This is a genomic window from Sulfurimonas sp. NWX367 (assembly GCF_039667065.1).
GTDB lineage: Bacteria > Campylobacterota > Campylobacteria > Campylobacterales > Sulfurimonadaceae > Sulfurimonas > Sulfurimonas hydrogeniphila.
The window spans coordinates 1-55,973 of the sequence record NZ_JALCZM010000004.1; the positions used below are offsets into that span (position 1 = coordinate 1).

Annotated in this window: 63 protein-coding genes and 2 tRNA genes (1 of these 65 running past the window's edge); 30 read left to right on the forward strand and 35 right to left on the reverse strand. The window is 37.2% G+C overall.

Annotated elements, in window-relative coordinates; translation table 11 throughout:
- Positions 1–112: 112 nt before the first annotated feature.
- The 4 genes from MNY28_RS10700 to MNY28_RS10715 all read right to left on the reverse strand — a co-directional run bounded on the left by MNY28_RS10700 (position 113) and on the right by MNY28_RS10715 (position 3,404).
- Positions 113–1,024, reverse strand: a complete 912-nt coding sequence (locus tag MNY28_RS10700) for a penicillin-binding transpeptidase domain-containing protein (protein ID WP_346389833.1) — start codon at positions 1,022–1,024, stop codon at positions 113–115.
- A gap of 657 nt (positions 1,025–1,681) precedes the next feature.
- The gene (locus MNY28_RS10705; RefSeq protein WP_346389834.1) at positions 1,682–1,978 is read right to left on the reverse strand and encodes a nucleotidyltransferase domain-containing protein; all 297 of its coding nucleotides are present in this window, start codon (positions 1,976–1,978) and stop codon (positions 1,682–1,684) included.
- Positions 1,947–2,420, reverse strand: a complete 474-nt coding sequence (locus MNY28_RS10710) for a hypothetical protein (protein ID WP_346389835.1) — start codon at positions 2,418–2,420, stop codon at positions 1,947–1,949. Before MNY28_RS10710 ends, MNY28_RS10705 begins: the two co-directional genes overlap by 32 nt.
- Positions 2,421–2,438: 18 nt before the next feature.
- Positions 2,439–3,404 carry a WYL domain-containing protein gene (locus tag MNY28_RS10715; RefSeq protein WP_346389836.1) on the reverse strand — a complete coding sequence of 322 codons (966 nt, stop codon included), beginning with the start codon at positions 3,402–3,404 and terminating at the stop codon, positions 2,439–2,441.
- A 409-nt stretch (positions 3,405–3,813) separates the two neighbouring features.
- Here MNY28_RS10715 and MNY28_RS10720 point away from each other — a divergent pair, with 409 nt between their 5' ends.
- The 3 genes from MNY28_RS10720 (at position 3,814) to MNY28_RS10730 (ending at position 5,508) form a co-directional block, all read left to right on the forward strand.
- Positions 3,814–4,434, forward strand: coding sequence for a porin family protein (locus MNY28_RS10720; RefSeq protein WP_346389837.1), 621 nt, complete (start codon positions 3,814–3,816; stop codon positions 4,432–4,434).
- Between the two features lie 61 nt (positions 4,435–4,495).
- Positions 4,496–4,571, forward strand: a tRNA-Arg gene (locus tag MNY28_RS10725).
- 16 nt (positions 4,572–4,587) lie between these two features.
- The gene (locus tag MNY28_RS10730) at positions 4,588–5,508 is read left to right on the forward strand and encodes an esterase-like activity of phytase family protein (RefSeq protein WP_346389838.1); all 921 of its coding nucleotides are present in this window, start codon (positions 4,588–4,590) and stop codon (positions 5,506–5,508) included.
- Here MNY28_RS10730 and trpA read toward each other — a convergent pair.
- Entirely contained in the window at positions 5,505–6,245 is a 741-nt protein-coding gene (trpA, locus tag MNY28_RS10735) for a tryptophan synthase subunit alpha (RefSeq protein ID WP_346389839.1), read from the reverse strand. The two genes, MNY28_RS10730 and trpA, sit on opposite strands and share 4 nt — an antisense overlap.
- A gap of 1 nt (position 6,246) precedes the next feature.
- Positions 6,247–6,648 (reverse strand): Hpt domain-containing protein, encoded by a 402-nt coding sequence (locus MNY28_RS10740; RefSeq protein ID WP_193150401.1) that lies wholly within the window; start codon positions 6,646–6,648, stop codon positions 6,247–6,249.
- An 80-nt stretch (positions 6,649–6,728) separates the two neighbouring features.
- On the opposite strand from MNY28_RS10740, the gene panB reads away from it, so the two are divergent.
- From panB to MNY28_RS10755, 3 genes are read left to right on the forward strand one after another with little or no spacing between them, the layout of a single operon-like run.
- Entirely contained in the window at positions 6,729–7,520 is a 792-nt protein-coding gene (gene panB, locus MNY28_RS10745; RefSeq protein WP_346389840.1) for a 3-methyl-2-oxobutanoate hydroxymethyltransferase, read from the forward strand.
- Complete coding sequence (gene ruvB, locus MNY28_RS10750; protein WP_151899721.1) at positions 7,520–8,533, forward strand: Holliday junction branch migration DNA helicase RuvB; 1,014 nt, start codon at positions 7,520–7,522, stop codon at positions 8,531–8,533. The genes panB and ruvB overlap by 1 nt, the downstream gene beginning before the upstream one ends.
- On the forward strand, positions 8,534–9,586 hold the full coding sequence (locus MNY28_RS10755) for an AI-2E family transporter (protein WP_346389841.1): 1,053 nt from the start codon (positions 8,534–8,536) through the stop codon (positions 9,584–9,586). It begins immediately after the preceding gene.
- On the opposite strand, the gene MNY28_RS10760 is transcribed toward MNY28_RS10755, so the two are convergent.
- Both MNY28_RS10760 and waaC read right to left on the reverse strand, forming a co-directional pair.
- Positions 9,577–10,458, reverse strand: coding sequence for a lipid A biosynthesis lauroyl acyltransferase (locus MNY28_RS10760; RefSeq protein WP_346389842.1), 882 nt, complete (start codon positions 10,456–10,458; stop codon positions 9,577–9,579). The genes MNY28_RS10755 and MNY28_RS10760 overlap by 10 nt on opposite strands.
- The gene (gene waaC / locus MNY28_RS10765) at positions 10,448–11,452 is read right to left on the reverse strand and encodes a lipopolysaccharide heptosyltransferase I (protein WP_346389843.1); all 1,005 of its coding nucleotides are present in this window, start codon (positions 11,450–11,452) and stop codon (positions 10,448–10,450) included. The genes MNY28_RS10760 and waaC overlap by 11 nt, the downstream gene beginning before the upstream one ends.
- A 68-nt stretch (positions 11,453–11,520) precedes the next feature.
- On the opposite strand from waaC, the gene MNY28_RS10770 reads away from it, so the two are divergent.
- From MNY28_RS10770 to MNY28_RS10800, 7 genes are all read left to right on the forward strand, one after another.
- Positions 11,521–12,426: a PDC sensor domain-containing protein gene (locus MNY28_RS10770; RefSeq protein ID WP_151899725.1), complete on the forward strand. Its 906-nt coding sequence runs from the start codon at positions 11,521–11,523 to the stop codon at positions 12,424–12,426.
- Positions 12,426–13,037 (forward strand): imidazole glycerol phosphate synthase subunit HisH, encoded by a 612-nt coding sequence (hisH, locus tag MNY28_RS10775; RefSeq protein WP_151899726.1) that lies wholly within the window; start codon positions 12,426–12,428, stop codon positions 13,035–13,037. Before MNY28_RS10770 ends, hisH begins: the two co-directional genes overlap by 1 nt.
- Positions 13,038–13,057: 20 nt before the next feature.
- Entirely contained in the window at positions 13,058–13,768 is a 711-nt protein-coding gene (hisA, locus tag MNY28_RS10780) for a 1-(5-phosphoribosyl)-5-[(5-phosphoribosylamino)methylideneamino]imidazole-4-carboxamide isomerase (protein WP_151899727.1), read from the forward strand.
- A 69-nt stretch (positions 13,769–13,837) separates the two neighbouring features.
- Positions 13,838–14,212 carry a chemotaxis response regulator CheY gene (locus MNY28_RS10785; protein ID WP_151899728.1) on the forward strand — a complete coding sequence of 125 codons (375 nt, stop codon included), beginning with the start codon at positions 13,838–13,840 and terminating at the stop codon, positions 14,210–14,212.
- Complete coding sequence (locus MNY28_RS10790) at positions 14,212–15,045, forward strand: 50S ribosomal protein L11 methyltransferase (RefSeq protein ID WP_151899729.1); 834 nt, start codon at positions 14,212–14,214, stop codon at positions 15,043–15,045. The genes MNY28_RS10785 and MNY28_RS10790 overlap by 1 nt, the downstream gene beginning before the upstream one ends.
- 2 nt (positions 15,046–15,047) lie before the next feature.
- Positions 15,048–17,024 (forward strand): ATP-dependent zinc metalloprotease FtsH, encoded by a 1,977-nt coding sequence (gene ftsH, locus MNY28_RS10795; RefSeq protein ID WP_346389844.1) that lies wholly within the window; start codon positions 15,048–15,050, stop codon positions 17,022–17,024.
- On the forward strand, positions 17,014–17,646 hold the full coding sequence (locus MNY28_RS10800; RefSeq protein ID WP_346389845.1) for a phosphatidylserine decarboxylase: 633 nt from the start codon (positions 17,014–17,016) through the stop codon (positions 17,644–17,646). The genes ftsH and MNY28_RS10800 overlap by 11 nt, the downstream gene beginning before the upstream one ends.
- A gap of 11 nt (positions 17,647–17,657) precedes the next feature.
- Here MNY28_RS10800 and MNY28_RS10805 read toward each other — a convergent pair whose 3' ends face one another.
- From MNY28_RS10805 to MNY28_RS10835, 7 genes are all read right to left on the reverse strand, one after another.
- Positions 17,658–19,997, reverse strand: coding sequence for a tetratricopeptide repeat protein (locus MNY28_RS10805; RefSeq protein ID WP_151899732.1), 2,340 nt, complete (start codon positions 19,995–19,997; stop codon positions 17,658–17,660).
- Positions 19,998–20,390: 393 nt separating this feature from the next.
- Positions 20,391–20,582: a hypothetical protein gene (locus MNY28_RS10810; RefSeq protein ID WP_151899733.1), complete on the reverse strand. Its 192-nt coding sequence runs from the start codon at positions 20,580–20,582 to the stop codon at positions 20,391–20,393.
- Positions 20,583–20,668: 86 nt separating this feature from the next.
- The gene (locus MNY28_RS10815) at positions 20,669–21,562 is read right to left on the reverse strand and encodes a hypothetical protein (RefSeq protein ID WP_346389846.1); all 894 of its coding nucleotides are present in this window, start codon (positions 21,560–21,562) and stop codon (positions 20,669–20,671) included.
- A gap of 57 nt (positions 21,563–21,619) precedes the next feature.
- Positions 21,620–21,696: transfer RNA gene (locus tag MNY28_RS10820), tRNA-Met, on the reverse strand.
- Positions 21,697–21,763: 67 nt separating this feature from the next.
- Positions 21,764–21,982, reverse strand: a complete 219-nt coding sequence (locus tag MNY28_RS10825) for a cold-shock protein (protein WP_151901482.1) — start codon at positions 21,980–21,982, stop codon at positions 21,764–21,766.
- Between the two features lie 211 nt (positions 21,983–22,193).
- On the reverse strand, positions 22,194–23,444 hold the full coding sequence (serS, locus tag MNY28_RS10830) for a serine--tRNA ligase (protein WP_346389847.1): 1,251 nt from the start codon (positions 23,442–23,444) through the stop codon (positions 22,194–22,196).
- Positions 23,445–23,452: 8 nt separating this feature from the next.
- Positions 23,453–24,364, reverse strand: a complete 912-nt coding sequence (locus tag MNY28_RS10835; protein WP_346389848.1) for a methylenetetrahydrofolate reductase — start codon at positions 24,362–24,364, stop codon at positions 23,453–23,455.
- A gap of 27 nt (positions 24,365–24,391) precedes the next feature.
- Here MNY28_RS10835 and serB point away from each other — a divergent pair, with 27 nt between their 5' ends.
- From serB to MNY28_RS10850, 3 genes are all read left to right on the forward strand, one after another.
- Positions 24,392–25,048 (forward strand): phosphoserine phosphatase SerB, encoded by a 657-nt coding sequence (serB, locus tag MNY28_RS10840; RefSeq protein WP_346389924.1) that lies wholly within the window; start codon positions 24,392–24,394, stop codon positions 25,046–25,048.
- The gene (locus MNY28_RS10845; RefSeq protein WP_346389849.1) at positions 25,042–25,341 is read left to right on the forward strand and encodes a hypothetical protein; all 300 of its coding nucleotides are present in this window, start codon (positions 25,042–25,044) and stop codon (positions 25,339–25,341) included. Before serB ends, MNY28_RS10845 begins: the two co-directional genes overlap by 7 nt.
- 66 nt (positions 25,342–25,407) lie before the next feature.
- Complete coding sequence (locus MNY28_RS10850; protein ID WP_151899739.1) at positions 25,408–25,746, forward strand: cytochrome C; 339 nt, start codon at positions 25,408–25,410, stop codon at positions 25,744–25,746.
- Here the strand turns inward: MNY28_RS10850 and MNY28_RS10855 are convergent.
- The 4 genes from MNY28_RS10855 to rpsF all read right to left on the reverse strand — a co-directional run bounded on the left by MNY28_RS10855 (position 25,743) and on the right by rpsF (position 28,906).
- Positions 25,743–27,479, reverse strand: a complete 1,737-nt coding sequence (locus tag MNY28_RS10855; protein ID WP_346389850.1) for a hypothetical protein — start codon at positions 27,477–27,479, stop codon at positions 25,743–25,745. The two genes, MNY28_RS10850 and MNY28_RS10855, sit on opposite strands and share 4 nt — an antisense overlap.
- Positions 27,480–27,578: 99 nt before the next feature.
- On the reverse strand, positions 27,579–27,842 hold the full coding sequence (rpsR, locus tag MNY28_RS10860) for a 30S ribosomal protein S18 (protein ID WP_151899741.1): 264 nt from the start codon (positions 27,840–27,842) through the stop codon (positions 27,579–27,581).
- Positions 27,843–27,868: 26 nt separating this feature from the next.
- Positions 27,869–28,429 (reverse strand): single-stranded DNA-binding protein, encoded by a 561-nt coding sequence (locus MNY28_RS10865; protein ID WP_346389851.1) that lies wholly within the window; start codon positions 28,427–28,429, stop codon positions 27,869–27,871.
- 30 nt (positions 28,430–28,459) lie between these two features.
- Positions 28,460–28,906 carry a 30S ribosomal protein S6 gene (gene rpsF, locus MNY28_RS10870; protein WP_151899743.1) on the reverse strand — a complete coding sequence of 149 codons (447 nt, stop codon included), beginning with the start codon at positions 28,904–28,906 and terminating at the stop codon, positions 28,460–28,462.
- Positions 28,907–29,137: 231 nt separating this feature from the next.
- Between rpsF and MNY28_RS10875 the strand changes: the two genes are divergently transcribed.
- From MNY28_RS10875 to MNY28_RS10890, 4 genes are all read left to right on the forward strand, one after another.
- Positions 29,138–30,178, forward strand: coding sequence for an HD domain-containing phosphohydrolase (locus MNY28_RS10875; protein ID WP_346389852.1), 1,041 nt, complete (start codon positions 29,138–29,140; stop codon positions 30,176–30,178).
- On the forward strand, positions 30,150–33,299 hold the full coding sequence (locus MNY28_RS10880) for a transporter substrate-binding domain-containing protein (RefSeq protein WP_346389853.1): 3,150 nt from the start codon (positions 30,150–30,152) through the stop codon (positions 33,297–33,299). Before MNY28_RS10875 ends, MNY28_RS10880 begins: the two co-directional genes overlap by 29 nt.
- Before the next feature lie 63 nt (positions 33,300–33,362).
- Positions 33,363–34,355: a divergent polysaccharide deacetylase family protein gene (locus MNY28_RS10885; RefSeq protein WP_346389854.1), complete on the forward strand. Its 993-nt coding sequence runs from the start codon at positions 33,363–33,365 to the stop codon at positions 34,353–34,355.
- A 7-nt stretch (positions 34,356–34,362) separates the two neighbouring features.
- Positions 34,363–35,139 (forward strand): DNA-processing protein DprA, encoded by a 777-nt coding sequence (locus MNY28_RS10890; RefSeq protein ID WP_346389855.1) that lies wholly within the window; start codon positions 34,363–34,365, stop codon positions 35,137–35,139.
- Here the strand turns inward: MNY28_RS10890 and MNY28_RS10895 are convergent.
- The gene (locus tag MNY28_RS10895) at positions 35,129–36,004 is read right to left on the reverse strand and encodes an AraC family transcriptional regulator (protein WP_151899748.1); all 876 of its coding nucleotides are present in this window, start codon (positions 36,002–36,004) and stop codon (positions 35,129–35,131) included. The genes MNY28_RS10890 and MNY28_RS10895 overlap by 11 nt on opposite strands.
- A 126-nt stretch (positions 36,005–36,130) precedes the next feature.
- On the opposite strand from MNY28_RS10895, the gene MNY28_RS10900 reads away from it, so the two are divergent.
- A complete protein-coding gene (locus MNY28_RS10900) occupies positions 36,131–37,585 on the forward strand; it encodes an acetyl-CoA carboxylase biotin carboxylase subunit (RefSeq protein WP_346389856.1) in 1,455 nt (484 codons plus the stop codon).
- Between the two features lie 11 nt (positions 37,586–37,596).
- On the opposite strand, the gene queA is transcribed toward MNY28_RS10900, so the two are convergent.
- Genes queA through hemW form a run of 4 tightly spaced genes read right to left on the reverse strand, consistent with a single transcriptional unit; the run spans position 37,597 to position 41,002 of the window.
- Complete coding sequence (queA, locus tag MNY28_RS10905; protein ID WP_151899750.1) at positions 37,597–38,625, reverse strand: tRNA preQ1(34) S-adenosylmethionine ribosyltransferase-isomerase QueA; 1,029 nt, start codon at positions 38,623–38,625, stop codon at positions 37,597–37,599.
- On the reverse strand, positions 38,618–39,469 hold the full coding sequence (gene tatC / locus MNY28_RS10910; RefSeq protein WP_346389857.1) for a twin-arginine translocase subunit TatC: 852 nt from the start codon (positions 39,467–39,469) through the stop codon (positions 38,618–38,620). Before tatC ends, queA begins: the two co-directional genes overlap by 8 nt.
- A complete protein-coding gene (gene tatB, locus MNY28_RS10915; protein WP_346389858.1) occupies positions 39,462–39,887 on the reverse strand; it encodes a Sec-independent protein translocase protein TatB in 426 nt (141 codons plus the stop codon). Before tatB ends, tatC begins: the two co-directional genes overlap by 8 nt.
- A 59-nt stretch (positions 39,888–39,946) precedes the next feature.
- On the reverse strand, positions 39,947–41,002 hold the full coding sequence (hemW, locus tag MNY28_RS10920) for a radical SAM family heme chaperone HemW (protein WP_346389859.1): 1,056 nt from the start codon (positions 41,000–41,002) through the stop codon (positions 39,947–39,949).
- A gap of 77 nt (positions 41,003–41,079) precedes the next feature.
- On the opposite strand from hemW, the gene MNY28_RS10925 reads away from it, so the two are divergent.
- Genes MNY28_RS10925 through folP form a run of 5 tightly spaced genes read left to right on the forward strand, consistent with a single transcriptional unit; the run spans position 41,080 to position 45,062 of the window.
- Entirely contained in the window at positions 41,080–41,550 is a 471-nt protein-coding gene (locus MNY28_RS10925) for an RNA pyrophosphohydrolase (protein ID WP_151899754.1), read from the forward strand.
- Positions 41,551–42,762 carry an aspartate kinase gene (locus MNY28_RS10930; protein ID WP_151899755.1) on the forward strand — a complete coding sequence of 404 codons (1,212 nt, stop codon included), beginning with the start codon at positions 41,551–41,553 and terminating at the stop codon, positions 42,760–42,762. It begins immediately after the preceding gene.
- Positions 42,763–42,770: 8 nt separating this feature from the next.
- Positions 42,771–43,319 (forward strand): HobA family DNA replication regulator, encoded by a 549-nt coding sequence (locus MNY28_RS10935; RefSeq protein WP_151899756.1) that lies wholly within the window; start codon positions 42,771–42,773, stop codon positions 43,317–43,319.
- Positions 43,306–43,926 carry a DNA polymerase III subunit delta' gene (locus tag MNY28_RS10940; RefSeq protein WP_346389860.1) on the forward strand — a complete coding sequence of 207 codons (621 nt, stop codon included), beginning with the start codon at positions 43,306–43,308 and terminating at the stop codon, positions 43,924–43,926. Before MNY28_RS10935 ends, MNY28_RS10940 begins: the two co-directional genes overlap by 14 nt.
- Positions 43,923–45,062 carry a dihydropteroate synthase gene (gene folP, locus MNY28_RS10945; RefSeq protein ID WP_346389861.1) on the forward strand — a complete coding sequence of 380 codons (1,140 nt, stop codon included), beginning with the start codon at positions 43,923–43,925 and terminating at the stop codon, positions 45,060–45,062. Before MNY28_RS10940 ends, folP begins: the two co-directional genes overlap by 4 nt.
- A gap of 5 nt (positions 45,063–45,067) precedes the next feature.
- Here folP and MNY28_RS10950 read toward each other — a convergent pair whose 3' ends face one another.
- The 8 genes from MNY28_RS10950 to MNY28_RS10985 all read right to left on the reverse strand — a co-directional run bounded on the left by MNY28_RS10950 (position 45,068) and on the right by MNY28_RS10985 (position 50,176).
- Positions 45,068–45,613: a peptidylprolyl isomerase gene (locus tag MNY28_RS10950; RefSeq protein ID WP_346389862.1), complete on the reverse strand. Its 546-nt coding sequence runs from the start codon at positions 45,611–45,613 to the stop codon at positions 45,068–45,070.
- An 11-nt stretch (positions 45,614–45,624) separates the two neighbouring features.
- Positions 45,625–46,011 (reverse strand): peptide-methionine (R)-S-oxide reductase MsrB, encoded by a 387-nt coding sequence (gene msrB / locus MNY28_RS10955; RefSeq protein WP_151899760.1) that lies wholly within the window; start codon positions 46,009–46,011, stop codon positions 45,625–45,627.
- Positions 46,012–46,143: 132 nt separating this feature from the next.
- The gene (locus MNY28_RS10960; protein WP_151899761.1) at positions 46,144–46,428 is read right to left on the reverse strand and encodes an HU family DNA-binding protein; all 285 of its coding nucleotides are present in this window, start codon (positions 46,426–46,428) and stop codon (positions 46,144–46,146) included.
- Between the two features lie 59 nt (positions 46,429–46,487).
- Complete coding sequence (locus MNY28_RS10965) at positions 46,488–46,721, reverse strand: hypothetical protein (RefSeq protein WP_151899762.1); 234 nt, start codon at positions 46,719–46,721, stop codon at positions 46,488–46,490.
- Positions 46,722–46,725: 4 nt separating this feature from the next.
- Complete coding sequence (locus MNY28_RS10970; protein ID WP_151899763.1) at positions 46,726–46,965, reverse strand: helix-turn-helix transcriptional regulator; 240 nt, start codon at positions 46,963–46,965, stop codon at positions 46,726–46,728.
- Between the two features lie 201 nt (positions 46,966–47,166).
- A complete protein-coding gene (locus tag MNY28_RS10975) occupies positions 47,167–48,846 on the reverse strand; it encodes a hypothetical protein (RefSeq protein ID WP_346389863.1) in 1,680 nt (559 codons plus the stop codon).
- A gap of 3 nt (positions 48,847–48,849) precedes the next feature.
- Complete coding sequence (locus tag MNY28_RS10980) at positions 48,850–49,500, reverse strand: hypothetical protein (RefSeq protein ID WP_151899765.1); 651 nt, start codon at positions 49,498–49,500, stop codon at positions 48,850–48,852.
- 34 nt (positions 49,501–49,534) lie between these two features.
- Entirely contained in the window at positions 49,535–50,176 is a 642-nt protein-coding gene (locus MNY28_RS10985; protein WP_346389864.1) for a hypothetical protein, read from the reverse strand.
- Positions 50,177–50,271: 95 nt separating this feature from the next.
- Between MNY28_RS10985 and fbaA the strand changes: the two genes are divergently transcribed.
- The gene (gene fbaA, locus MNY28_RS10990) at positions 50,272–51,351 is read left to right on the forward strand and encodes a class II fructose-bisphosphate aldolase (protein ID WP_151899767.1); all 1,080 of its coding nucleotides are present in this window, start codon (positions 50,272–50,274) and stop codon (positions 51,349–51,351) included.
- Here fbaA and MNY28_RS10995 read toward each other — a convergent pair.
- Positions 51,348–51,695 carry a hypothetical protein gene (locus MNY28_RS10995; RefSeq protein ID WP_151899768.1) on the reverse strand — a complete coding sequence of 116 codons (348 nt, stop codon included), beginning with the start codon at positions 51,693–51,695 and terminating at the stop codon, positions 51,348–51,350. The two genes, fbaA and MNY28_RS10995, sit on opposite strands and share 4 nt — an antisense overlap.
- A 51-nt stretch (positions 51,696–51,746) precedes the next feature.
- Here MNY28_RS10995 and cmoA point away from each other — a divergent pair, with 51 nt between their 5' ends.
- A complete protein-coding gene (gene cmoA, locus MNY28_RS11000) occupies positions 51,747–52,457 on the forward strand; it encodes a carboxy-S-adenosyl-L-methionine synthase CmoA (RefSeq protein ID WP_151899769.1) in 711 nt (236 codons plus the stop codon).
- 3 nt (positions 52,458–52,460) lie between these two features.
- Here the strand turns inward: cmoA and MNY28_RS11005 are convergent, their stop codons facing one another.
- Together MNY28_RS11005 and nth are read right to left on the reverse strand one after the other, a co-directional pair.
- Positions 52,461–52,715: a hypothetical protein gene (locus MNY28_RS11005; RefSeq protein WP_346389865.1), complete on the reverse strand. Its 255-nt coding sequence runs from the start codon at positions 52,713–52,715 to the stop codon at positions 52,461–52,463.
- 25 nt (positions 52,716–52,740) lie between these two features.
- The gene (nth, locus tag MNY28_RS11010) at positions 52,741–53,382 is read right to left on the reverse strand and encodes an endonuclease III (RefSeq protein WP_151899771.1); all 642 of its coding nucleotides are present in this window, start codon (positions 53,380–53,382) and stop codon (positions 52,741–52,743) included.
- Between the two features lie 62 nt (positions 53,383–53,444).
- Here nth and MNY28_RS11015 point away from each other — a divergent pair, with 62 nt between their 5' ends.
- Both MNY28_RS11015 and MNY28_RS11020 read left to right on the forward strand, forming a co-directional pair.
- Positions 53,445–55,409, forward strand: a complete 1,965-nt coding sequence (locus MNY28_RS11015) for a response regulator (protein ID WP_346389866.1) — start codon at positions 53,445–53,447, stop codon at positions 55,407–55,409.
- Between the two features lie 58 nt (positions 55,410–55,467).
- Positions 55,468–55,973, forward strand: partial view of a peptidyl-prolyl cis-trans isomerase gene (locus tag MNY28_RS11020; protein ID WP_151899773.1) — the 5' portion only. The gene runs 325 nt beyond the window's last position; only the first 506 of its 831 coding nucleotides appear in the window; the start codon lies at positions 55,468–55,470; the stop codon falls past the right edge of the window.

Sequence of the window (55,973 nt, forward strand, 5' to 3'; positions counted from 1 at the left end):
ATGATAACAAATTCTATGAATATATTCCCGAGGCACACAAATCGTGCCTTTTTATCCTCTGAAAGTACCTATTTTACGAGGTTAAGTTTTATTTAAAAAGTTATCGCGGAAGTCAGGAATTGTACTCTTTGATGTATCGCCCATTTTTCGCAACATGAGCAGTACCAGTCTTTCCGCCTATCTCTAAGCCTTGCGCCTTTGCATTTTTACCTGTACCTTTTTCTACTGTCTCTATCAAAATCTTCTTTATTGCATTGGCAGTTTTGGTATCTATCACTTTTTGAGGTTTTTGTGCTGCGCTATTGGCAACTATTCTAGGTTTTATGAGTATGCCATCATTGTTAAAAACATTGTAGGCTTGCAGGAGTTGCAGAAGATTAACTTTTACTCCATATCCATAACTGGTAGTCGCTTTATAGATTTCATATTTCAAACGCTTACTATCAGGAATAAAACCACCGTTTTCAACACTCAAGCCATCTACTGTATGTTGTGTAAAACCAAATTTTACAAGCCCGTCGTAATAATCTTGTGCGGGCAACTTCTGTGCTATCTGTACTATACCTATATTTGAAGAGTATATCACTACATTTGCAGCACTCAGCCAATCAAATGGATGATGGTCAGTTATAGTTCTTCCTTTAACCTGATAACGCCCTTGGTGTCCATTAATAAGATCATCTGGAGTAATAAGTTTTTTCTCTAATGCTAAAGAAAATACAACCGGTGCCATAACAAACCCAGGTTCATATGTGAGATTTGCTATGCGGTTTTTTGGAAAATCTTTCACTACATTACTGTTAGAATCAGCCAGACTAAGAATCTTTCCTGTTTTTGAATCCATAACAGCTACTGCAACAGCCTTTGCCTGAAACCTCTTTTTCATAGATTGTGTGAGAGATTGTAGTTGTTTTTGCAGTGAGGCATCAAGTGTGAGTGGTATCACTTTTGTAACAGTTACATTCTCTCTTGCGCTAATAATAGAAGCCAAGAGTAAAAGTAGAACGAATATATTTTTTTGCATAGTGAAAATCCTTTTTTAAATTTTGTTCGTATTTATAGCTTAAAATGGATTTTCATCATCCATATCCATATCTTAGAACCTTTGAAAATATCTTATCTCTATATCTCTTGTGCGATTTCCCACCAATATGATTTTTTTGTACATTCTGATTTTTCTATTTGTTTACGATGATATAGTATTCTTTACTATGGACAGATATTGTCAAGAAAGTTGTTTTTATTGCTGAAATACGATGTTGTTTGTATATATGCTCTCATTACAAGATTGATATTTTTCATAAAAACAATGTTTTGTTCATTTACACTTTGCAAATATTTTGTAATCTCATTGCCATATTCTTGAATAGTTACTTCAAAAACTTTTTTTGGAGCTGGAAAACCAGCACCACCACCTGCATAAGAGTGCAGGTCTAAAATTTCTGTTGCTTTTATGTCAATACCAAATTGAGTAATATCAATAGCTTGATCTTCTTTATATGTCAGTCCAAGTATACCTAAGATTTTTGTGATACAGGGAACTCTAATTCTAAAATAGTGTGTTGAGCAAGATAATTTAGCATGTTTGTTTTTCCTTATTTGTATAATGAGGAGATTGTAACAGGAAAAATAGGCATACTATGTCTATAAGATATATTTGTTATAGTCTTGAGCAAAAAATTTATGAAAGCAAGATACCTTTTTTTCTAATTTCCTCTTTTAAAAGTTCACTTGCACTATTAAGATGTATCAAATCAATTGGCAAATCTAAATCTTTAAGCAAAAGGTATTTAAAAAATTGCACTTTCGCTTTTTTAAAACCATCTTTTGAGATGTTTGCATCAACTGCTATATCAAAATCACCTCCTGCTTTTGCATCATCTATTCTGCTTCCAAAAAGTATGAGTTTACATACTCCAAAAGCCTCTTGTGAAGCTTTTTGAAACTCATTTTTGAGGTAGTTCGATACTCGCATCATATCTCCTTATAAAGGCAAAAACTTTAAAAACAACATCTTCTAAAAACACAAATTGCTCTACACAATATTTCAGATCATTTAAAGCCTCTTGAAGTTCATCTGGATAATCATGTTCTAAATCATTTCTGACATTTCTAAACTCTATCCATCTGTCTAAAGAGATAATCTCCTCTTTTTCAACGAGTGTCAATACCTCACTCATTTTAGAATAACTAATACCTGCACTATCAAGTAAACTTGAAAAAACTTTTGCTCCAAGATAGTCTTGCAGGGCAGAAAACCGTTTTAAATATGCCTCTAAAACAGCTTTTTGAGGAGTATTCAGATAAAAAAACTGCTCCTTAGAAAAATCAAATTTCATTGTTTCAATAAACTCTTTATACTCTTTGAGTGCATCATAGTGTTTTTTGACTTTTTGAAGTTGCCTGTGTAAAACATTCATACGATTTCCTTTGAAGTATTATAGCAAATATGCTCTTACATCAGTTTCAATCTTCTCTCTCAAAGAATCAGGTGAAACAACTTTCATATGTGGAATCCACTTTTTTACAAGATCTTCTATCTCCATCTCCTGTGTTACCGTAAATGAGAACAATACACTTCCATCATTCTTTTGCTCTATAATCTTTTGAGAAGGTAAAAATTGTTTCATCTTGAAATATTTTGCTTTCTTTGGGCTTACTTCTACCACTACCTCTATAAGGTGTTTTCTAAAAGATGGCGTATATTTGGGGTAGGGGGTTTGTATGGTTTTTACAAAGTCAACTATATCCGGATTATGATGAAATGTTTTTTTATGAAGCACAATATCTGTAATGTTTGTAACTCTAAAAATACTAAAAGGATATGCCTCATTTGCATTCTCACCCACAAGATAAAAGTTTTCATTGATAAAGAGAATTTTATAAGGTTTGAGTTCATAACTGCTCTCTCCTTTTGCTTCTTGTTGTGTGATGGTGATATATTGCTTGTATGTGATTGCTCTCTCCATCTCACGCAGAAGCTTGACATCCTGTTTCTTTGTTTCAAAAGGTTTTGTGACAAATTCATAACACTCTTTTGATTTTTGGATTTTTGTATTGATAATTTTCTTATCATTCTCATCTATATTTAAACTCTCTAAAATATTGTTTCTTTGTGCAATATTAAACGTCTGTACCATTAAAGCTAAGGTGTCTTGGTCTAAAAAGTTGTTAAAGATCTCTTTTGTTATCGCTTTATAACATCCCTTTTCACCCTTGCCACCGCGAATAAGATCAAAACTCTCAGGAAAATACTCTTTGATTACATCAAGATCTCTACGGATTGTTTTTTCACTTTTTCCAAACCACATTGCATCGTTTTGTAAAACATCAATACAAACTTTTTCTCCACTGTTAAATCTTTTTAAAAGTTCTAAAACTCTCGCTGTTTGATTGGTTGTCATAACACACCTTCAAATTGTTTTAGAAAATTATAACCTTATTTTTGGTCATATTTTGTCTAATGGTGATATGAGTAAGATTAAACCCAGAAAAAACTATATCTTTTTCTGGAAAAGATAAGAAGGAATTGCCCTAATGAAGCTCTATGATAAGGTATTTAATTTTATTGCTGGTCATGGTAGGGGGGTGGGTATATTCTCCAAGTTATTAATTTGAAAATTAATCCTTGCCAAGCATCAGGAATTTCTAATAAAGCATCTTTAATGCTTCTTAGACTGCATCCGTTAAGAATCTGTTTGGAGTGACCTTGTTTTTGCATTGATTTTCGTAATGTATCCATATCAACTTGGCGGATAAGCTTTATTTCTATAAAAAAAGATTACAATACGTTTATAATTCTAAGGAGAAACAATGAAAATACGAAATCTTTTATGTCTGAGTGGAATGCTTCTGCTTTCAACAACACTCTTTGCCGGCGAAGTTCCTGAGGAAGCGGATGCTTCTCGCGCACATATTGAGGCAAAACACCATGAAGAAGGAAACCTTTATATCGTTGCCAAAGGACTGTTGAGTTTAGGTGACAATTATACGGAAGAAGCAAAAGGCACAGAACCTGAAGCGATTTTAAAAGGTGACACCGGACAGGGTTTCGGAATTGATTTGGGATATAGACTGGGCTATGGTTTTGCTACAGAATTTGATTTTTCATACACACATACTACGGTTACAAAATCTGTTGTCGGTGAGGCAGATGTAAGTGCGGGAGCAGATTATTACAGTTACGGTATAGATTTGCTGTACGGATACCATGTAAATGAGGAAATTGTTCTTTTTGGAAAAGCAGGATGGGAAATTGAGAAAGAAAAAATCAGTGCTTTTGGTATTGACGGAACCAATGACGGATTTACCTATGCTGCCGGAATGGAATACGGTCTCTCTTCGCATTGGGCACTCATAGGAGAGTATGAAGGCTCTTTAATAGACGGTCCGCGCGGAAATAACATTTTTGCCGGTGTCAGTTATACTTTTTAAAACATTCAGACAGTATCTGTGAGCAGAATCTTTCTGCTCACATAAAAAAATACTGTTTCTTCTCCTTATCGCTTAACTGGATAAAGCAGTCCCCTCCTAAGGGATAGCTCGTGGTTCGAGTCCACGTAGGGAGACCAAAAAAAGGCAAAACTTTTGAAATACTTTTTCTTTGCTTTATTGTTTTTTTTACAACTTCATGCACAAATTACTGCGTATAAAATTACTCCAGACAATACTTTACATGTAACAAAACAAAAAATAAAAATACTTGATGCAAAAGTGCTGCTTTTTAAAAAGAAAAAAGGGATTCCTTTTCATGAAATTTCAGACCTTGTTTATGAAGACGGGGTTGTATATTTTGTGAGCGATCAGGGATATTTATATAAGTTTTTCATAAATATTGACAAAAATAAAATCAGCAGTTTGCAATATCTGGATGCCTATGTTTTGAAAAATAAAAAAGGGCAGACGTTAAAAAAGAAAAAGAGAGATGCCGAAGGGTTGGCTCTTTGTAAGAATAATTTGTTGATTTCCTTTGAGCGTAAACAGCGAATTTGTCTGTATAGCAAAAACGGCGTTAAAATAAAAAAAGTAAAATTACATCAGGATTTACAAAATAAAGACAATTATGCCAGCAAAAACAAAGGGCTCGAAGCCGTTACATGTAATGACAAATATGGTGTTGTGACGGCACCGGAACTGCCGCTGAAAAATACAGATGTAAAATATCATACACTTTATACGAAAGATCAAATATTTAAATTCAGTGCTGGTGGCAGTATAGTAGGCATGGAGTTTTTTTCAGAAAATACTGTTTTGGTACTGCTGCGTGATTTTAGTTATTTGACACGCAGACGGGTAACTGCTTTGATGAAAGTATACTTAGATACATGCAGTGAGTCCAGAGTGTGCAAAAGTGAAGTTTTAGCTAAACTCGACTCTGCAGACGGCTGGAGACTGGATAATTTTGAAGGCTTGACACATATGTATGCAAACAAATATTTGATGGTCAGTGATGACAATGAGAATATGCTGCAAAAAACACTTTTGGTGCTTTTTGAAATAAAGCCCTAAGTGTTGATTTTATCTTTAATCACTTTTGCAAGTTCACAGCATTGAGTGATTTTTTGCATATAGTTTATATCATTATTGAGTAAAATTTTTACAAAAGCACTCCCGACTATGACCCCGTCAGCACCTTGCACTTTTTCTTTTGCTGTTTTTTCGTTTACACCGAAACCTACATATACGGGTGTTTTGGTGTATTTTTTGATAGAGTGCAAAAAAGGCTGCAGATCTTCTGCCGTACCTGAGCCTGTAATACCGGTGTAAGCAACCATATAGATGAACTTTTGCGCATCGCTGACAACAGTCTGTATCCTCTCTTCGCTGTCTGTAGGTGCAACAAAAGAGATGTTTGCAATACCGTTGCTTTGAAATAAATCTTTGTATGTCAACGCCTCTTCATGGGGAACATCCGGAATAATCAGTCCGTTTATGCCAAGTTCTTTTGCCAAAGGAATGAGATTTTGCATGTTTTGCTGGTAAAAACTGTTGAAATAACCCATCCAGAGTGTATCTACCTGAGGGGCAATCTCTTTGGAAATTTCAAGCAAATCTTTAAATTTAAATCCAAGTTCAAGTGATTTGTGATTTGCTTTTTCTATGAGAGGACCATCAGCTACAGGGTCTGAAAAAGGAACACCGAGTTCCAAAGTGTCGACACCGCTTTGTGCAAGGGCGAGACTCAAGTCAACTGTAAAAGATTTTTCCGGATAGCCGGATGTTATGTATGCTACTAAGTTTTTCAAATTATTTTTCCAAGTCAGGGATTTTTAATAAGGAGTATTTTATTTTACTGAGTTTGTTGTTCTGTCTCAAGTCGTCATTCCAAACAGCAAACATATCACTGATATTTAACAGCCAGTCTGTTGTTTCATCACTGACAGGCGGTTTTTTTTGACGTAAAGATTCAAGCTCATCTTCAACAAAAGCAGCCAGTTTATTCATTGGTATGATTTTCAAATAACCGCTTGCTGATTTTATATTATGAAATACACGAAAAAGTTCATTGACACTTCTTTCGTACATATTGGGTTTTGAAAGGTCAAGAATCATAACTTCCATGCTCTCAACCATCATAGCATAGTGATCCAAAAACTCATCAATAATTTCAAAATCAAAGTTTTCTTCTAAATCACTTCTTATACCCATAAAATAATTCTCCTGTATAGTTCAGATTATAGCAATTTTTGGCTAAAATACATCTATATAATATAATAAAGAGTTTTAAAATGAGTAAAAAATTAACGATAACAGCTATAAAAAAAAGAAAGGGTGAAAAGCCTTTGGTAATGATAACGGCCTATGACGCACTCTTTGCAAAACTGCTCGAACCAAGTGCAGATATGATTTTGGTTGGTGACAGTTTAAATATGAGCTTTGCAGGCCGCAATGATACAATCAGTACCACATTGGAACAAATGATTTATCACACAAATGCCGTTTGTAAAGGGGCACCAAACAGTTTTGTGATTTGTGATATGCCTTTTGGAACCTATACATGTAAAGAAGATGCTTTACATAATGCTATAAAAGTTTTTCAAAAGACACCGGCAGACTCTGTGAAGATAGAAGGCGGAACAGACAAAGCAGAGATTATTCAACATTTGACAGAGAACGGCATTGCAGTATGTGGACATATAGGACTTTTGCCACAGTCGGTAAGAAGTGAAGGCGGATACAAAGTCAAAGGGAAAAGTGCTGATGAAAGAGAACAACTCCTCAAAGATGCCAAGGCAGTTGAAGAAGCAGGTGCCTTTTGTATGGTGATAGAAGGAACAAAAGCCGAGGTTGCAAAAGAGGTTGCACAGAGTGTGACGATACCGGTTATAGGAATAGGTGCAGGTGCTGATGTAGACGGCCAGGTTTTGGTATTTTCTGATATGTTGGGATTTTTTGAAGAATTTACTCCAAAATTTGTAAAAAAATATCTTGAGGGGGCTACTCTGGTTAAGAAAGCTTTGCAAGAGTATGCGGATGAGGTTGTGAATCGTAAATTTCCGACAGAGGAACATATATACTAATGGAAAGAGTTGTAGATATTGAAACTTTTTCTCTTGAAGAAGAGAGCAGCGAAGTTACATTACGTCCTGATGCCTGGAGTGAATATATAGGGCAGGAACAGATTAAAAAGAATCTTGCTGTTTTTATAGAAGCTTCAAAAAAAAGAGACGAAGCACTTGATCATGTTTTGTTCTACGGACCTCCTGGACTTGGTAAAACAACTTTAGCCTTGATTATCGCCAATGAAATGAATGCAAATATTAAAGTAACAGCCGCACCGATGATAGAAAAAAGCGGTGATTTAGCAGCAATTCTGACAAACCTGGAAGAGGGGGACATTCTCTTTATCGATGAAATACACAGGCTCTCTCCTGCCGTTGAAGAAATTCTATACTCTTCTATGGAAGACTATAGAATAGATATTATCATCGGCAGTGGTCCTGCTGCACAGACGGTCAAGATTGATTTGCCTCGATTTACGCTTATAGGAGCGACAACACGGGCGGGAATGCTTTCAAATCCATTAAGAGACAGGTTTGGGATGAGTTTTCGCATGAATTTTTACAATCAGGAAGAACTGGCAAAAATCATTGTGCAGGCATCGAATAAGCTCGAATGCCAAATCATTCATGAAGCGGCTCTGGAGATTGCAAAAAGAAGTCGTGGAACACCACGTATTGCCCTGCGTCTGTTGCGTCGCGTGAGAGATTTTGCGGAAGTTGCCGATGAAAAAAATATAAACCATCAGCGTACCCGATATGCATTGGATGAACTGGGCATCAATTCACACGGTTTTGATGAAATGGATCTGCGTCTGCTGACGCTTTTAGCAAGTGCCAAAGGACGTGCAATGGGGCTGAGCACTATCGCGGCAGCCTTGAGTGAAGATGAGGGAACGGTAGAAGATGTTTTGGAACCGTATCTGCTTGCAAACGGTTATTTGGAACGGACAGCAAAGGGCAGACGGGCAACACCCGCAACCTACGATGTCTTAAATATGTCATGTGTAAATGAAGACGGGACACTTTTTTAGATGAAATCACAATATTTTATAGCTGTTTTGTTTGCTACATCTTTGTACTGGATGTATCTTCTGTATGAACCTTTTTTGCTTGTGATGACTATTGCCGCTTTATTGGCAATTTCTACGGCTACGATCAATAACTATTTTGAAGAGTTGTTTTCCTCTCGTTTGTTGGCGGCATTTGTATCAAGTCTACTGCTTGCCATGCTCTTTTTTGCACCGCTTGGTTACTTTTTGGCAACACTCACAATCAAGCTGAACAATTTGGAGCCGAGCAGTTTGCAAAATATAGAACTCTATATAAACGGGCTGATTACCAATCCACCGAAATTTCTGCTCTTTTTAAAACCTTATCTTGCAGATTCTTTAAAAGGAATAGATATCAACAGTTTGACTACAAATGCTTTACATGTAGCTGCAAAAATTGGAACATTCAGTGCAGGTTTTGTAAAAAATGCTTTTTTGGTCATTGTTTTTTACTTTTTTGCTTTGTATAACGGTTCTACAATTGTAGAGTTTCTCAAACGTGTTGTCCAGATGTCTGTTGAAGACAGTACTTTACTTGCACGGGAACTCTCCGTTGTTATGAGTGTTGTTTTTTATTCCATCATCGCTACGGCAATGTTTGAAGGTGCACTCTTTGGTATAGCAGTCTCTTTTATGGGCTATAATGGCCTGCTCTTTGGCATTATGTACGGATTTGCTTCTTTACTTCCTGTTATAGGAGGAATTTTAATGTGGCTTCCGTTTATGATTTATGAATTTTCGGTAGGACATAATGCAAATGCTGTTTTTATAGCACTCTATTCAATTATTGTGATTTCAATTATAGCAGATACTTTTGTGAAGCCTTTGATAATTAAGGAGATAAACAATCGACTGCTCAAAGAGAGTGATGCACAGCTCAACGAACTTGTTATTTTCTTTGCAATTATTGCAGGGCTGACAACTTTCGGATTTTGGGGAATGATTTTAGGGCCTGCAATAACAGCTTTTTTTCTTGCAATTTTAAAACTTTTTGAAGCCAGAACGCAAGAGTGTGAAACAAAAAATCAGGTATAAATTTCGGGTTTGTCGTTTTTCCATCGACGATGGAGCCAAAACCAAAACTTTGGCTCTTTTTTGATGATGGAAGTGAGCCAGTCGGCTTGGAGCTGTGTTGCTTTTTGTATATCTTCTTTTTCATTCTCTGTTTTATCAATTTTTATCTCATCAGCTATAATTATTGTGTAATTTTCTTCATCATCAGTTCTTATGTGTACGGGCACTATGGCGGCATTGAATTTGCGTGCCAAATAAGCAGGTGTTGCCGTCATACGCAGCGGTTTGCCTAAAAAATTCACCATAACACCCTCTTTCTCATTGATATTGGTATCTATTAAAATCCCGCTGGCTTTTCCCTGTTTTATAAGGCGTATAAGAGGTTTGACAACATTTGTTTTCTCAAGATTGGTGTTGCCAAATCTTGCTCTTGCATCGAGCAGCCATTTTTCATAGATTCTGTTTTTGAGCTTTTTGTAAACAGGAGCAATGGGTTCTACATGTAAAGCAAGTCCTGCCGCACCAAGTTCCCAGGCGCAGTAATGGGGAGTCACATAAATAACGGCACGGCCTTCTTTGTGAATTCTCTCAATTTCTTTTTTATTTATTACTGTAATTCTCTTGGCAATTTCTTCTTTGCTCAAATGGCGAATTTCCATAAGGTGTAAAAAGTTATAGAGCAGGTTTTTAAAGCTGTAGCGTGTGATGGTGTCAATTTCTTCGTCACTCATACTGTTGTCAAAGGCATAGTTGAGGTTTTGTCTGACGATACGACGGTATTTTTTTGCTGATTTGTAGCCGATAAAGGCCAAAAAGGTAAAAAATGCTTTGCGTGCCTTATGCGGCACTAGCATTAAAATATGTTCAATGACGAGGAGGAAATTATAGCCCATTAGTTAACAGCTCCTTTGCTTTTTGTGTGACATCTTCAGGACGAATTTCTTTAATGGAGAAGTCATTTTTATTAATTTTAAGAATATTTACCTTTGAGGGTGATTTGAGTGCTGTATTTTTTGGCGTTTCGTAAATCATTCTCGTGGTAGTCGGACCCAAAAGTGTAATGGAGGGAATGTTTTGCGCCCATGCCAGATGTGTCGGACCGGTGTCATTTCCTATAAGCAGATCCATGCTCGATATAAAAGATACAAGTTCTACCAGTGTGAGTTTTGGTGCCAGTTCGGCATACTTGGAGTGTTGCACAATCCACTCAGCATCCTCTTTTTCAGATGCATTGCCCCAAATAAGGTAACACTGCTCCTGGAGTCTATTGCAAATGTCCGCAACAGACTCTTTTGGATAAATTTTTGAAGGCCAGGAAGCGCCTATCACAAAGGCAATGTTTTTTTTCTTGCGTTGCAGTGAAAATTCTTTTGTTTGTGAAAAAACGGGTTCTTTGTTTAAAATCATAGCATCCGTAATCTCAAATCCGAGAGCGTCAGCAACAACAAAGCAGTTGCGCTTTATAACATTTTCTTCATACGGGACAGAGGAGGTCGTTTTATAAAAAAGTGCGGCCAAAGATTCACGTATTGAATTTTTATCAAAACCATGGGTATTCTTCCCTATGATTCTGGCAACTGCTGCTGACTTTAAAAGTCCTTGCATATCTATTATAATATCATAATCGGGCAGCATAGAGAGCTCAGCGAATGTTTTTTGTAGCAAGGAAAAGCTTTTTGTCTTTTTGAGTTTTTTTAGATTGACAGTGTGAACTGTATGCAGGTGTTTGTTGCTTTGTAAAATATCTGAAAAAATCTCTTCACTTATCCAGTCTATTTTTGCATCAGGATACTCTTTTTTGATAAACTGCAATACAACTGCACTGTTGATTATATCTCCGAGTGCGGAGAGCCTGACAATAGCAATATTTTTAATATCTTTTTTCATCAATGACATTATACCAATAATAGTAAATCTTTGATATAATTCAAATAAATTAAGAAGGAGTGACTTGTATGGTTCCTATAGATATTCAACATTTTGCCGAAGGCAGAACAAAAGCCAGAGCATATTTTTGTTACCTTTTTTCAAAGAATATTCCCAATAGACTTCCTTCTTTAAGTGAAGATATGATTATGCCGAGACTGCTTAAAATAAAAGCAGATCTTGAAAACTGTGAGGGAGTGTATCTTCTTGACCACAAGGGTGTACAGGTAAGTCCGACTTTTACAAAAGATGATCGGATAGATGATGATATAGGAAAGATTCGTGCTGACCGTGCATACTACTATCGTGCAGTCAGAGAAGGCAGATGTACGATTACCGATCCATATCCGTCACTCATTACAGGTGATTTGACTGTAACGGCATCAGCGCCTATATTTGATGAAAACGGTTCGCTCAGGTATGTGGCATGTATTGATATGCCGCTTGAAGAAGTGTTGAAAATTGCACATCTCAATAAAATGGATATATTCTTTGGAGAATTTTTCAAGTGGACTTATGGTGCTTTTGCATTTGCTTTGGTGGCTATAGCACTTTTGCTTTTCGTAAAAGGGATAGAGAGTTTTTTTGAATATGGAATTTCAATAGGTCATTTTCAGATTAAAGATGTTTTTGAAGCAACAATTTTGCTTACACTCTCTTTGGCAATTTTTGATCTTTCCAAAACCCTTATTGAAGAGGAGATATTAGGACGCTATAAAGAACATGACATAGCAGGCCCGCACAAAACGATGGTCCGCTTTTTGGGTTCTATCATTATTGCACTTTCCATTGAAGCATTAATGCTTGTATTCAAGTTTGCAATTACGGATCCAAACAAGCTGATCTATTCTATGTATATTATTGCGGGTGTAGGTATTCTGATAGTCTCTTTGGCAATATATATCAAATTTACAAAATTAAAGATAGATGAATAATGATAGCAATAATTGATTATAACATGGGAAATTTGGCAAGTGTGAAAAATGCGTTTGCCAAGCTTGGACAAGAGACAGTAGTTGAGAGTAATCCTGATAAATTTAAAGAGTATGACAAGCTGATATTGCCCGGTGTCGGTGCTTTTGGTGATGCGATGCAGCATTTGCATGAACGGAATATGGTAGAGTCCATAAAGGAATTTGCAAAGAGTGACAAACCGATGCTTGGAATTTGTCTCGGAATGCAGCTTTTGTTTGAAAATTCCGAAGAGTTTGGAAAACATGAAGGGCTCGGGCTTATAAAAGGCAGTGTTGTAAAGTTTGATACGAAAAAATTCAATGAACCTTTGAAGGTTCCGCATATGGGCTGGAACAGAATGTTTACAAAAGAGCATCCTCTGTTTGCAGGACTGGATGATGAGCATTATCTGTATTTTGTACATACATACCATGTTGCATGTAAAGATGCCAATGACATTATCGGAGAAACATATTATGGCTATAAATTTACTTCTGCCGTTGCTCACGGTAATATAATGGGAATACAGCCCCATCCTGAAAAAAGCCATAAAAACGGTTTGAAAATTTTAGAAAATTTTATACAACTGTAAGAGAAAAGGAAGAGAGAAATATGACATTATATCCGGCAATAGATTTAAAAGACGGCAAAGCAGTCCGTTTGACAAAAGGTTTGATGGAGAGTGCGAAAATCTACTCAAACGAGCCTTATGAATTAGTGAAAAAATTTGAAGAAATGGGTGCGGAGTGGGTGCATCTGGTTGATTTAAACGGTGCATTTGCGGGAGAGCCTAAAAATCTTGAACAAATCATCAAAATTCGTCAAAACTCAGATGTAAAACTTGAACTTGGCGGTGGTATTCGTGATGAAGCAACGATTCAAAAGATGTTGGATATCGGAATTGACAGGATTATTTTAGGTTCTATTGCGGTAAAAGATCCTCAGTTTGTAAGAGATATGGCGGCAAAATATCCCATCGCAGTAGGCATAGATGCCATAGACGGATATGTGGCAGTCGAAGGCTGGGGCGAAGTCAGTACCATGCGTGCGACTGATCTGGCAAAAGAGTTTGCAAATGCCGGTGTAGAGGCGATAATATGCACAGATGTCGGCAAAGACGGTACACTCAGCGGCGTCAATGTAGATTTTACACTTGATATCGCAAGAGCCGGTAAAATAAGCACAATTGCAAGCGGCGGTGTGAAAGATGAAGAGGATATAAAAGCTTTGATAGCCACGGGTGAAGTGGATGGTGTTATCATAGGAAAAGCTTATTATGAGGGCAGGTTGGATTTAGCCAAAATGTTTAAATTGGTAAATTAATAGCAAAACAAACAGAATTTTGCTATTATTAGATATAAATTATGCAAAATATTATGTAAAGGATTTCAATTGAAATTACTTGTTGTTGATGATAGTTCTACAATGCGCCGTATTATAAAAAATACATTGGCTCGACTTGGTTATAAAGATGTACTTGAAGGTGCAGACGGTGTTGAAGGCTGGGCGCAAATGGACGCAAATCCTGATATTGATATGCTGATCACAGACTGGAATATGCCTGAGATGAACGGGCTTGAGCTTGTCAAAAAAGTTCGTGCGGATGAGCGCTTTAAAGATACACCTATCATTATGGTTACGACTGAAGGTGGAAAAGCAGAGGTTATTACAGCACTTAAAGCCGGAGTAAACAATTATATTGTAAAACCGTTTACGCCTCAGGTTTTAAAAGAAAAACTTGCTGCCGTGATGGGTGTATCTGAGTAATGCAAGAGCATTACTACGAATTAGTAGTGAAAGTCTCTTCACATCATGAACTCTTTGCAGATTTTTTGGCAGATACTTTACCGATCGGGTTTGAAGAGACAGACAACGGATTCATTATAAGAAGTGAAGAAGAACTCGACACTATAATGTGGGGGATTGAGCAGTTTGCAGAGGCCTTACAAAAAGCACTCGGCAAATCTGTAGACGTAGAGTGTACACAAAAAAAACTCCAAAACAATGACTGGGTAGAATCTTATAAAAACAGTATAGAACCCCTTGTTATAGATAAATTTTACATCCATCCTACATGGAATGACAATCATCCAAACCTGATAAACATAGTAATAGATCCGGCGCTTGCTTTTGGTACAGGGCATCATCCGACAACTGCTTCTTCTTTGCGCGCAATTTCTCAACATGTGAAAAAGAATGACAGAGTTTTGGATGTAGGCTGCGGCAGCGGTATACTGGGCATTGCAGCTATGAAGCTTGGAGCTGTCGTGGATGCTTGTGACACGGACCCTGTATCGGTTGAAAATTCTATAAAAAATGCAAAATTGAATAATTTGGAGTTTCACTCCATATGGGAAGGTTCTGCTTCAAATTTGGATGAAAAGTACACTATAGTCGTGGCAAACATAGTTGCAGATGTGTTGACTTTTATTGCAAATGATCTGAAAAAAGCAATGGCAGAGGACGGAATCTTGATTTTATCAGGTATACTGAATAAGTATGAAGAAAAAGTTCTCAATGCTTATAAAGACTGTAAAATAACACAAAGAATAGCCCAGGACGAATGGGTTACATTAGTTTTAAAAAGAGAGAAAAAATAAAAATGGCAGATAACGAAAACAAAAACAACAATAACAACTTTTTTAATCAAAATCCACTGATAACATTTGCAATATTTTCAGTAGTAGTAATTTTGTTGTTTAAAGTAATGGTTGGAGAAGGTGCCGGCAACAGTTCTGTGATGGGAACATCAACAACAAGAATTAAGCCGGTTGACTATTCAGAGTTCAAAGCGCTTGTGAAATCCAAAGCAGTAAAAAAAGTTGAAATAGGCCAGACATATATCAGGGCCATATCAACAGACGGTTCAAAAATCTACACAACAAGAGTTGTCAAAGGGGACAATGAACTAATAAAGCTTTTGGACAAAGAAAAAATCGACTATACAGGCTTCAGTGAAACAAACTGGTTTACCGAGATGTTTGGCTGGCTGTTCCCATTTTTGATTATCATTGCCATCTGGATGTTTTTTGCCGGCCGTATGCAAAAAAGTATGGGTGGGGGACTGCTTGGAATGGGAAATTCCAAAAAGCTGATCAATTCGGAAAAACCGGATACAAAGTTTGATGATGTAGCCGGTGTTGAAGAAGCGAAAGAAGAGGTGCAGGAGATTGTAGATTTCTTGAAATATCCCGGTCGTTATGTGGAAATCGGTGCAAAAATTCCAAAAGGTGTTTTGCTGGTCGGAAGTCCCGGAACCGGTAAAACACTGCTTGCAAAGGCTGTTGCCGGAGAAGCGGAAGTACCTTTTTTCTCAGTCAGCGGTTCGAGTTTTATAGAGATGTTCGTCGGTGTGGGTGCTGCGCGTGTAAGAGATCTGTTTGAACAGGCCAAAAAAGATGCGCCGAGTATTATATTTATAGATGAGATAGATGCTATCGGTAAAAGCCGTGCAGCCGGCGGTGTTATGGGCGGAAATGATGAACGGGAACAGACACTCAATCAGCTTTTGGCAGAGATGGACGGTTTTGGAACAGATACGCCTGTCATAATTTTAGCTGCAACCAACAGGCCGGAAATTCTTGATCAGGCACTGTTGCGTCCGGGCCGTTTTGACAGACAGGTGCTTGTTGACAAACCGGATTTTGAAGGGCGTGTCAAAATTTTGAAAGTACATGTAAAGAATGTCAAAATAGACAAAGATGTGGATTTGGAAGAGTTGGCCCGTTTGACAGCGGGACTTGCGGGAGCAGACCTGGCAAACATAGTCAATGAAGCAGCATTGCTTGCGGGAAGAAAAAGTCAAAAAACAGTGAAACAAAAAGATATGTATGAAGCGGTTGAGCGTGCCTTGGCAGGACTTGCTAAAAAATCTCGCCGTATCAATCCTAAAGAGAAAAAAATTGTTGCTTACCATGAAAGCGGACATGCTTTGATGGCAGAGACAACAGACGGAGCAAAAAAAGTTTCCAAAGTCTCTATAGTGCCTCGCGGTTTGGCAGCACTTGGCTATACACTGAACAAGCCTGAAGAAAACAAATATATGATGCAGATGCATGAACTGTGGGCAGAAGTAGATACTCTGCTTGGCGGGCGTGCTGCCGAAGAAGTATTTATCGGTGAAATTTCTACAGGTGCGGGAAATGATTTGGAACGTGCCACAGACATTATAAAATCAATGGTTCAGACATACGGGATGAGTGATATTGCAGGACTTATGGTGCTTGAAAAATCCCGTCAGTCATTTTTGGGCGGTCCGCAGCAGGCGACACGTGAGTACAGTGAAAGAATGGCAGAGGAGATGGATGAATACATCAAAAAGTCATTGGATGAGCACTATAAAGCCGTTGTCAACCGCTTAAAAGAGTACAGTGGGGCGATTGAAGCAATGGTTGCACTGCTTTATAAAAAAGAGAATATTACAGGGGACGAAGTCAGAGAAATTATTATAAATTTTGAAAAAGAAAATGGCATAGAGTCTAAAGTTGTAGAAAACAGTGAGAGTATTGAAGAAGAGCTAAAAGCAGATGCCACCATGACAGACACCGAGAACAGTGACGGAAAAAGTGATGAAAAATAACCTTTTTATTATAAGCAAAAACGGGTATAAATATATTCTTTATGCCTTGTTTGCCGCCCTGGTATTTGGGCTTTTGGATTTAGAGTTTTTTTCATTTTCTGCTTTTGTTCTTGCACTGTTTTTTATGTACAGTTTCAGAAATCCGGAAAGAGAGAATACTTTTTTGGATGACAAAGCCGTAGTCTCTCCTGTTGACGGCACTGTAAAATCTATAGATACACTTGAAAGCGGTGAGTATGCCTACAGAATAGTTATAGAATCAGATTACAGAAATGTCGGTATATTGCGGATCCCTTTAAGCGGACGTCTTGAGAATGCCAAAACTACAAGGGGGGCAAGAACATCAAAAAAATCAAAGCTCTTTTATGATTTAAATGAACGTGCAGAACTTTTGTTTGTAGATACCCATAACAATAAAATAAAAGTTCTCCATAGACTCAAGCAGAGTTTTGCGCCGATTGCTATAGAAATCCCAGTCAGAGAAACCTTGCACAAAGGGACAAGATACGGGTTTGCAACGAACAGCGTTACCGAACTGTATCTTCCAAAGAATTTCAGACTGGACACTAAAGTAAACAATGAAGTCCAGGCAGTTCACTCTCTAATCGGTTATTTTACTTAGAAAGCAGTTTATTATCCATTGGGATGCTCTTTCATAAACAAGAGTTTGTCTGTATCAATATTAAATTCAAAATATTCTGATTCGAAGCTGTCATCATCTATTTTTTGCAGTTGAATGGCTGCTCCTTCATTGTTCTTGATCTCCATATACAAAAGGGCGAGTGCATATCTGGCTTCATAAAAATTTTCATTTTTCATTTTTGACAACTCAAGCAATGCTATTGCATTGGCATGATGTTTGGCCGCAGTTGATGCAACAGCTCCCAAATAGAGTGTATAAGCATCCTGTACTTTCAACTCGTCAATTAAATGGTTGTAATGGGTATAGGCTTCTTCAAAGTTTTTATTATACAGGAGTGTCAAAGCCAAAGCACTTTCTATGTCCTGTATATCAGTATCTTTTGTCTGTAAAACATACTTTAGCTGCTCTTGTAGGTAGTAGAGCCTTCCGGTGATTAAATGTTCCTGTATATATGTGTATCTTGTAATGAAAGGGCCGTAATATAAATCAGTATAGGTGAATTGCTGAGTGTTTAAGTATTTCAAGACCTCTTCTGCATATTTTGGTATGCTATACCCAGTAAAATGCGTATCTATATAGATCATATGCGGCAGGATATCATGAGGAAAGATGACTGTGAGTTTGGATGCAGCAGATTTTGCTCTGTCCAAATTTTTTGTTTTCATTCCAATAAGTACCTTGAGCATAAGATACAAAGGTCTTTGTTTGTAGTCTTTGTCAAGCCATTCAATTGCTGAGAGATAGTCATTGTCGTTGATATGTAAAAGAGTATTGTACAAATCAATCTCTTCACTGCTGTTTTCGCCGGAGAGAGAATCTTTCAAAATAGATTCCAGTTTTGTGTAATCTTTATTTATAAGTTTACTGGTCATGACAGCATAAACACCGGAAAGATAGTTTTTGGCATCTAAGTGATAGGAACGTAAAAAGTGTTTGTTTGCCTGAAGCATATCTCCCATTTGTGCATAGGTCAAGGCTAAATTATAGTGTAAAATAGAGTGTTTGGGCTGTATTTTAACAAGTTGCTGCAAATCCTGGTTTGCCTCTCGAATTTTTAAAGAAAGAGCCTTTTTAATGGCTTTTGTTATGCCTATATCAACATTTGATGCAGAATAGCTTTTTTTCAGGTATTGCTGGGCAGATTGGATATTGTCAATATATATATTTGCATTTCCTTTTCTAATGTAGCTGATTGTCTGGTTTGCATTAAAAATTTTATAGGGTGAAAAATAAAATATTTTCTGAAAATTAAGAAATTTTGAATTCTGAATTTTTTTCCTGTAGAGGGTTTGGGCTTTTTGGGGGTCAAATAAAGCATCTTTGAGTTTGACACTTACAGGATAAATCTTGTAAATTTTTTGCGGATATTCATCTGTAACTTTTTTGAGTTGTGATGCCGCTTTTTTTGTATGTCCTGCTTTAAGGTTTATGTAACTGCGTGCCAATTTTGCCCTGAGTGGCTGATTGTTTTTTGTGATAGCAGTGTTGAGATGGTCAATTGCAAGATTAAAGTCACCTATCCGCGCATACAGCAGAGCCAGGCTGAAATCATCTACCTCTTCATTTATTTTTTCCAAAGCATCAATTGCATCATAGTTATTGTTATACAAAGCATTGATTTTTGCGCTTAAATGATTTTGTATAACCGGATATGCAGGATGATCTGTATTTTTGAGAGCATTTAAAGCACCAAGATAGTTTTTGTTATAATAGCTTATAAGGGTATAGTAATATGAGTACAAAGGCGAATTGATCTCATATGGCAAATAGGCATAAGCCAGGTCAATGTAGTATTTAAAACTGGATTGATCCTTTACATGTAATGAACATACTGCCGCATTTATAGCGCTTACACATCTTTTCTCATCATTGAGTATCGCATTTTGAAATGTTTTCAACGCCAGTGCATACTGCTTGTTTTTCATTTGGGCAACACCAAGATTGTATTGTGAGATGGCCTGTGAATAGTAGGCAATATTTTCATACAGAGCCAGAGCTTTTTCTTTTGCGCCTGTTGCATAGAGATAATTTGCTTTGGCAATCATATTTTCAAGTTTACTCTGTTCTATAACGGGAGCTTTTGCTTTTTCAAGCTTGTTTTCCAGGAGACTGAAATTGTCAACTTTTTTTGTAGAGGATTTTTTGATCAGCAAAAGTGCAGTAACAGCAATAAGCAACACAACAATAACAGCAATTCCTCCAAAAAGAATGATTTTTTTCTGTTTGGATTCTTCATCATTTTCATCAAGAAATTCGTCAGTTTGCTCATGCGAATGCAATACTGCATCGCTGTCTTCTATGATTATTATCTCTTCTTGTGCATCAGCCATTGACTACCCTGTTAAATATTGCATCTTTTGTATTGAATAAGCAAAAAAAGTACCAATGCTCTGATCTCTCAAACAATATCATTATATCTTATATTTAAGGAGTATTATAGCAGTAACTACCTGATTTGATGCATACATGTAATGTATGAAGCGAGGTAGATTATGAAAGAAATTATTTCAATATACAAAAAGCAATATTTATTAGACTTCTTGCATAACCTATCATTTAACAGCAAATCCTCTATTTAAAATCGCTTTGAGTGATTATGAACAAATGATACATGCATTTTATCTGATAGCAGGGGTAGGTATCATGGTTGCAGTACTGAGTCTTTTTATATTTGTGGTGCATTATTCAAACACGAAAGAGTAAATAAAACTCTTTCGCCTCTTTTAGCATTGTGTTGGGTCTTTGAGACAAATTTGTCTTTGTTTTTCTATTTTTGCTTTTTTCATTTGTAAACTTGATCCTGTTGCTACATCATTGAGAACAAAGGCAAAAGATACAAGATATAAAAAGGAAAATCCGCCAATTAAAGCAATGATGACATAAATGTTGAAATATTTTGAGAGTCTTTTTTTCATAGCGTCCTCCTTAAAGGATATGCTACTATTTTATTGCAAAGAAACTTAATAATTATAAATAATTTTAATATAATTGCAGTTCTTAATTAATCTCTTTTACTGCACTCCTGCAGAATATGCTTAATGATTGCATCATAATCAAGGTTAAGTCCTGCTGCAAAAGTTTCAATAAAGGAGCTGTTTTTGTCAGTAATATCAGGATTGAGATTTGTCCGCATAAAAAAACACTGACCGCTTTGGTTTGTTCTTATACTGATTTGCCCAAAATCTCTGATACCAAGATCAATATAGGCATCTATTGCAAGATTTTCAACACTCTCTTTGATTGTTTGGTCTTCAATATTTTCCAGAATTTTTTTATTTCCATTGTTTGATCGTAAAACCTTTGCAGAGGAGATCAGCATAGCATCTTCTTTTGTTTTTATGATGGATACAAGATAGTCTTCTCCATCGAGATACTCTTCAATCAAAACAGGAATATTATATTTATTAGAAAGAGAAGAAACGCTTTTTTCAAATTCGCTGAAACTATTGACAGTAAAACATTTGTTTTCTTCTTGACATTGCAGGGAACGGGCAGGTTTGACAACCAGGGGATAATTAATAGGTATGTCGTAATCACGCAAATATTTTTCTGCATCGGCAATAAAATATCTTGATGTACTGATACCTTTTTCTTTAAGATAGGATTTTGCCAGTTCTGTATCTGCATCAAAGAGCAAAGCTTTTTTATCTGAACCGGTAAAGTTGATATTGTTTTTTTTGAAAAATTCACAGAGCCAAATTTTTTCTCCGTCTTCAGTGACAATATTGTTAAGAGTAAGGATAGCCAAGTGAGGTTTTCTTTGTACTGTCTGGTGTAGGTCTTGTATGGTGTGGCATTCATGAACTTCAGCAGTATATCCAAGGGATGCTATAGCATGTAAGATGGTATTTTCTTGTAAATGTTCATTTCTTGCTGTTATGATTTCTATATTCACTACTGCGTATCCTTGGTAAAATTAACTGGCTACATAAGTGTTGTAATTTTTGTGATTTGGTTGCGGAAGCAAGATTTGAACTTGCGACCTTCGGGTTATGAGCCCGACGAGCTACCGAACTGCTCTATTCCGCGATATTTGAGTCTAAAGTGGATGTTAAAAAGAGCAGACAGTTTTGATAAACTGCCCGCTGTGAAGATGTTACAGACCTGTAACGTTTTCTGCTTGTGGACCTTTGTCACCCTGACCGACTTCAAAAGTTACTTTTTGACCTTCGTCAAGTGAAACACGAGAATGTCCGTTGTCATTAATTTGACGATAATGTACAAATACATCTTTGCCGCCATCTTCTACTTCGATAAATCCGAAACCTTTGTCGCTGTTGAACCATTTAACTGTTCCATTTTGTAATGTTGCCATTGTAAATCCTTGTTTGTTTGAGTACACCAAATTTCTTTGATGATAAAAATCTAATATAAAGTTTTTCTTTTAGGTGAATGTACTGGAAACAAAGAAGTTATCAATATAAAGCAATCTAAAGATGTAACTAGAATCATCTTTTCTTGTTGGAAGTATATCTTAAAAAAAATTTAAATGCAAGGAATGTGAACAATTCTTTTTTGTAAAGTATTTACATCCCTAGATAAGGATGCAAAACTTCAGGAATATTTATACTTCCGTCTTCATTTTGAAAGTTTTCCATAATGGCTACAAGTGTGCGGCCAACGGCAAGAGAAGAACCGTTGAGGGTATGTACGAGTTCATTCTTTTTCCCGTTTTTAAAACGGATTTTGGCACGTCTTGCCTGAAAGTCTCTTGTATTGCTTACAGAAGAAATTTCACGGTATTTGTTTTGCCCGGGCAGCCATACTTCAAGATCGATTGTTTTAGCCGCGGAAAAACCCAAATCTCCTGTACACAGAGTTACCAGTCTGTGCGGTAATTCCAAAGCAGTGAGTAAATCAGAGGCACATGTGACCATATTCTCAAAAATTATATCGCTTTCACCCGGTGTAGAAATGCTTACAAGTTCTACTTTATGAAACTGATGCTGGCGTATCATGCCTCTTGTGTCCCGTCCTGCAGCTCCGGCTTCTTTTCGAAAACATGAAGTATAGGCAGTCATTGTTTTTGGCAGTTCCTCTGTTGTGAGTATCTCATCCTGATAGAGATTTGTAAGAGGAACCTCGGCTGTAGGAATGAGGAAAAGCTCAGGATCCTCTACTTTGTATAAGTCATCTTCAAATTTTGGAAGCTGTCCTGTTCCTTCAAGGGCTTTTCTGTTGACAAGTGCAGGAACGCTGACCTCTTCAAATCCGCGTTCACGGTTAAAGTCAAGCATAAAGTTTATAAGTGCGCGTTCCAGTCTTGCACCCATGCCAAAGCTGACAGAAAAGCGTGAAGTTGCCAGTTTGACACCGCGTTCAAAGTCTATCCATCCGTTTTGTTCTGCCAGTTCCCAGTGCTCTTTCGGGGTAAATGAAAATTCCCTTGGCGTGAGCACTTTTTTGATTTCGACATTGTCATCTTCATCTTCGCCGTCTGGCACATCATCATCAGGTATATTGGGTATAGCCATTGCAAGCGCTTCGAGTTCTTCTTGACGAAGGCGTTGCACTTCCAAAGCATCAGCAATACGGATTTTATTTTCATCGACTTTTTTCTTCAGCTCTGAGACATCTTTGCCTTCACGTTTGTATACACCGAACTCTTTGCTCATAGCATTTTGCGCAGCCTGAAGGGTTTCAAAGTGGGCTTTTGCCTCTTTGAGTTCTTCAAATTTTATTTTCACTTTTTCCAAAAGCTTTGCATCAACGCCTTTGCGCATCAGTTTTTTGCTTATACCGTCAAAATCTTTTTGCAATAGTTTTAAATCAATCATTTTATTCCTTATACTAATATGTCTTTGGCTATTTGAAACTGGTTCGCTGTCATCAGGTGAATCTTAGGATGGAGCTGCTTAAGCTCTTCAAAGAGTTTTTTACTAAGCTCAAATCCCACTTTATACTCCTCCTCTGCACCTTTTGTATTTGCCTCTCGGAGTTTGTCTATCCAGCAGGGAGGGACGTTGATTCCCGGTACATGGGATGACAAAAACTGTGCAGTGCGCAGCTTCGTGATAGGAAAAACTCCTAAAATAAGTTCTGCGTTTTTATTTTCACGGCAACACTCTTTGTTTGCTTTTTCTTTGAGTTCCAAAAGCTGTTTTGCATTTTCAACATCATATACCGGCTGTGTTATGATACCTACTGCTCCATGTTTAATTTTCTTTTGCATCTTTTTTTGGAGTGTTTTTGGGTTTTTTGCATAGGAGTTGACAACTGCAAAGGGGTGTATCTGTTTTGGTGCAACATTAAAAGGTTTTGCTGCATAATCCATACCGGAGTTTAAAGCGGCAATGATGTCCAGAAGCAAAGAACTGTCACCTTCAAAAACACCTTTTGTATTGGGCTGGTCAGAGATGGTGGCAGGGTCTCCTGTGAGTGCCAGGATGGCTCTGATGTCAACTTCATTTGCCCCGAGCAAATCAGACTGCAGGGCAATTTTGTTTCTGTCGCGCATACTCATCGTTGCAATAACAGGCTTGTGAAATCTCTCTTGGAGCAGTTTGGCGGCAAAAAGAGCATTGTACTTGAGTTTTGCCAAAGGATTGTCTGTGGTGGAAAATCCATCGACTAAATCTGCAAGCCCGAGTGTTTCTATTTTGTCTATCGTCGGTGTAAAAGTTGCCGAATGCCCGGGTGTAGTTTCAAGAGTAATATATCTGTCGTTTTTTAATTTATGTATCAGTGTGTCAAACAAAAAAAATCCTAATTCGCTATAATTGCGATATTATATACAAAAGAGAGAAAATTTATGCTAAAACTTGCAGTATTTGACTTTGATTCTACATTAATGGACGGTGAAACAATTGATTTTTTTGCGGATGAATTGGGAATAGGCGAAGAGGTCGCACGCATCACAGAAGAGGCCATGAGCGGAAGACTTGATTTTTTTGAATCTTTACAGCAAAGAGTAGGGCTGTTAAAAGGGTTGGATTATGCAGTTGTTGAAAAAATAGCACATAATCTGCCTTATATGCCAGGAGCACGTGAGACCATAGCAGAATTGAAAAACAGAGGCATGAAAGTTGTCTGTTTCAGCGGCGGTTTCAGAACAGCGACTTCCTATGCAAAAGATATTTTAGGATATGATGCTGATTTTTCCAATGCTTTACATGTAAAGAACGGAAAGCTTACCGGACTTGTCGGCGGCGATATGATGTTTAATTTTTCAAAAGGCGATATGTTGGTAAGACTTCAAAATATTTTGGGTATCAACGAAGAAGAGACATTGGTTTGCGGTGACGGCGCAAATGATCTTTCAATGTTTGCCCATGCAGGGACTCGGATTGCTTTTTGCGCAAGAGACATTTTAAAACGTGAAGCAAATATAATAATACAAACAAAAGATTTAACACAAATATTAAAGGAAATACAATGCTAGAGAGTACAGTGTGGAGACAATATCATGATGACAACAGTTTTAGAGAAAAACTTGCAGAGTTTTGTAGACTTGATACTGTAGATCTGATAGAAGATGACAAAGAACTTTATGCGGCGCTCAAAGCAAAATTGACAAAAAAAGAGCTGAAACTTTTTGCAATGGATACGGCAGGGATTGCTCAAGGGATAATTAAAAAAGAGTTTGCATATACTGATGAAGAATTGGAAAAAGCAAAATTCAAGCTCTATAAAAAGTTAATTCAGGATAAAACAAGGCTCAGTTTCAGAGTATAGATTAATCTATAATTTATGAAGATGTCAGTAACATATCACAATGTTATAAGATGTAAAGGAAAGTAAATGAAAAAAATGACTTCATTGTTATTGGCTGCTGCAGTGGCCGGGTCTGTTTTTACAACAAGTGCGACAGCTGATGCAAGCAAAGGGCAAAGGTTTTATTTAAAAAAGCTGAAAATCTGTAAGAAAGACGGACTGAAAAATGGAGCTGTATTTGCGATAAAACATGACCGTAAAGGTTGGGCTTCTTTAAAAGAGTCTGGAAAACTTCAAGAAGAATGGATGAAAATTTGTCCTCATGGCGTGAAAAAAATTAAGAAAATGAAAGAAAAAGATGTGAAAAACCTTTATGACTTTGTCTGGAAATATGCAGCAGACGGTGAAGTCCCGACCTGTGGTTAATGATGAGAGTGTTTGTTTAAAATGATTTTTAAACTTACTCTTCTTGATTTTTCTTTATGCTCTGTGTGATTGATTATAATTCTATTTCTATAGTTAAGACCGCTCCCCTTTAAAATATGCGTTAAATATTTTTGCTTTGTCGGGTTTTGTACCAAGAAAAGCGACTTGAACGCTTCATAGGAGCGTTTCATAGAGAGCTCTTCATTGTTTAAAAATCTCCCTGAAAAGGTACTGTTTTTCCACTCGCTGGAAGTATGTCCATTGATCTCTAAAGTTTTTACCTGCATTCTGTGTGTATATAAAAAATTTACTAATTTTGTAAAAAATTCTCTAAAAAACTTTTTTTGCTGTTTGCCGAGTTTGTATTCTCCTGCCTTAAAATAAAGATTTTTAGCAGTAAATTCAATAGTTAGATCTTTTTTTATGATAACTTTTTTCGTGTCTATTTCTTTTTGAAACAACTGACGCAGCTGCGTGTAGAAATCCAGTGTGTTTCTTGCAATCTGGGCAATTGTAGCATCTTTGTTGAGTTTGAGAATCCACATATTGTTTTCATTGGAATTTTTGTCTGTATGTATACCGGCTACACCTACCTGGGAGTTTGCTAAAATGACAGCTTTGTTAAAAACATCATAATTTTCTCCTCCGTAATGTTCCTGTTTTAAAAGTTTCAGATTTTTGCTGATTATCATCGCCAGACCATCAGTATTGAAACTGTCCCGGACAAAGCCAACTCCAATTAATGTGCCGTCACTGAACTCCTTGAGATCATTGATTTGGCTTGAGTATGTTGTACTGATTTCACTGTCAATCAAGATGTTTTTATATATATCAAATTTTACAAGGCGTATTTGCTTTTTGTGCATGGTATCTGTTTTGGCTAATGATATGACAAAATTATGATCTTTGAGCCTGAGTAAACTTACAGGTTCATTAAAACCATTGTCCGGAATCTCTTTGAGCCATATATTATCGCCGTTTTGGGTTAATCTTGAGATGTTGACAGCTGTTTTCATTTTTGTATGTGTTGTGCTGAGAACTATTATTGAACCGTCATCGGCTTCTGAAGCATCTATCCCCTGATCATCATACTGTGTGCCGTATTTTTTAGTCCACAGCAGATGTGCATCTTTGTCAAACCTGCTTATGCATACATCATCATTGCCCAAACCGCTTTGAAACATGTTGTCTTGCGTTGATCTGGAAGTAAAAGAGGTGCCTATTGCTAATACTCCGCCGTCTTTTAAGCTAACAAGTTTATGAATTGTATTATTGTTTTTAGTACCAAAGGAGACTGATCGCTTCAGATGCAAAGCAGCGTCGAGTAACACCAAGAGTTGTGACCCACCCATTGTGTATCCGCCTATAATATATCCATTCGCAGGTGTTTTTACAAAGGAGGCCGGTTTTGCAAATTGTGTAAGGGGAATGATTTTCGACTGTATGATTTGTGCTTTGTCATTCACTTTAATAAGTTCTATTTTGGCACCGTATTTATTTGAAATGTTCTGCAGGTATGCAAAAGGATCATTATATGTTTTGTCAGCATGTAAACTTTGTTTTTTGAAGTCATATGTAAAACCAAGAGCACTCAAGGTTCCGTCATAATTTTGGGTGATATCAACCAAACCTGACTGAAAAGGTTTATGAATAATGAGTGCAAAATCATCAGATGTTTTTGCATGAAGCAAAAAATTATGGAATATCAGTAAAATAAATAAAGTTAGTTTCATAGGACTGCTTTTTTAGATAAACTATAGCAATAAATATTCCTAAGTGGTGTTTGTCGGGAAAGTTTAAGGGATGAAGTGGTGCAAAAGCACCAGGAAAACCTATTTCAGGTTTTCAAATGGTGCAGTTACAACTTGCTTACGGCTTACAGTATAAGGAACTAAAGCTGCTGCACGAGCACGTTTGATTACTACTGTAATCATATCTTGGTGACGTTTACAGTTTCCTGTTAAACGACGTGGCATAATTTTATATCTTTCTGATAATGAAAAACGTAAACTTGCTACTTCTTTGTAATCCATGAAGTCAACTTTTGCTTCACAGTATTTACAATATCTTTTTTTGTATTTTCTTTTTTCTGACATGGTATACCCTTTGTATCTATTTTTTTCTAAAACGGAATTTCATCTTCATCTATATCAATTTCAGGAATAGAGCTGCTACTTGGCATTTCACGACTCTGAGACGCTGCTTGATTGTTATTGTAACTGTTTTGCTGCTGTGGTGCCTGGTAACTTTGCTGTTGTTGCACAGGCGGCTGTTGATACCCTTGCGGTTCTCCCTGTGCAGGTGCGCTATATCCACTGTTTTGTTGTGCCGGTGCATTATAACCGCCGCCTTGGTTGTCACCCTTGGAATCAAGCATTTGCATAGTTTCTACAATAACAGAATGTTTCGATCTTTTTTGTCCGTTTTGGTCAACCCACTGTTCAAAGTTTAATCTTCCCTCAACAAGGATTTTACTTCCTTTTCTGAGGTATTGGTTTGCAACTTCTGCACTTCTTCCGAAGAATGTGATATCTACAAAACAGACTTCCTCTTTCTTTTCTCCATTGCTGGTGAATTTACGGCTTGTAGCAATTGCAGTTTTTGCAATTCCCATTCCCCCTTGAGAATATCTAAGTTCGATATCACGCGTCAAGTTACCAACTAAAATTATTTTATTGAACATAAGTTTTCCTTCATTTTATAGCGAATGCTATTACTCAGCTGCTGCTTCTGTTGCCGGAGCTTCTGTTGCTTCTTCTGCTTTTGGAGCTTCTTCTGTTTGTGCTTCAGCTGCAGGAGCTTCTTCTGCTTTTGGAGCTTCAGGTGCTTTGTTTGCTTTTTTTACAAGTTCATTCCATGCTTTTATTTCACGGTTTGAATCATATTTGATCGTTATAAATCTTAAAAGGTCTTCGTTGATACGGAAACGTCTTTCAATTTCAGCGATTGCAGCAGGTGCTACTGAGTAGTAGATTACATAGTAGTAACCACGTTCGTTTTTTTCAATCGGGTATGCTAATTTTCTCATTCCCATAGCGTTTGTCGCTGCAATTTCTCCACCGTTTGAAGTAATAACTTCTTCAACTGCTTTGACGCTGGCCTGGATTTCTTCTGCAGTAAAAGTAGGTTTTACGATTACTAGGTTTTCGTAGTGTCTCATATAGTATGATCTCCTCTTGGTATTGCCTAATTCTAGGCTTTTGTTTCCCTTTCGGATCTGAATATAGTGCCAATTCTGACATTACAAAGAGAAAGGAACTCGAAATTATACATAAGTTTTGCTTAAAAAAAGCAAATTGAATATATTTATCTTCTTTTAAGTGGTTCTTTATTTGTTTTTAGTTTAAATAGATTAATTTAAATTATACAGTATGAAGGGCATGATGAGAATATGAGTTATAAGGTTTTGATTGTGGATGATGTGATAGAAAATATTCAGGTAGCGATGAATATTCTCAAAGAAGAGGGGTATGACTTTTCATATGCCAAAAACGGGGAAGAAGCTTTAGCCCTTCTGGATTTTAATAATTTTGATTTGGTACTGCTTGATATTATGATGCCTGGTATAGACGGGTATGAAGTATGCCGACGGATGAAAAACGATCCAAGACTCGTAGATATTCCTGTTGTCTTTTTAACTGCAAAATCAGATATAGACTCTATGACCAGAGCATTTGAAGTAGGCGGGGTGGATTACCTTACAAAGCCTTTTCATGCGAATGAGCTTCTGGCCCGAACAAAAACACATCTTGAACTTTATACTGCAAAAAAAATACTTCAAATTCACAACTTGTCTTTGCGGACAAAATTAAAAGAGGAACAAAAACGTATATACAGTGAACTTGAAGAGAATCAGAAGGAGATGATTTTTATTTTAACAGAACTTGTTGAATCTGTATCGGATGAGACAGGCAGACACATAAAACGTGTGGCGGAGTACAGCAGACTTTTGGCACAGTATCATCCTGCTGTTTCGGAGGGAGATGCTGATGTGATTTATCATGCAAGTCCTATGCATGACATTGGGAAGATGGGCATTCCTGAAAATATTTTGCACAAAAAAGGTTCCCTCACAAAAGAAGAATTTGAAGTGATGAAAACGCATACTGAAATTGCCCATAAATACCTGAAAATCTCAAACAGAAAACTGATGAAAGCGGCAGATATAATTGCTTATGAACATCATGAAAAATACAACGGAGCGGGCTATCCTCGCGGGCTTCAGGGCAGAGATATTCACATATTTGCCCGTATTGTAGCCTTAGCGGATGTGTTTGATGCTTTGACGCATAAAAGGGTCTACAAAGATGCCTGGAGTATAGATGATGCAGTCAATTATATACGAGAACACAGTGGAGATCATTTTGATCCGGAATTGGTTGCTATTTTTAAAGAACATCTTGATGAATTCATTGCAATTGCACAGGATTAGTTTTCTTTTTTTTGTATTTTTCTATACTTCGGCTCTTTTTGGAGTTACATTTTCTTCGCAGGAAAAAGAGTGGATAAAAGAGCATCCCGTCGTTCGGTTGGGGGCAGATTACAGTTGGCCTCCGTATGAATTTGTAGATAAACAGGGAAGACATACAGGGATTGCAGCTGATTTTTTAAAGCTCATAAGCCAAAAAAGCGGTTTGACATTTGCTGTTACATCAGAAGTTTGGGCTGATGTTATGCGCGATATGAAAGCAGGAAAATTTGACGGTCTGAGTTGTGCGGCAAAGACACCAAAAAGAGAAAAATTTTTAAAATTTACAACACCCTATGTTGAGATGCCCTTGGTTATTGTTACACAGGCTACGCGGCAAGATATAAAAAACATGGATGCACTGAATAACAAAACGGTTGCGGTAAACAGGGGCTCGTATCTGCATGAATGGTTGCAAAAAAACTATCCGAATATTCATCTTTACCTTACCTCTTCAAACCGAGAGTCTCTCAAAGCACTCTCTTTTTCAAAGGTTGATGCCTACATAGGTAATATTGCAGTGGCTTCTTATATAATGAAACAGGATTATCTTTCAAATTTAAAAATTGTAAATAATGTTCCGGGAATGGATACAAAAGTTTCTATTGCTATAGACAAAAACAAGCCTGTGCTGTTTGCAATAATAGAAAAATCATTACAGGATATCAGTGATAAAGAACGGCAAAAAATTACAGATAAATGGTTTGAGGCTTCTCAGACAGATACAAAAGTCTCCCGGAGTTTGCAATGGAGTGAGAAAGAGCAAAGGTGGTTGCAACAGCACAAACAGATTACTCTGTGTATAGAACCTGACTGGATGCCTTTTGAAGCTTTTGACAAAGATGGAAAATATATTGGCATCAGTGCCGAATATTTTAAAGAGTTTCAAAAAAATATTCCTGTTCCCATAAAAGTAGTCCGGACAAAAACATGGAGCGAATCACTTCTTTTTGTACAAAACGGGAGGTGTGAAATACTCTCTTTGGTTGCAAAAACGCCGCAAAGAGAAAAATATCTGCACTTTACAAAGCCGTATCTGCATACCCCTTTGGTAATTGCCACAAGACCGGATATTACCTATATCAGCAGTATGGAACAACTCGAAGGTAAAAAGGTGGCAATAGTAAAAGACTACTCTTTTAACGAAACCTACAGACAAAAATATCCAAAAATAGATTTTATTGATGTCAAAAGCATAACGGAGGGGTTGCAAAAGGTGCAAAATGGAGAGTTGTTCGGTTATATAGGCACACTGATAGGTGTTGGCTATCAAGTGCAGACAAAATTTCCAAACCAGTTGAAAATATCCGGACAATTGCAGGACACTCTTTCGTTCAGTGTGGGTATAAAAAAAGATTTGCCGGCACTCGCATCTATTTTTGAAAAAGTAATCAGCGCAATAAAAGAAGAAGACAGGCACAGAATAGAGTCACGCTGGATAGCTGTAGAATATGCACATGGCTTTGATTATAAACTTTTATGGAAACTTCTGGCCGGTGTTGTTTTTATCATTGCTGTTTTTGTCTATTGGAACAGAAAACTGGCATTAGAGATTAAAAAAAGAGAAAAAGCACAGGAAGAACTTCTGCAAACACAACACAGGCTGCAAATAGAAAAAGACAAGGCCGAAGCGGCAACAAAGGCAAAATCTGAATTTCTTTCAAATATGAGCCATGAAATCAGAACACCGCTTAATGCTATTATCGGCTTTTCGGATATACTCAGTGAAAAGATACAGGATCCAAAGTTAAAAAGCCATATAAAAACTGTGAAAAATGCAAGTCATACGCTTTTGACACTTATAAATGACATACTTGACCTTTCCAAGATAGAAGCAGGAAAACTGATTATAGAGACAAAACCGACAAATCTCTTTGCATTGGCTGATGAAGTGGGTTCTATCTTTGCAGTTGAGGTGGAGAGGAAAAATTTGGATTTTGTACTACATGTAAACACCAACATTCCTAAAAGTCTGTTACTCGATGAAGTACGCATACGCCAAATTTTACTCAACCTGATAGGAAATGCAATCAAATTTACGCAAAAAGGTTTTGTAAAGTTAAGCGTAAGAGCATTTGATATTGATCAGCATCTCTCAAAATTAAATCTGGAGATTTCTGTCGAGGACAGTGGTATCGGTATACCAAAAGAGCAGTTGGCGAAAATTTTTAATGAGTTTGAGCAGATGGACGGACAGGATACACGCAAGTTCGGCGGTACAGGACTTGGCCTGAGTATATCAAAACGTTTGTGTGAAATGATGGGAGGCAATATTTCTGTAGAGAGCCAAGAGAAAAAAGGGACTGTCTTTAAAGTGCACCTCTATAATGTAAGCATAGCATCAATAGCAGAGAATGATGCACAGGACGATATTCGTATAAAAAATTTAAAAAATATAAAATTTAAAAAAGCAAAAATACTGGTTGTTGATGATATTGAAAGTAATCGTGATTTGATAGTGAAAATTTTTGAAAACACTGCAATTACAGTGATAACGGCAAAAAACGGTTTGGAAGCGATAGCGCTTTGTAAAACAGAGCAGCCGGACTTGGTTTTAATGGATATAAAAATGCCTGAGATGGATGGCTATGAAGTGACAACTGCATTGCGAAAAATCTCCAAGTGTCCTGTTATTGCATTAACAGCTTCGCTTATGGAAAATGAGCAGGAGTACAAAGATACCCATTTTGACGGTTTTTTACGAAAGCCTGTTTTGAAGTATGATCTTTTTGTGGAATTAAGCAAATTTTTGGCAGTTGATGAGGCGGAAATGCCTGATAAGCCAGATAAAGAGGTATTTGAACTCAGTGAAAAAGCAAAACAAAACAGTGCTGAGATACGAAAAATTATAGAAGAAGAGATACAGACTCTTTATAAAAAAGCACTGCAGACGCATAGCTTTTCTGACACAAAAGATTTTAGCAAAAGACTTTGTACCCTGGCAGCAGAGTATGATATAAAACCTCTTGAGCAGTATGCATTGCAACTTCAAGAGAGTATAGAAGCGTTCGATATCAAAGAGCTTGAAAAACTGCTTTACCGTTTCGATACCACTGCCGAAGATCTATATGACAAACTGCAATAAAATTAAGATTTTTATTTTTTTAGGATATAGTTTCAATAAATTTAACTTTAAGATGAAGAGTAGATGGCAAAAAGAAAAAAAAGAACAAGAAGAACGAAGAAAAAAACCGGTTCTTCTTTATTAAAATATACAGCATGGTTTTTAGCACTGACAGCCCTTGTTTTAATATCTTTAATTACAGGGTATTATTTTGGAGCAAATGATGGAAAAACGCATAAAAAAGAAAAGTCAACAACAAAGCACAAGTCAGTACAAACAATTCCAAAAGCACCAGCTGTAAGTGTAAACAAAAGACTGCAGGAGGTACTGAAAAAAGAGACAAAAACATACGTTTCCGCAGCACATGAAATAGATAATGAAACCCTGGCAAACCCTCCGAAGCAAAAACCGAAAAAAGTCCAGATTTATACATCAAAACCGAAATTGGCTATCATCATAGATGATATGCAGACCGCATCTCAGGTAAGAGCCGTAAAACGTTTGCATCTCAATGTTACTATGTCATTTCTGCCACCACGTGCAGCAAGACCAGACTCTGCGAAACTTGCATCACATGAAAAGTTTTATATGGTACACTTACCGATGGAAGCAATGCACTTTAGTGCTGAGGAACCGCATACTCTCCGCATACATGATTCTCAGCAAAAAATCTCTGCAAAAATAAAAGATATTAAAAAATTGTTTCCAAAAGTCGCCTATATTAACAATCACACCGGCAGCAAGTTTACATCAAATGAAATAGCAATGAACAGACTGGTTTTTGCTCTAAATGCAAACCATATACGCTTTATAGACAGTAGAACGACTGCTAAAACAATGGCGCCAAAAGTACTGAAAAATTTCGGACTGAAATATGTTGCGCGCGATGTTTTTTTGGATCATCACATGGACAAGCCATATATATTAAAGCAGATAAAAAAAGCTATTGCAGTTGCAAAGGCACATGGCAGTGCCATTGCAATAGGCCATCCTCATAAAAATACACTGCAGGCACTCTCTGAATCTAAGGCTTTGTTCAAAGATGTTGAGTTAGTGCAGATAAATAAAATATATTGACTTTGCAATGCAGCAAATAAATTTTCATATACCCGAACTCGATGCTATGAAGCACTATCCGGAGAAACTTTTTTACAAAGGAAACAGTGAATTATTGCATAAAAAGAAAATTGCAATTGTAGGAAGCAGAAAACCAAATCAATATGCAAGAGAATTGACACACCGGCTTTCTCACAAACTTTCTTTAGAGGGTGTCTGCATAGTAAGCGGCGGTGCTTTGGGCGTTGATGCCATTGCACATAAGGCTGCCGGTGCAAAAAACACCATTATGGTTGCAGCAACAGGACTTGACAAGCGCTATCCTGCAATCAACAAAAATATTATTGCAGATATTGAGACAAGCGGTTTGGTACTCAGTCAGTTTGAAGAAGGGACTCCTTCTCGCAAATATCATTTCCCTTTGCGAAATGAAGTAGTTGTTGCTTTGGGAGATGTGCTTGTAGTGACTTATGCAGATTTTAACTCAGGAACGATGCGCAGTGTTGAGTATGCTTTGAAAATGGGAAAAGAGGTATATGTTTTACCACATCGTATAGGAGAGAGTGAAGCGACAAATAATTTACTTGCAAAAGCAAAAGCAAAAGCTATTTATAATCTAGATGCTTTTGTAGCAGAGTTTGCAGGGTTTACATGTAAAGAAGTGGCTTTGGATGAGTTTTTGTACTATTGTCAAAGCAATCCGACCTATGAGGACGCTTTGCAAAAATATCCGACAAAAATTTTTGAAGCAGAACTGGCCGGAACCGTAGAGATAAAAAATGCAAGAGTCTATCTTAGTAACTGATTGATAAATAAAGACTGATGTCAAACTTATTGTCTTTGGATAAATACTTGTTTTTTTTATAAACGACATAAGGGGGTTTTGTTGTGGTTTCATACTCATTTTGCGGCAGCCAGCTGTGATATACCCAATGAATAAATTTCAAAAAGTCTCCGGATTCTCCCTGCAGATCAAATTTCGCGTACACCCCTCCTGAGATTTTAAAGTTTGGCAATCTGTCATTCACGGTAATATTTGGATCCTCATTGACGATGCAGGCAACATATTGGCACTCGTCAAGCGGTGTAATTGCCGGATTGTCATGCAGAAGTGCAATCTCTTTGTAGTTGGTGAGATTGTTGCTAAACACCCATGTTTGGAGTTTTTGCCAAGTCTGTTTTATGCTGTCGTTATATCCTCTGTGTCTTATGTAGTATGCTGAAAGTTCAGGCATCTTCACAATTTCAGGTGTAATGGTATGAAACTGTGCCTTTGATTTTGTGGCTATTAAAGACTGCTTGAGGATTTTGCTCGAATACTTTTTGTAGCCCCCTTTTCGCCACTCTTTGGGTGTCATGGCAAAGCGGATTTTAAAAGCGCGTATAAAAGAAGTCTGCGAAGAGTATCCACAGGAGTTTGCAACTTCGGATATTGTGGAGTATTTGTTGGTTAAGAGCAGATTGGAAGCTTTTTGCAGGCGTATGGATTTTATACTTTCATATATATTTCGGTTGAATATCTCTTTGAAAATCTTATGCATGTAAAATTTATTGATTTTCAGGTTTTGGGCAAGTTCATCCATATTGATATCTGTATCTATATTGGTATAGATGTAATACATAATATAATTGGAGATTTTTATCTTTTTTTCTAAAGTTGTTTTTTTCATAATTCTTATTATAGCAAAATTAGAAAATAAAAATTACAAAAATAGATAACTTTAATGCCAATTAAAGTATAGAGATAATTTTTTTAAAACTTTATAATACTGCAGTTTAAAATATTGGAGAATCACATGAAGCAAAAAATATCTAAAATGTTGATCGCAAACAGAGGCGAAATAGCGCTGAGAATTATTCGTGCGTGTAAAGAGTTGGAAATAAAAACAGTCGTTGTGTTTTCAGAAGTTGATGTGGAAGGCGTCTGGGTTGCCAAGGCAGATGAATGCTATCCTATAATGGGGAATCCTATTGAAGCATATTTGAACTATGACAGAATAATTTCAATGGCAAAAAAAGCAAACTGCGATGCCATACATCCGGGATACGGATTTTTATCTGAAAGTGCTGAATTCGCCAGAGCCTGTGAAGAGAACGGCATCATATTTATAGGCCCCAAACCAGAGCACATTGAACTTTTTGGTGATAAGATGGCTTCCAAAGTTGCGATGAAAAAAATCGGTGTTCCTGTCTTAGAAGGGACTGACACACCGGTTATAGATGTTAAAGAGGGTGAAAAAATTGCCAAAGAGATAGGATTTCCTGTAATTATCAAAGCTGCATTCGGCGGCGGCGGCAGAGGAATGAGAATTGTCAAGCAGGCAAAAGAGTTTTCTAAAATGTTTGAATCTGCTACAAATGAAGCGGTGAAATATTTTGGAAAAGGGGATGTTTTTATAGAAAAATATGTTGAAAATCCTCGTCATATCGAAGTCCAGATTGTTGCTGACAAATATGGCAATATTGTGCATTTGGGAGAGAGAGACTGCTCGATTCAGCGTCGTCACCAAAAAGTTATTGAAATTGCACCGTCGCCACTGCTTAATGATGCGGTTCGCAAAGAACTCTACAGAGTTTCCATCAAAGCAATGTTCAGACTGGGGTATGAGAGTGTCGGAACAGTAGAGTTTTTGGTTGACGAACAGGATAATATTTATTTTATAGAAATGAACACCAGAGTGCAGGTGGAACATCCTGTAACTGAAACGATTACAGGTGTGGATATTATACAGAGAATGATAGAGATTGCCGGCGGAGACAAATTGAAATTTTTACAAGAAGAGATACAGTTTCGAGGCTATTCCATTGAATTTAGAATCAATTCTGAAGATCCGCAAAACAACTTTATGCCAACTGCCGGTACGGTTACAAAATATCTGACACCTGGAGGACCTGGTGTACGTCTTGATACAAGCCTTTATGCAGGCTATGAATTGCCTACATGTTATGATTCTATGCTTGGAAAACTCATAGTCTGGTCTCTGGACTGGGAGGGTGCTGTGAGAAAAGCCAAAAGAGCACTGGATGAGTTCTATATTGAAGGATTCAAAACAAATATTGTTCTTCACAGAGAAATTGTACGGGATGAAGAGTTTAGAGCAGGAAAATTTAATACAGGCTATCTGGATTCCAAAATGGAAAAATTCAATCTTGGTGCAGTCTCTCTTCTTGCTGATGAAGAGAAGAAAGTCTCTTTTTTAAGCAGTATTATCAAAAAAATCAAAGAGAATAATTTAATTACAAGAAGCTGAAACAGCAGTGCTTAGAGAATAAGCATTGCATCGCCGTAGGAGTAAAACCTGTATTTTTCTTGTATCGCTTCAGCGTAAAGCTGATGCGTTTTATCAAGCCCGACAAAAGATGCAACCAGCATAAGCAGTGTTGATTTTGGCAGATGAAAATTTGTCAAAAGATGATTCACGCGTAAGGGTTTGTTGTTTGGATGTAAAAATAGATTTGCTTCACCCCTCATTTGTCCTTTGTGTCTTGCATAAAATTCTATAGTTCTTGTTGATGTTGTTCCAACACTCAAGACAGGAATATCAGAATCCAAAATCTCTTTTGCTTCCTTTGAAATATCATAGTACTCCGAATGCATAGGATGGTTTGTAATCACTTCAGCTTCCACAGGTTTAAAAGTACCGCTTCCTACATGTAAAGTAATATAGGCATGCTTGTGTTTTTTACAAATTCTTTTATGCTGCTCGGAGGTAAAATGCAGCGAAGCGGTAGGTGCGGCAACGGCTCCTTCCTGCGAAGCAAATACGCTTTGGTATTCATCAGCATCTTCATCCTCATCTGGTCTTTGAATATAGGGAGGAAGAGGGATATGCCCTATTTTGTCTATTACAGGAAGCAAATCTTCAAACCGTAAGAGTATGTTATTTTGGTAAAAATTGACTTCACGACTGCCGTCATCATTTAATTGTGTCACTTTTGCCATGAGATTGTCATCAAAAAATATCTCTGTGTCTCTCTTCACTTTTCCTCGAATATATACATTGATATTGTGTGCAGTAATGGCTCTGTTTATGAGAAGTTCTATTTTCCCGCCACTCTGTTTTTTTCCAAAAAGTCTTGCTTTTATAACTTTTGTATCATTAAAAATGAGAGCACACTCCGGAGAAAGAAAGTTTTCAAGATTATAAAAAAAGGTGTGTGTAATTGTGTCCGTGGCTCTGTCGTAGACTAAAAGTTTTGCATGATCACGGGGAGAAGCAGGATAGTTTGCTATAAGTTCATCAGGAAGAGTGAAGTCATAGCTTGCAGTGAGTAACTCCTGGTTACTCATCTTTGTCCTTTTTGTCTGTAAGCTCATCATATTCATCATGATGCTTAACACTTAAACTGCTTTCATCTTCTTCCTCTTCGTCCTCATCCTCTTCTTCTTCTTCCAAAGGCGGGGCAGGGTTTACCATTTTTACTATCAAAATAGAAAGCAGATAGAGTATCACAAGCGGACCGGCCATAAGCAGCTGTGTTAACACATCCGGTGGAGTCAGCAGGGCTGCAACTATAAAAATAATAATGATTGCATATTTGAAAAATGCCGTCATCTGTCTGTCATCAACAAGTCCGAGAAGTGCCAAAAAGTAGGCAAACACAGGCAGTTCAAAAGCAAGACCGAAACCAAACATGATTTTTGTAAAAAATCCGACATAATCCTCGATGTTGATAAGCGGAGTAAATTTAAATGAACCGAAGGTAATGAGGAAGTCAAATCCAAAAGGTGTCACAATATAGTAGGCAAAAAGAACACCCACAAGAAACATAACTGTACCACCGACAATAAAAGGAATGATCATCTTTTTTTCGTGGGCATAGAGTCCAGGCGCGATAAAAAGCCAAATTTGCGAAAGTATAATAGGCAAGGCTCCGACAATCGCTGCAAAAAAGGAAACTTTCAATGCGACAAAGAATGCGCCGCCAACCTGTGATGTGGTAATCATACCGTTTGCCGCATTGACAGAGACTTTGCCGACTTCTGTCAGAGCATCATTGAGTGGCTGTACCATCCATGTAAGTATAGGTTCATGGAAGTAAAACATGACAAAAAACATAACTATTAAACTTGCTGCTGAAATAGCCAGCCTCTTTCGGAGTTCTACAAGGTGCGGTCTTAATTCATCAAACATTTTTATTTTCTTCTTCTTTCTCTGTATTTTCTTTTTCTTTCTCTTTCTCTTTCTTCTTTTTCTTAAAAGTCACTTCCTGCGTCTCTTTAGGTGCTTTTTCGATTGTATCTTCATCATCTTCTAAAAGATTGTCTGTGAGGTTTGTAAGTTTTGCACCGGCCTGCGCAGGAATGTCTGTAACTTTGTTCAGGCTTTCGCTGGCATTGAGAAGCTCTTGTTTATAAGCAAGTGCTTCCTGTTTTATCTGACTTAAATTCATCTCTTCTTCAAGGGAGTCTTTTACTGTTCCTATCGTGTTTTTAACGTTTCTAAAAAATTTAGCAATTTCGACCATTGTACTAGGCAGTTTGTCCGGACCTAGAAATAAAATAGCGACAACTGCTATGAGTAGCATCTCTGTAAAACCCATACCAAACATATTCAGCCTTCATAGTTTATTGATAGTGAGATTTTATCCAAAGAATCATTAAAAAATCTTCAAGAGGTCAAAAAGAGCGCAATTTCATCTGCCAAAAGGTAATCTGTGTTGTATAAAATATTATTTTTTAACACGATTTTGTTTTCATTGAGCAAAATTTCTGCTTTTTGCCGTTCCTGTGCATTTAATATATCCTGATCTACGCCGACAACAGAGCGCAGACCCAAAAAGATCTGTTCGAGTCTTTTGTCTTCTCGTGTGAGTATCTCTTGTCTGATTGACAGAGGATCGCTGATATATGCTTCTATATCAGTTAAGGGATAAAATCTTGTTAGTCCAAGTTTGCCGACAGCTCCGGCCCCGGCACCGATATAGTCTTTATATTGCCAATAGCCAAGATTGTGAAGAGATTGATAGCTTCCAAAATTGCTTATTTCATACTGTGAAAACCCATGCTTTTGAATCTCTTTGAAAATCCATTTTGTAAGGGAGAGCTGTTCACTTGACATTTGAGGACGGTTTTCAAAGGCCGTACCCTCTTCAATCATTAAGGCATAGGCACTGATGTGATTGATTGGCAGAGACAGCGCTGTTTGTATGTCATGTGAAAGAAGTTCTTTTGTATCACCCAGGGTAGCATAAATCAAATCCAATGAGATGTTTTTAAAGCCGACAGCAGAGGCATTGTGAACAGCATCTGAAGACATCTGCGGGGTATGTGCTCTGTTTAAAATTTTGAGTTTTTCCTTATCAAAAGTCTGCGTTCCGAAGCTGATACGGTTCACTCCGAGAGTATACATGCCCTCAAGCCACTCTTTTGTTGCAGAGTTGGGATTTGCTTCACTGGTTATTTCTGCGTTTTTCACAAGATAGGGATTAAGCAGGTCGAAAATTTCTTCATAAAGCTGCGGGGCAACGGTTGAAGGCGTGCCTCCTCCTATAAAAACAGTTTCTATAGTCTCTTTTTCTGCCTGAAATCTTTGCAATTCATACTGCAGCTGTTTTTTAAGGGCATACATGTAATTCTCTTTGAGATGAAACTTGTCAACATAAGAGTTGAAGGCACAGTAAGAGCATTTGGAATCGCAAAAAGGAATATGAATATAAACTAACATAGTGAAATTATAGCCGGATAAACTTATTTTAATTGCTATTGCTGTATAATCGCGTACAATTAAATACAGGTGCTTATATGAGTAAAGAAGAAATATACCGTCCCAATGTTGCTATGATAATCGTCTCAAATGAGTATCCGCAAAAAAAAGATGTTTTTATTGCACAAAGAAATGATTTGACTGACATTTGGCAGTTTCCACAGGGTGGCATTGATGAAGGCGAAGAGGTCAAAGAGGCTCTTTTCCGTGAAATGGAAGAAGAGATAGGGACAGACTCTGCTGAAATAATAGCAGAATATCCAGAGTGGATTTCTTATGATTTTCCTCCTAAAATTGCGAGTAAAATGAAGCCGTATAAGGGACAGACACAAAAATATTTTTTACTCAAACTCGCAAAAGATGCCAAAATAAACCTAGATACAAAGCATCCCGAGTTTATAAACTATAAATTTGTGGCAATAGAGGATGTTTTAGACTTTACACCGCATTTTAAGCAGTCTGTATATGAAAAAGTTATAAATCATTTTAAAAGAGAGGGGCTGTTGTAAATGCTAATAGTTCAAAAATTCGGTGGGACCAGTGTTGGTGATTTGGAACGCATACAAAATGTAGCGAATCGTGTGGCAAAAACAAAAGAAGCCGGGCATGATGTAGTAGTTGTTGTTTCGGCAATGAGCGGAGAAACAAACAAACTTGTTGGATATGCCGAACATTTTTCAAAAAATCCTGCCCGTGCAGAGATGGATATGCTTTTGAGTTCAGGTGAAAGAGTGACATCGGCACTCCTTTCTATTGCACTGCAGGAGATGGGAATCGATGCTGTTGCAATGACGGGGAGAAAAGCAGGTATTGTAACCGACAAGCAGCATACCAAAGCGCGTATTGAAGAGATTGATCCCAAAGCTATGAAAAGTGCGTTGCAAAGTGGCAAAGTTGTTGTAGTTGCCGGTTTTCAGGGAGTAAACACAGACGGAGATGTCACAACACTCGGACGTGGAGGAAGCGATCTCTCAGCTGTTGCTATCGCAGGTGCATTAGAAGCTGACTTATGTGAAATTTATACGGATGTGACAGGTATTTTTACAACAGATCCGCGAATTGAACCAAAAGCAAAAAAACTTGATAAAATCTCTTATGAAGAGATGCTTGAACTTGCATCATTAGGCGCAAAAGTATTACAAAACCGCTCTGTAGAGCTGGCAAAAAAACTCAATGTCAATCTCGTAACACGAAGCAGCTTTTGCGATGATGAGGGAACATTAATTACAAAGGAAGAAAATATTATGGAAAAACCACTAGTAAGCGGAATTGCGTTAGACAGAAACCAGGCACGCATCTCTTTAATGGGTGTCAAAGACAGACCGGGCATTGCTTCTGATATTTTTAATGCATTGGCAGATGCCGAGGTAAATGTGGATATGATCATTCAGAACAAAGCGGTTGATGATACAACAAATATTGACTTTACTGTACCTGTGAGTGATCTGCATGATGCAAAATCTGTTGTAGACACCTTTGTACAAAGCGGTGAAATCAAAGATGATTCTTATAATGAAGATATCTGTAAGGTTTCTGTAGTGGGTGTTGGTATGAAATCGCATGCCGGTGTTGCTGCCAAAGCCTTCTCGACGATGGCAAAAGAAAATATCAATATCAATATGATTTCAACATCAGAAATAAAAGTATCCATGGTTATAGACGAAAAGTATGCAGAACTTGCGGTGCGATCTCTGCACAATACCTATGAGCTAGACAAATAAGTACTTACATGCCGGATTTTGCACAATGGAGCCTGGATGCCATAAGAGAAAAGGGCGGCAGTCTCAGCTGGCTTGAAGAACACCGGTTTGAGTGGTCTAAAACAACTGCATACGCACTGGAACAGATTCTTAATGGCAAAACAATTATTCTAATTACTGACGAAAAAAGAAAGTGGTTTGAAAATTACATTTTGAGTTCTTTAAACGGAGTACTGCTTGAACGCCCTATGATACCTATCATCAGCATTGACAATATTTATACCCATTACAACAGTGTAGGCAGTGGTGAAATGATAGATATTATAGACGATATGATTTCACTCTCTTTTAAGGGCGATTATTTTTTTTGGTACATCGGCAAAGGAGATGATAAACGCAGCGATATCGCCAAAAGAAAAGATGAAAGTTATTTTTGGATCTTTGATGAAGATTTTAACAATGCGTTTACACTCAAATCCTATGATACGGATTTGGATATCAAACTGTTACAGCTCTACAAACTTTTTGATGCTTCGTTGAATGCTGCAATGTTTGGAGAGGTTGATGCAAGTTCCTGATGCAATAAAAGGGCATATCCTCATTGCAAATGATGTGGAGGAAGCTGCTGAAAAACTGGAAAATGAACTGCAGGGCTTCCGGGTTGTAAAGTTTATAGAAGAAAATTTTAAAATTGAACATGCAAAACTTGTAACGGCTGAAGCGTACATCAGCGAAGCACAGACAAAGTATATCATCATCGCAGCTTTTGAGTTTACTGATGTGGCACAAAACTCTCTGCTAAAACTTTTGGAAGAACCGCCGACAAATATAGAGTTTATTATAATCTCCCCGACGAAATCCAACTTGCTGCCTACCGTACGCTCACGACTGCCGATTTTAAAGAACCAGCTCCATCACAGTGTTATGGAGTTGGATATTACACTTGCACGACTTGACTATAAAGAGGTTTTTGCATTTTTAAAACAGCATGCCAGAGTCTCTAAAACAGAAGCCAAAGCTTTGGTTGAAGCGCTTTTTTACAGAGCAACTGTTATAGACAGGCTCATACTTTCTCCATTGCAGCTGGATAATTTTGACAAGGCCTACAGATTGCTTGATCTGAATTCACGGCCTCAAAGTGTTTTGGCAATGCTGCTTATGAGCTTTGCACAGGAGAGACCGTGAGAGTAGAAAAACTGTCAAATGAAATAAATATAAAAGATGCATTGCAAAAGCTTGGTGTTGATTCGGGCGGTATTACAATTTTGGCGTCAAAAGCAACAATGCATATTTTATATATATATGATTTGCATGTAGGGGCTGCCAATATTTTGAAACAGGATGCTCTCTCCATCGGGGCTGATTTGGCTGTTCCCCGGGGGACAGTTATCGCAGCAAAGCCAAAAGTTGACTGCATACTCATTGCGAATACAAAACAGCTGAAAGTTTTGGCAAAAAAAGAGTTGGCACAACCTTTTGGACTCAAAGAGTTGGCAAAAAAACTCAAAGAGTTTGCGCAGGTTCGTCAGCCGGATGCAGTAGAAATTATGGGTATTGTTAATGCGAATGATGACAGTTTTTACGCACAAAGCAGGCTCAAAGAAAAAGAAGCAATACAAACCATAGAGACTATGATTCAAGAGGGTGCAGATATAATAGATATCGGTGCTGTCTCTTCTCGCCCAAATGCTCCATATGTGAGTGTAGAAGAGGAATTGGCAAGAATAGAACCGCTTTTGAGACTTATAAAAGAAGAAAAACTGTATGAAAAGGTACAATTCAGTTGTGACAGTTATGAACCAAAAGTTTTACAAAGGGCACTGGAGAGCGGTTTTAGTATTGTAAATGACATAACCGGTTTGCAAAACGATGAGGTATGCAGGCTTTGTGCGGCTTATAATGCAACAGCGGTAATCATGCATATGAAAGGAACGCCCCAAACGATGCAGAAAAACCCCCATTATGAAAATGTCATAGAGGATGTATATGATTTCTTTAGCAAAAGAGTAGAAAAAGCTGAGAGTTTTGGAGTGAAAAAAATTGTGCTTGATGTAGGCATAGGTTTCGGAAAAAGAGTAGAAGACAATTTAAAACTTTTAAATAGCCTTGAACACTTTTTAACGCTGGGCAAGCCATTGCTGGTCGGAGCTTCCAGAAAATCCATGATAGATAAAATTTCACCTTCTTCTGTTGAAGAAAGGCTTCCCGGCACACTGACCCTTCATCTTGAAGCAGTGAAAAACGGTGCATCCATTTTACGGGTGCATGATGTCGCCCAGCACCTGCAAGCGCTTAAAGTTTTTAAGGCCTTGCATACATAAAGTATCTATTTTATGTATGCTTTGATTATTTCCTGACGTTCCAGCGGTCTGTCTCCGCCAGAACGTCCGGAAGTAGCGACATTGTTTAGTTTTTGCAAAGTTTGCATGGATTTTTGATTTGCAACCTTTCCAAAAATTGTATAGCCGCCGTTAAGCCATGGTGTCGGAGCTGTTGTGATGAAAAACTGACTGCCGTTTGTATTTGGACCTCTGTTTGCCATTGCCAAAATACCGGGTTTGTCAAAAACAAGATTTGCTTTGAATTCATCCTTAAACTCTTTATGCCAAATGCTTTCACCGCCTCTGCCGCTTTCAGTCGGATCACCGCCTTGAATCATAAAATTGTGAATGATTCGGTGAAAAGCAACACCGTTGTAATAGCCTTCCTTTACATGTGTAAGAAAGTTCTCAACCGCCAAAGGTGCCGCATCTGGAAAAAGTTCAAGTTCTATATTTCCCTGTGTTGTTTGCAGGACAACATGCGGATTATTCTCACTTGAAAACAAGAGAGTCGTATAGAGTAATATCAGTGCCAGTAAAATTCGTTTCATTAAAAAGCTCCTTATTCTTCTTCAAAGTCTAAACATACAGAGTTGATGCAGTATCGCAGTCCCGTAGGCTCAGGACCATCAGGAAAAAGATGCCCTAAGTGAGCATCACAACTGCTGCATCTGACTTCTGTACGAATCATACCGTGTGACATATCTTTTATTTCAGTGACAGCCCCTTCAACAGCTTCATAATAACTTGGCCAGCCTGTTCCTGAATCAAATTTTGTACCTGATTCAAAAAGCGGGGCACCACAACAGATACATTTGTAAATACCATCACTTTTGTTATCATAATATTTTCCGGAAAAAGGGGCTTCTGTGCCGTTTTTTCGGCATACCGAAAAAGCTTCAGGACTCAGAATTTTTTTCCATTCATCTTCACTCTTTGTTATTTTCATTGAATTTCCTTATGCTTTTTGCGTAGTATAGCAAGTCTGTTTTGTATTTTATATAAAAGGAGGGTTTTGTTCAAAAATTATAGGGGAAAAGAAAGAATAGTACTGCTTCTCAAAAGCAATACTATTAAATAGTTATTTACCAGCTGCAACGCGGTCTTTAAGACCTTTACCTGCTTTAAACTTAGGAACCATTTTATCTTGAGTCGTATAAGTTTTATCTGTACCCGGAACTTTACCGGTTTTACCTTTTTGAAGTACTGCCGCAAAACTACCAAAACCAACGAGAGAAACATCTTCCCCTTTTACTAAGGCTTCTATTACTGCTTCAGTGAAAGCTTTAATTGCATTTTCAGCTTCAACTTTAGTTTTGTAGTTTCCGTGTTCTTGTACTAACTCAACGAATTGTGCTTTATTCATAAATTTACCCTTGGATTAAGATTTGCCCTGAAATAATTCAGCTACAGATACTTTATAGTTTATTTGCTTAAATTTTTCTTCTTTTTGGTGTATTTAAGAAGAAAATCTGAAATTTTTGTTTCTTTTAGTCCACATTTAGCCTGTTTTAAGAGCTTTTTGAAATTTAGAGTCGTTTTAGGCATCATAATTAAAGCTGATAAATCTTTAATTTTTTTGTATTTATTTGTTGATGTATGTATTGATAAAAACACATCTTCAAGACCATCTCTTTCATTTTTAGTCAGTATCCCCATTCCGCTACTCCTCTAATCTGTTGATTTTTCTTACAGCCCTGATAATTTCATCATCATCTAATTTACCTAACATTTTTATAACAGTTGCCGCAGCCTGTGGTTTGGCACGTCCCAGTTTCCAGTCCTGATATGTACGCATAGAAATCCCCAGACTTTTAGCCATATCTTTAAGGGAAATCTTTTTCCCATTGTATTGAGACTCTATTGAGTTATGGAGGATGTTAAATAAATCATTTATTTGCATAAAAAATATTATACGGAATAAATACTTAAATATACATTTTTTATAATATAAATTGATAATTATCGTATGATAAATATTGATTAATGTGTATTATATAATTTATATATATTATAATGATGTATTTAATGTATTTTGTATACGGATTACCGTATGTAAAGAGTATGGAGTTTTGAAGAATAAACAAAGAAAATTAAAAAAATACTATTTTTCTTCGATAACTATGGATTTTGCGACAGGGTGAAGGGTGATGATGTTTTCTTGTATTTCAAGATAAAAGGGAGGATAGAATTTTGCATCTGTTTTGTAGGCTATTTCATGGGCATTGTCAATAGTAAAGACAATGTTGTTTAAACCTTTGAAAGGTTCTTTGACAGTAATTTTTGCATTTTTGTAGGCGTTGTGTATTGCCTCTTTTTCTTTTTTAAGGCGTGTAATCTCTTTTTCCAGCTCTTCAACTTTACTTAAGTTGTGTCTTTTTGCTCCTTCTAATTTATGCCTGAGTTCCTTGATATCTTTGTCTATAAATTGCAGTTTGCTTTGCACTATCGGGACATCACGGTAGTTTATTTTAAAGAGATTGTCTTCACCGGATACAAGCCGGACGGTAATAGAATTCGAAGCATAAACTTTTAGATTGTTTTTCACGTGCTTGATGGTAACATCCTGGGCGTAAACAGCACCCCCTATGGAAGCCTCAATTTCTACAGTGGTTGCATGTACCACACCGCCTTCAAGCAGAGAAATTTTCCCCTCATGGCATCGTAATGTACCTTTATGTCTGTTAATGGTTGCATATTTTGCATACTGGAGTGAGTCCTGGTGGGTAGCTCCCTCAATTTCAAGGGTTATCGCTTCAAGACGGCTTTTTGCTCCCACAAAACCGTTTACATGTATTCTCTCTGAAACAAGTGTCACCCCTTCTTTTATGGTATCCCTTGCTGTATCATGCTGTGTCACTACTATTTCAATATTATTGTCTTCGAGGTCTTCTACAAGGTCTTTGTGCTTTGTGATTTCACTGACTTTTATGCGATTGTCAACAAGAAGTTCTTTGCCGTCATAATGTACATATCCGCGTATTTTGCTTATATATTTTTTTGATGTTGCATTTTCCTCTATTCTAATAGATTTTTCATCAACATCTGCCTGCAGGTCATCCATGTTGTTGGCAAAATTTGCGTCTATATATTCACCAAAAGCATTGAGTCCGTTTTGTCCGTATACAGGCTTTTTATACTCAACAAGAAGTTCATTTTCATCTACTTCAATAACTTCGCCTGTATGTGCTTTTTCTTTAAACCAAAAAATAAGTTTACCCGGACGTGTGAGAACAGGCTCTATCCCTTCAAACAGAGGAATTTTGACACGTTTGACAAATTTTCCTGCATATATGTACTTCACTAAAATTTTCAGAGATTTTTTCATCTCTTCATCAAAGATGTTCACAAGTATTTTATGATACGCTTTGATTTTGTTGCATTCTCTAAAGAGTATTTTTAACAACTCAACAGGCTGATGTGATTTATAGGGAATTTTTGAATCCGGTGACAGTATCAAAAAAGGATGTGTGAAAAATTTTGAAAAATCTATAGTATATTCAAGTTCAAGATCTCTTTTTTCTTTTTTCATCAGCGTGACAGTATAGCGCTGTTGAAATTCCACATGTTCATTGAGTATTTTTTCTTTATCTTTGTATTTTTCCTGTATCTCTTTGCTGTAAAGTTCAAAAGAAGTGCTGGCATTGCTTTTTATATATGTTTCTGTCTTGTTTATAACAAAGTCACATTCTGATGGAAGAATAAAATTTTCTTGCGCAAATGTCTGCAATGCTTCTTTGATATGACGGGTTTTTATAATTTTATGTTCTGTTTTTTTTGGCATTCATTAATACTCTAACAAATCACTGTAATCATACTTCGCAAAATCGAGGTAGAGTTTACCGTTTTGTTTAATGACTCTGATATCACTGTCATACACGGCTAAAAATCTTTTTTTGATGATTTTTCTCTGGTAGGGCTCCAGATCAAGTGTTTTCAAATAGGTTTTGAGTTCAACAATCTGGTTGTCTTTTTCCGCCTCTATGGTTTTTTGTGTTTGCGGCAAAGGTTCGACATCATGTACCGTGTTGCTGTTTTGGGCAAGAAGTTTTGTGTTGAGCAGTTCCAAAACCTGCTTTAACTGCTCGTCTTTTGTGGCATAAACTCTTTCTATTTTACTCATCTCATCACGGAGCATCTGCTCTTTGTCATTGATGAGTTTGTCTATTTTCTCTTCGAGCTGGACAATTTTAGCTTTGAGCTGCAGGTTCTCTTTTTGGTACAATGACAAAACCATGGCAACCGTTGTCCGTGGTTTTGCAGGCGGAGTGTTTTGCTGAGGTCTTTGTTGCGGTTGCGGTGAGGCTTCCTCGGGAACAATTATGTAAACAGTGTCATCTTCAACGATATAATTTAACTTTTTGCTGCGAAGTTTTGAACTGATCATCTCTTTTGACATTTTAAATTTTTTTGAATATTCATCGAGTGTAAATTTCATATACTGTCCTTTTTGAAACACCGGGTGTTAAAATTTAGAGGTGCCCTTTATAAATTGGAGGAATAATTATACCTGATTTTCTCAGCCATACACGGTATCCCTTTTTTTCATTGCCATGCTTGTCCTGAAAAGCAAAGAGGGTGGACTTTTTAAATTCTCTTTCCTGAAGGAGTTGGTTGTACTCTTTATGCACAGAAATGAAACGTTTAAAATTGTAATATGCTTCATGAGAGATCATTACCGTTGAAATACTGAAGTCTTTAATTTCCAAGTATCGGGCACAGTCATTGAGTCCTGTGCCTATAAAATTCTGATGCCCTAAAATGTCTGTAAATTTATTGATTTTCCCCGTATGCACTGCTATACGCAAGCCATGAAAATAGGAGAATTTCTTTGAAAGCTGCTCTGAAAAATGATGAAAGCTCAGCCCTAAAATTGTTCCGTAGCCTCTGAACTTTGGTGTGAGTATGCAGTAAAATCCGTCTCCTGTCGGGATATAACCCAAAATAAGTTCTTCTACAGGAAGTTTTGCACTTTCAAGCAGGCGTTGTATGATTTTTTTGTAACTGCGTGTCAAAAAATTGATGATTTCAAACTGTTGCTGTATGGTAAGCATTGAAAAATTAATGATATCTATTAAAACTATATCAGTATTGATTTCTTCACAAGCACTCATCTTTATGTATCCTTTGGGATTCTGATTTTAGCATAAAGTTCTTTTAAATGAACTATATATTATAATTGTAAAATTAAATTTTTTAGGGAATTATTATGAGTAATGGTGTATTGGATATTGTTAAACCCGGGGTCCTTTTTGGTGATGATGTTTTAAAAGTCTATGAATATGCAAAAGAAAATGGTTTTGCTATACCTGCTGTCAATGTTGTAAATACTGACTCTGTCAACGGTGTATTGGAAGCTGCTGCAAAAGCCGACTCTCCTGTGATTATACAATTCAGTAACGGGGGTGCTTCCTACTATGCAGGCAAAGGTTTAAGCAATGATGGTGAAAAAGCGGCAATTATTGGTGCGGTGGCCGGTGCGATTCATACACATATGATGGCAGAGGCTTACGGTGTTGCGGTGATTCTGCATACTGACCATGCCTCAAAAAAGCTGCTTCCGTGGATAAATGCTCTGCTTGAAGCAGGTGAGAGTTATTATAAAACACAGGGAAAACCACTGTTTTCTTCCCATATGCTTGATCTTTCAGAAGAGTCTTTAAATGAAAACATCGGTACATGTAAAGCCTATTTTGAAAGAATGAACAAAATCGGTATGAGCATCGAAATAGAGCTAGGCTGTACAGGCGGAGAAGAAGACGGTGTGGACAACACAAACATTGACAATGCACTTTTATATACCCAACCAGAAGAGGTGGCTCTTGCCTATAAAGAGTTGAGTGAAATTTCTCCAAATTTTACAATAGCCGCTTCCTTTGGAAATGTACACGGTGTTTACAAGCCGGGAAATGTACAGTTGACACCTAAGATACTAGACAATTCACAAAAATATATTCAGGAAAAACTGCATACAAAAGAGAAACCTGTCAACTTTGTATTTCACGGCGGTTCAGGATCTTTGCCTTCAGAAATCAGTGAAGCGATCAGTTATGGTGTTGTAAAAATGAATATCGATACCGATACTCAGTGGGCAACATGGAACGGCGTTCGTCAGTATATAGAAAAGTATCATGATTATCTTCAGAGTCAAATCGGAAATCCGGAAGGTGAAGACAAACCGAACAAAAAATACTATGATCCGAGAAAATGGCTGCGTGCCGGACAGGAAGGTCTGGTTGAGCGTGTTATTCAGGCCTATAAAGACTTGAATGCCATGAACAGAAACTAAGAGTGCAGTTTTTTGTGAATATCCCTGATACTTTTTGTATCGGGATTTTTTGTATAGTGTATATGTAACAGCTGTCTCAGTTTGTTTTCATTAAATCTCCAAAAATGCTCTTTGTCAAAATCTTCGTGTTTTGTGACCATTTCATGCAACTCTTTTTCTGTGAGTTCTCCATGACTGCCTTTTATGATTTTTAAAATCAAATCCATTAATTCTGTCTGTGCCTGAGGGGTTGTGTCATCATCTTTGAGTTGTTTTGTCGGCATAAATTTATACATTTTCCATGCACTCAGACCGAGACCGAGTAAAAAAGCAATCATCATCCAAGAAGAGAGTGAAAGTTCCATTAATATCCTTTTTTTGCTCAATTATAGGCTTATTTTGATAAAATTCCAGTTATGAATGATAAAGTATTTACAAAACCGATAAAAAAACAGTTTGAATTTGATGAAGAAGTGGCAGCTGTCTTTGATGATATGCTCGAGCGGAGTGTTCCTTTTTACAAAGAGGCGCAAAAAATTACAGAATTTTTTGCACTGAAAAACCTGAATGAAAATGGGAGAGTCTATGATCTTGGCTGTTCAACCGCATCAACACTGCTGAGTATTCACAGAAAACTCTCAAACAAGGCAGAGCTTATAGGTCTTGACAATTCTGAAGCAATGCTCACGCGTGCAAGAAAGAAATGCGAAGCGTATGGTGCCGACATAAAAGTTTGCAATGCGGATATACTGAGCTATGATTATAAAGAGGCAGATGTTTTTATCAGTAACTATACTCTGCAGTTTATTCGTCCTCTTGTTCGTGAAGAGCTGGTAAAAAAAATAGCCGTTTCATTAAAAAAAGAGGGTGTATTTATATTTAGCGAAAAAGTCATCTCTCATCATCCCAAACTCAACAAAGAATTGATTGAATGTTATTATGATTTTAAAAAAGCGCAGGGCTATTCCGAGTATGAAATCATGCAAAAACGCGAAGCTCTGGAAAATGTACTGGTGCCTTACAGTGAAGAAGAAAATATAAAAATGGCATTAAATGCAGGTTTCTCTCATTGTGAAGTACTTTTGCGCTGGGCAAATTTTGCTACTTTTATTGCTGTAAAAGAGTAGAACCTACCAGACGTTTTTTTCTGCTTTTGGCTGCTCTTTTGCACCAAAGAAACTTTTGACTTTTGCGCTGCTTTTTTTTATTTCTTTGCCCATTGTCTCATAGGTAATGATGTCATCATCTCCGCACTCTTTGTGATAATATCCCTGAAAATCGTAGTACTCTTTGCAGTCACTGTAGTATTTTGCAGAAATCCCGTGTTTGTTTAGACAGCCGTTAAAAAAAAGCATGAATAAAACTAATAAATATATGCGTATCATAATAATCTCCAAGCACTTTGCATACCTAAACTTTGAAACTCTCTTTTGTTCTGCAAAACTCTGTTAAAAAACATTCATCGCATTTAGGATTTTTGGCAGTGCAGATGTACCTTCCAAACAAAACCATTGCCTGATGGAGTACATGCAGGTCGGTTTTGAATTTTTTTACCAAAGTGGCTTCTGTCGCCTTGGCTGTTTTGTCATCGCTCAGACCAAGTCTGTGTGCGACACGAAATACATGGGTATCCACTGCCATTAGGTTCGCACCGGTATACTCTATCATCACAACATGGGCTGTTTTTTGTCCGACGCCTGCCAGGGTCTGCAGGTCTTTTTCATTCATTGGTATTTCACCGTCATACACTTCCGCAACACGTTTTGCCATGGCTATGAGGTTTTTTGCTTTGTTGTTAAAGAAGGAGCAGGTGTTAATAAGCTTTTTCACCTCTTCTATATCAGCATCTGCCAAATCTTGAGGCGTCGGATACTTTGCAAACAGGGCAGGAGTAATAAGGTTGACTCTTTTGTCGGTACATTGTGCTGAGAGTGCTACGGCAATTACCAGTTCATAGGCATTTTTATAATGCAGTTCTGTGACCGCATCACTGTAGCGCTCCATAAAGCGTTTTTGGATCTCTTGGATCTCTTTTTTCGTTGCTTTTTTCATAAATGTATTTTAGCAACTTATATGTTATAATCAAAGCAATGACTTTTAAAAAGGGGTAAAATATGGGCATATTTTCACTGTTTTCGAAACAAAAAAACACGCATGTGTATGATACAGGCAAAAAAAAGGAGACACTTTTTTCACAATTGGACAAAGATTTCTTTATTGAAGTGGCAGACAGCAGTGATACAATGATGCTCTATTTTTTACAAGGTGAAGGATGGATTGGTGCAAATAAAACTTTTTTCACTACAATGAATTATTTTGATATAAAAGATTTTAAAAGAGCCAATGAAAGCATTCGTGATATGTTTTTGAGTGAGAGTGAAGAGATTTTTACCGAGTCTGACAAAAGTTGGCTGGATTATATTAAAAAGTACAAAAGCGATGGTTACAGGGTAAATATGACTGATGCTAAGGGCCAACTTCTCAGTATTGAAGCAAAGTGTCACAGGTATTCAAAAAATATGAAGCTGTATATTTTGGAATTAAAAGATGTTACAGAGTTGGAAAAAGCACGTTTGCAGGTGAAAGAGGTTGAAAAGCTGAAAACAAAATTTTTGGCCAATATAGGGCATGAATTTAGAACTCCGATGAATGGTATTCTCGGATTTATAGAGCTGCTCAAAGAAACCAGTCTTAACGAACATCAAAATGAATACCTTGATATGATTGATTATTCTTCTAAAAATCTGATGAATAATATTGAAAGTCTCTTGGATTTGGCGCAGTTGCAAAGCGGGCGTCTTACAGTGGAGTCAGAACCTTTTAATCTTCTTGTCGCAATGGAAAAACTCATATATACATGTTTTGACAAGGCAAGCAACAACGGGGTACAGGTTATGAGTTTTATAGATCCGAAATTGCCACAGGAACTCGAAGGTGATGCAAACAAAATTTTGCAGGTTATGCGTTCTATCATTCAAAATGCAATTAAATTTACACCGCATGGCGGCAAGGTTATTATAGAAGTAAAACTTTTAAAACGACTCCAAAACGGAGCCTGTTCTGTCGGTTTTAGTGTCAAAGACAATGGTCAGGGGATGTCTCAAGAACAGATATCTCTTATGGATGAACCTTTTACCGCAGGCAGTCATGCAGATGAGAGACTCGGCATAGGATTGAGCCTCTCAAGCGGTCTGGTACGGTTGATGGGATCAGAATTACGTATAAAAAGTGAATTAGACAACGGTACCTACGTGAATTTTGTTCTTGATTTTAAAGCTTCAAGAGGGCAAAACTACAAAATGATGCCAAATAAAAAAGCAAAAGTGCTTTTACTGGATAAAGAAAAAGTTGATGATGCCAATTTCTTAACGACCTATTTGCGTTCTTTTGCTATTGATGTGACAAAATCTTCCGAACTCAATGCTGATATTTATACAGATATAGATGAGCTTTATGTGGTAGGTGACCAAGGTGATTCATCGTGGATACTGGATCTGGCGACATATAAAAAGCAGGCACCTGTTGTTTTTCTTTTGGATGAAGATGAAAAACTGCAAACAAAGATGACACACATTATTGATGAAGTGATAGAAAAACCATTGCTGGCCAGTGTGATAGCCAAACATCTGTATATGGCAAACAGCTACAAATATACTAATGAAGATAAAAATGAACTTACTCTCAAAGATAAAACCGAGGCTTTGGTCGTGGAAGACAATCTTATCAATCAGCGTCTGATAAAAATACTCCTGGAAGAGTATAACATAGATGTTTCTACCGCCTCTAACGGACTTGAAGCGGTAAAAATGTATAAAGAGAAAAAATATGACATTATATTTATGGATATAGATATGCCGTATATGAACGGGATTGTTGCAACCAAAGAGATTAAAGATATGATGCTCCTAAAATCACAGGCGCCGATTGTTGCCCTGACAGCAATGGCAATGGAAGGGGACAAGGAGATGCTTTTGGAAGAGGGGCTTGATGATTATCTTTCAAAGCCGCTAACAAGAGACAAACTGGAGTATATTTTAGACAAATACCTTAAAATAAGCTATGAAAATGAATCTGTTTAATAACTATTAATATATTGTTATTAAACTTCTCTTTATCAATTTAGTAAGGAACTCTATAATGAATAAAATTACAATGCTATTATCTGCCCTGTTGTTGACAGGTTCAGTCGTCTGTGCAAAAACATTAGTGACAGTAAACGGAAAACCAATTACCCAAGAAGAAGTTGACCAGGAGCTGATGCAGGCGACACAGGGGCGATTTAACCAGGTACCGGCTGATCGTCAGGCTGCATTCAGACAACAGGTTTTACAACAGCTTATAGGCAAAGAGTTGATTTATGATGATGCAAAAAAATCCGGTATCATCAACTCTGCGGAGTATAAGAATGAATACAATAAGCTTGAACAAAGAATGAAAAAAGAGCTTGCTATTCAGGTTTGGCAGAAGAAACTGCTTGACGGCATTAAAATTTCAACAAAAGAGTTAAAAGACTACTATAACAAAAACAAAGAAGAATTTAATGAAAAAGAGAGCGTGCATGCCCGCCATATTTTAGTAAAAACCAAAGAGGAAGCAGAAAAAATCATTGCGCAGTTGAAACATTTAAGCGGAGAAAAACTCAA

Bases quoted from the DNA above. Each gene is read 5' to 3' on its own strand.
- MNY28_RS10700 (WP_346389833.1), bottom strand. From the start codon at position 1,024: ATGCAAAAAAATATATTCGTTCTACTTTTACTCTTGGCTTCTATTATT.
- MNY28_RS10705 (WP_346389834.1), bottom strand. From the start codon at position 1,978: ATGATGCGAGTATCGAACTACCTCAAAAATGAGTTTCAAAAAGCTTCA.
- MNY28_RS10710 (WP_346389835.1), bottom strand. From the start codon at position 2,420: ATGAATGTTTTACACAGGCAACTTCAAAAAGTCAAAAAACACTATGAT.
- MNY28_RS10715 (WP_346389836.1), bottom strand. From the start codon at position 3,404: ATGACAACCAATCAAACAGCGAGAGTTTTAGAACTTTTAAAAAGATTT.
- MNY28_RS10720 (WP_346389837.1), top strand. From the start codon at position 3,814: ATGAAAATACGAAATCTTTTATGTCTGAGTGGAATGCTTCTGCTTTCA.
- MNY28_RS10740 (WP_193150401.1), bottom strand. From the start codon at position 6,648: ATGGGTATAAGAAGTGATTTAGAAGAAAACTTTGATTTTGAAATTATT.
- panB (WP_346389840.1), top strand. From the start codon at position 6,729: ATGAGTAAAAAATTAACGATAACAGCTATAAAAAAAAGAAAGGGTGAA.
- ruvB (WP_151899721.1), top strand. From the start codon at position 7,520: ATGGAAAGAGTTGTAGATATTGAAACTTTTTCTCTTGAAGAAGAGAGC.
- MNY28_RS10755 (WP_346389841.1), top strand. From the start codon at position 8,534: ATGAAATCACAATATTTTATAGCTGTTTTGTTTGCTACATCTTTGTAC.
- MNY28_RS10760 (WP_346389842.1), bottom strand. From the start codon at position 10,458: ATGGGCTATAATTTCCTCCTCGTCATTGAACATATTTTAATGCTAGTG.
- waaC (WP_346389843.1), bottom strand. From the start codon at position 11,452: ATGAAAAAAGATATTAAAAATATTGCTATTGTCAGGCTCTCCGCACTC.
- MNY28_RS10770 (WP_151899725.1), top strand. From the start codon at position 11,521: ATGGTTCCTATAGATATTCAACATTTTGCCGAAGGCAGAACAAAAGCC.
- hisH (WP_151899726.1), top strand. From the start codon at position 12,426: ATGATAGCAATAATTGATTATAACATGGGAAATTTGGCAAGTGTGAAA.
- hisA (WP_151899727.1), top strand. From the start codon at position 13,058: ATGACATTATATCCGGCAATAGATTTAAAAGACGGCAAAGCAGTCCGT.
- MNY28_RS10790 (WP_151899729.1), top strand. From the start codon at position 14,212: ATGCAAGAGCATTACTACGAATTAGTAGTGAAAGTCTCTTCACATCAT.
- ftsH (WP_346389844.1), top strand. From the start codon at position 15,048: ATGGCAGATAACGAAAACAAAAACAACAATAACAACTTTTTTAATCAA.
- MNY28_RS10800 (WP_346389845.1), top strand. From the start codon at position 17,014: ATGAAAAATAACCTTTTTATTATAAGCAAAAACGGGTATAAATATATT.
- MNY28_RS10805 (WP_151899732.1), bottom strand. From the start codon at position 19,997: ATGGCTGATGCACAAGAAGAGATAATAATCATAGAAGACAGCGATGCA.
- MNY28_RS10810 (WP_151899733.1), bottom strand. From the start codon at position 20,582: ATGAAAAAAAGACTCTCAAAATATTTCAACATTTATGTCATCATTGCT.
- MNY28_RS10825 (WP_151901482.1), bottom strand. From the start codon at position 21,982: ATGGCAACATTACAAAATGGAACAGTTAAATGGTTCAACAGCGACAAA.
- serS (WP_346389847.1), bottom strand. From the start codon at position 23,444: ATGATTGATTTAAAACTATTGCAAAAAGATTTTGACGGTATAAGCAAA.
- MNY28_RS10845 (WP_346389849.1), top strand. From the start codon at position 25,042: ATGCTAGAGAGTACAGTGTGGAGACAATATCATGATGACAACAGTTTT.
- MNY28_RS10850 (WP_151899739.1), top strand. From the start codon at position 25,408: ATGAAAAAAATGACTTCATTGTTATTGGCTGCTGCAGTGGCCGGGTCT.
- MNY28_RS10855 (WP_346389850.1), bottom strand. From the start codon at position 27,479: ATGAAACTAACTTTATTTATTTTACTGATATTCCATAATTTTTTGCTT.
- rpsR (WP_151899741.1), bottom strand. From the start codon at position 27,842: ATGTCAGAAAAAAGAAAATACAAAAAAAGATATTGTAAATACTGTGAA.
- MNY28_RS10865 (WP_346389851.1), bottom strand. From the start codon at position 28,429: ATGTTCAATAAAATAATTTTAGTTGGTAACTTGACGCGTGATATCGAA.
- rpsF (WP_151899743.1), bottom strand. From the start codon at position 28,906: ATGAGACACTACGAAAACCTAGTAATCGTAAAACCTACTTTTACTGCA.
- MNY28_RS10875 (WP_346389852.1), top strand. From the start codon at position 29,138: ATGAGTTATAAGGTTTTGATTGTGGATGATGTGATAGAAAATATTCAG.
- MNY28_RS10880 (WP_346389853.1), top strand. From the start codon at position 30,150: ATGAATTCATTGCAATTGCACAGGATTAGTTTTCTTTTTTTTGTATTT.
- MNY28_RS10885 (WP_346389854.1), top strand. From the start codon at position 33,363: ATGGCAAAAAGAAAAAAAAGAACAAGAAGAACGAAGAAAAAAACCGGT.
- MNY28_RS10890 (WP_346389855.1), top strand. From the start codon at position 34,363: ATGCAGCAAATAAATTTTCATATACCCGAACTCGATGCTATGAAGCAC.
- MNY28_RS10895 (WP_151899748.1), bottom strand. From the start codon at position 36,004: ATGAAAAAAACAACTTTAGAAAAAAAGATAAAAATCTCCAATTATATT.
- MNY28_RS10900 (WP_346389856.1), top strand. From the start codon at position 36,131: ATGAAGCAAAAAATATCTAAAATGTTGATCGCAAACAGAGGCGAAATA.
- queA (WP_151899750.1), bottom strand. From the start codon at position 38,625: ATGAGTAACCAGGAGTTACTCACTGCAAGCTATGACTTCACTCTTCCT.
- tatC (WP_346389857.1), bottom strand. From the start codon at position 39,469: ATGTTTGATGAATTAAGACCGCACCTTGTAGAACTCCGAAAGAGGCTG.
- tatB (WP_346389858.1), bottom strand. From the start codon at position 39,887: ATGTTTGGTATGGGTTTTACAGAGATGCTACTCATAGCAGTTGTCGCT.
- hemW (WP_346389859.1), bottom strand. From the start codon at position 41,002: ATGTTAGTTTATATTCATATTCCTTTTTGCGATTCCAAATGCTCTTAC.
- MNY28_RS10925 (WP_151899754.1), top strand. From the start codon at position 41,080: ATGAGTAAAGAAGAAATATACCGTCCCAATGTTGCTATGATAATCGTC.
- MNY28_RS10930 (WP_151899755.1), top strand. From the start codon at position 41,551: ATGCTAATAGTTCAAAAATTCGGTGGGACCAGTGTTGGTGATTTGGAA.
- MNY28_RS10935 (WP_151899756.1), top strand. From the start codon at position 42,771: ATGCCGGATTTTGCACAATGGAGCCTGGATGCCATAAGAGAAAAGGGC.
- MNY28_RS10940 (WP_346389860.1), top strand. From the start codon at position 43,306: ATGCAAGTTCCTGATGCAATAAAAGGGCATATCCTCATTGCAAATGAT.
- MNY28_RS10950 (WP_346389862.1), bottom strand. From the start codon at position 45,613: ATGAAACGAATTTTACTGGCACTGATATTACTCTATACGACTCTCTTG.
- msrB (WP_151899760.1), bottom strand. From the start codon at position 46,011: ATGAAAATAACAAAGAGTGAAGATGAATGGAAAAAAATTCTGAGTCCT.
- MNY28_RS10960 (WP_151899761.1), bottom strand. From the start codon at position 46,428: ATGAATAAAGCACAATTCGTTGAGTTAGTACAAGAACACGGAAACTAC.
- MNY28_RS10965 (WP_151899762.1), bottom strand. From the start codon at position 46,721: ATGGGGATACTGACTAAAAATGAAAGAGATGGTCTTGAAGATGTGTTT.
- MNY28_RS10970 (WP_151899763.1), bottom strand. From the start codon at position 46,965: ATGCAAATAAATGATTTATTTAACATCCTCCATAACTCAATAGAGTCT.
- MNY28_RS10975 (WP_346389863.1), bottom strand. From the start codon at position 48,846: ATGCCAAAAAAAACAGAACATAAAATTATAAAAACCCGTCATATCAAA.
- MNY28_RS10980 (WP_151899765.1), bottom strand. From the start codon at position 49,500: ATGAAATTTACACTCGATGAATATTCAAAAAAATTTAAAATGTCAAAA.
- MNY28_RS10985 (WP_346389864.1), bottom strand. From the start codon at position 50,176: ATGAGTGCTTGTGAAGAAATCAATACTGATATAGTTTTAATAGATATC.
- fbaA (WP_151899767.1), top strand. From the start codon at position 50,272: ATGAGTAATGGTGTATTGGATATTGTTAAACCCGGGGTCCTTTTTGGT.
- MNY28_RS10995 (WP_151899768.1), bottom strand. From the start codon at position 51,695: ATGGAACTTTCACTCTCTTCTTGGATGATGATTGCTTTTTTACTCGGT.
- cmoA (WP_151899769.1), top strand. From the start codon at position 51,747: ATGAATGATAAAGTATTTACAAAACCGATAAAAAAACAGTTTGAATTT.
- MNY28_RS11005 (WP_346389865.1), bottom strand. From the start codon at position 52,715: ATGATACGCATATATTTATTAGTTTTATTCATGCTTTTTTTTAACGGC.
- nth (WP_151899771.1), bottom strand. From the start codon at position 53,382: ATGAAAAAAGCAACGAAAAAAGAGATCCAAGAGATCCAAAAACGCTTT.
- MNY28_RS11015 (WP_346389866.1), top strand. From the start codon at position 53,445: ATGGGCATATTTTCACTGTTTTCGAAACAAAAAAACACGCATGTGTAT.